Source organism: Isoptericola sp. b408 (genome assembly GCF_030588085.1).
GTDB lineage: Bacteria > Actinomycetota > Actinomycetes > Actinomycetales > Cellulomonadaceae > Isoptericola > Isoptericola sediminis.
The window spans coordinates 308146-364467 of the sequence record NZ_JAUQYQ010000002.1 but is presented as its reverse complement, the minus strand read 5'-3'; the positions used below and the strand labels follow the sequence as shown (position 1 = coordinate 364467).

The window sequence follows — 56322 nt, the reverse complement described above, 5'->3', positions numbered from 1 at the left end:
GTCCACGGCGCCGCCGGAGTGCTGGAAGACCTCCTCGTGGGGCCCGGACTCCCCCGGCGTGCCCCGCAGGCCCCGCTCGTCGCGCACGGTGATCTTCAGCCCGGGCACCAGGAACGTCGTCTGACGCGCCCGCGTGACCAGCTCGTCGTAGGAGAACACCGCCGACTTGGGGAAGATCTGCCGGTCCGCCCAGTAGCGCACCCGGGTGCCGGTGCGCTTGCGGGGCGCCTTGCCGACGACCTCGAGCTCGGAGTGGTCGACGAACGGCTCGAACGGGGCCTCCGGCGTCGGGCCCGTGGCGGGGTCGGCGAAGGTCCCGGGCTCACCGCGGTGGAACCGCATGCCGTAGGTCTTGCCGCCGCGGTCGACCTCGACGTCGAGCCGGGCGGACAGCGCGTTGACGACGGACGCACCCACACCGTGCAGGCCACCGGAGGCGGTGTACGAGCCGCCGCCGAACTTGCCGCCCGCGTGCAGCTTGGTAAAGACCACCTCGACGCCGGACAGGCCGGTCTTCGGCTCGGCGTCCACGGGGATGCCGCGGCCGTCGTCCTCGACCGTCACGGAGGTGTCGGCGTGCAGCACGACGCGGATCGCGCTGGCGTGCCCGCCGAGCGCCTCGTCGACGGAGTTGTCGATGATCTCCCACAGGCAGTGCATCAGGCCGCGGGAGTCGGTGGACCCGATGTACATGCCGGGGCGCTTGCGGACCGCCTCGAGGCCCTCGAGGACGGAGAGATGGCGTGCGGTGTACCCGGACTCGGACGTGGCTGTCACGCGGTCGAGGGTAGCCGAGCCCGCTGACAGCACCGCCCAGGCGCCCCGCTGGTGGCCGAGATGTGACCCGCGGCGTTGATCGCCGACAGCGAACCAGGCCTCCTCCCGGGAAGAAAATCGGCCGCAGATGGTTTGATGGTGGCGTGAGCACCATGACGGAAGACACGACCCAGATGACCGCCGCCGACCGCTGTGACCGCTGCGGGGCCCAGGCCTACGTGCGTGTCGAGCTTCCCGCCGGGGAGCTGCTGTTCTGCGGCCACCACGCCCGCGCCCACGCCGACGCCTACCAGTCCGTGGCCACGCACGTTCAGGACGAGACCGATCGTCTGCACGCCGAGCACGGCGCCTCCTGACCCCCACGACGACCTGCCGGGGACGCCCCGGACCGACGAAGGCCCCGCACCGACCGGTGCGGGGCCTTCGTCATGTCGAGGCGGGCACGATCCGGCGAGCGCGCCTCGCGGACGCCGGCATGGCGTGATCGCGAACCATGTCGGCAATGCGTCCGACGTCTGACGTGCGCGTTTGCGGTGCGTGTGTCCAGGACCCTGCCTACCGTGAAACAGGGCGTGACACGGTGCATCCACGAGGAGGGCCGGACCATGAGTCTGCCCAGGACCGTCAAGAGGGCCGCGCTGGCGTCGATGTTCGCGGCGGCGATGCTCGCCGTGTCGGTGCCCGCCCCGACCGCCGGCGCCGAGACGGCGTCCCCGGTCGCGGACCAGCAGACCATCGTCGGCCTCGTGACCGTGAACGGCGAGGTCCCGACGACGGGTGTCCACGTCACGGTCGTCGCCGCCGCCGACGGCGCGGACGAGAGGACGTGCGGCGACTTCGTCACCGGGGAGGGCGCGACCTTCGAGCTCATCCTTCCCGCCGAGTGCGGCCCGGGAGCGACGGCCGTCTTCCGCGTCGACACCGGGAGCGAGTCCGGCACGGTCGTCGAGATCACCGAGGACCCCCGGTTGACGGCGACGGTCGACTTCCAGCTGTCGGATGCCGAGCTGGAAGCGCTCGGACTCCAGGCGGAGCCGTCGCCCGACGTCGCGGTGGTGCAGACGAGCCCTCCCCTGCAGGGGACGGACCTGCGCGTCGTCGTGCTGAGCACCGTCATCCCGGCGACCCTGCTGCTGGTGGTCATGGTGCTGATGAAGGGCAGCTTCTGGAGACGCGGCGCGCCGTCCGGCGGCGGGTCGACGTCCGAGGACAAGGGAGACGGCAGCTACCGCTCGCAGATCGAGGGCATGGTCCTGGTGATGGTGGTGCTCTCGGTCATCCTGCTGGGAGTCACCGGCAAGATCGGCTCCGACGGACTGGTCTCGGTGCTGGCGGCCATCGTCGGTTACACCGTGGGACGGCAGGTCGGCAGCAAGGAGTCGTAGCAGCGGCCCACGCCGGGCACGCCCGACCGCTGTGGGTATGAAAGATGCCGCCCTCCCGGGGAGGAGGGCGGCATCTTTCATACCCACACGCGGGGGTTTCGGTCAGTCGAGGTAGTCGCGCAGCACCTGCGAGCGCGACGGGTGCCGCAGCTTCGACATCGTCTTGGACTCGATCTGACGGATCCGCTCACGCGTGACGCCGTAGACCTTGCCGATCTCGTCGAGCGTCTTGGGCTGGCCGTCCTGCAGGCCGAACCGCATCGAGACCACGCCGGCCTCGCGTTCGGAGAGCGTGTCGAGCACCTGGTGCAGCTGCTCCTGCAGCAGGGTGAACGACACCGCGTCCGACGGGACGATCGCCTCGGAGTCCTCGATGAGGTCGCCGAACTCGCTGTCGCCGTCCTCGCCGAGCGGGGTGTGCAGCGAGATGGGCTCGCGACCGTACTTCTGGACCTCGACGACCTTCTCCGGGGTCATGTCGAGCTCCTTGGCCAGCTCCTCCGGCGTGGGCTCGCGGCCCAGGTCCTGGAGCATCTGGCGCTGCACGCGGGCGAGCTTGTTGATGACCTCGACCATGTGCACCGGGATACGGATGGTGCGGGCCTGGTCGGCCATCGCGCGGGTGATCGCCTGCCGGATCCACCAGGTGGCGTACGTCGAGAACTTGTAGCCCTTGGTGTAGTCGAACTTCTCGACCGCGCGGATCAGACCGAGGTTGCCCTCCTGGATCAGGTCCAGGAACAGCATCCCGCGGCCGGTGTACCGCTTGGCGAGCGAGACGACCAGACGCAGGTTCGCCTCGAGCAGGTGGTTCTTGGCGCGGCGGCCGTCGTGCGCGATCCAGCGCAGGTCGCGCCACATCTTGCGCTCGTCGGCCGAGGCCTTGGTGCGGTCGAAGTCGGCGAAGTCCTGCGCGAGGCGCTCCTCGGCGAACAGGCCGGCCTCGATGCGCTTGGCGAGCTCGACCTCCTGCTCGGCGTTCAGCAGCGCGACCTTGCCGATCTGCTTGAGGTAGTCCTTGACCGGGTCGGCCGTCGCGCCGGCGGTGACGACCTGCTGGGCGGGCTGGTCGTCGTCGTCGGTGTCGGAGACGACGAAGCCGCCGCCCTCCTCCTCCTTCTTGCCGCGCTGGAGCTTGATCCCGGTGACGTGGATCTCGCGGGGGCCCTCGCCCTCCTCGTCCTCGACCGGGACGCCGTCCGGCTCCGGGGCGGGCTTGTGGGCCTTGGCCGCCGCCTTGCGCGTGGTCGTGGTCGTCGCCGCGGCCTTCTTGGCCGCCGGCTTCTTGGCGGCCGGCTTCTTGGCGGCGGGCTTCTTGACCGCCGTCTTCTTCGCGGCCGACGTGGTGGCCTCGCCGGACTCGGCGTCCGCGGACGAGGTGTCCTCGGCCTCCGACGTCGTGCCGGCGGCCGCGGACGTCGTGGACTTCTTCGCGGCAGGCTTCGACGCGGGCGCCTTCGCACGCGTCGAGGTCTTGGTGGACGAGCTCGCGGCCGCGGCGACCTTGGTCGCCGCGGGCACGCCGACCTCGACACCGGCGCCCGCGAAGGCACGCAGCACGGCCTTCAGGCGCTTCGGGTCACCCACGGACGCGTGCTCGCAGGCAGAGCGGAAACTCTCCGCGTCGACACGACCGTTCGCGGTGCCGCGGTCGAGCAGCTCCTGCAGGGCAGGGTGGTCGAACTCTCGGGGCAGCGGGGGGTTCTGCGCAGTGGACGCCACAAACCGACCTTTCGGCGTTCGAGGGAGACGGTGGACCGCGGTCGGAGCCTGGGACGAGGGCCTCTCGACGCAGCGGAATACCTATATTGTACTGGCGGTACCAGGGAAGAGGGGCCCGGAGGCCCCTCGCCGCCTCGCCACGGCTGCGCTTCCCGGTACGTCATCGGTGGTCACGCAGGTGAACGCCGGATGACGGCCCGTCTATTCCCTGTCGGATCCTCGGCGTGGCGACACGCGGGTCAGCGGCGTGGCGTCACGGCTTGACGGCCAGCACCGGGCACGGGGCCTCCAGCAGGATGCGCTGTGCGCCGGAGCCCAGGATGAGCTTGCCCACGGGGCTGCGCCGTCGCAGCCCGATGACGATCAGCTCCGCCTGCGCCTCGAGGGCCTCGCGGACCAGGTCCTCGGCGAGGTCGCCGGTGCCCGGCACCACCACGTGCTCGATCGACGCGGCCTCCAGCCGCTGCGCGACGTCCTCTCCCCCGGAACCCGGACTGATGACCACGAGTCGCGTCTGGCGCTGCAGGGCCTCCGCCTCGGCGGCGGCCAGCGCCTTCTCGCCCTCGGGAGTGCTCAAATGTCCCACGACGATCGCCATGCCTGCACGCTACCGGACGCCGCCGCCCCGGGGTCTGCCGGCCGGGCCGTCCGCTCGCTGGTCGGCCCGGACCCACCCGGGCGGCAGCCCCGCCGACACCGCACCGTTCACCAGCCGCGCGAGCCGGTACGTCGCGTCGATCGCCAGCGCGGCGTCGACACGCCGCGCCGCCCGCGGGCCGTCGCCCTGCCACCACGCCAGGAACGCGAGCAGCGTCAGGGGTGGCGCCTGCAGACGCCGGGGCACGTGCGCCACCACCTGTTCGAGCACCACGGCGCCGCGTCGCAGCCGCGCCGGGTCCGGGGCCACCGCGTGGTCGGGGTCGACGACGGACGCCATCGCGCGGGCGGCGCCGGCCTCGTCGTCCTCGACCCCCTCGACGGTCGCCGCGGTGGCCTCGTCACCGCGGGGCAGCAGGCTCAGCAGCGCGGCGTCGCGCACCCGCCGGTCGGCCAGGCCGGCACCGACGCGGCCGAGCAGGGCCGGGCCCAGCGCGGGGTCCGCGGCCGGGTCGTCGTCGACCTGCCCCAGGGCCGACCGCCAGGCCGACCACGCCTCGCCCCGCCACCGTCGGGCGGCCTCCTCGTCGCCGGTGGTCGGTCGGGCGCTCTCGCGGCGTCGTGCCGCCCGGGCCGCCAGCCCCCGGGCCGCGGCGGTGGCGGCCGGGAGGCGGAAGGCCTCCTCCGCCGAGTCCGCGAGCGCGCGGCCGGCCAGGACGTGGGCCGCCCCCACCGGCCCGTGCTCGAGGGCGGCGGTCGGGAACCCGTCGGGCGGGCAGCACGCGACGTCGTCGCAGTCCAGGCCGCGGTACCCGTGCGGTGTCACGAGCCAGCGGTCGACCTCGACGGTCGGGGCGACGACCCGGCGGACGGCCTCCACCCGGTCCATGGCGGCCGCGACCTCTCCCGCGGTGTACAGGGCGAGCAGGCAGAAGGTCGGGTCGACGTCCGCGACGGCACGGGTGAGCGGTTCCAGACCGGCCGTGACGTCCCCGGGGCCGGCGAGGTCGGGCAGGCCGACACGGGCGACGAGCCCGAGGCGCCCGGACGCGGTCACGCAGGCCAGGACGACGGACTCGGTGGGCCGGAACCCCAGCCGGTACGGGACGGCGGCCAGGAGGTCGTGGGCGTCACGGAGGCGGACGGTGTCGGGTGCGGGGTCACAGGTGGTCGTCATGACCCGAGCACACCGCCTCGCGACACCCGGCCGCCGCGCCCCGGGCCGTCCCGCGGCCGGGCCTGGGGACGGGCCCTGCTGGGGGTGAGCGCCCACTACGGTGTCCCCGTGTCCTCGACCAGCCGCCCGCGTGCCGACCGCGCGCCGGGACCCGCCGCGCGTGCCGTCGCGACGGCCGCCCTCGTGGCGTGCCTCGTGAGCGGCTGCGGCTCGGCCGACGGCCAGGGGGCGGCGTCGGGCCCCGACCCCACGGGCGACCCCTCCGACGTCCCGACCGCCCTGCCGTCGTTCGACCCGTCGTCGGCCGTCGGTGACTACGCCCAGGGATTCCCCACCGGTCTGCTGGGTGCCCCGAAGAAGGCGACGGTGCTCGCCAGCTCCGCGCTGCCGGCGGAGGACGGACTGGTGGAGGTCTCCCTCAACCTGGCGACGAACCAGTCCGCCCGCAAGGTCATGGCGTCCTACGCGCGCCGGCTGGACGAGGCCGGCTTTGCCGAGGCCGACGAGGTCCCGGCCTCCGGGCTCGCCGCGCGGTCGGTGTTCACCCGCACGCGGGACACCAAGAAGGCGGCGGTCGAGACCGTCCTCATCGGCGTGCTGGACGACGGCGAGCGGCGCCTGGTGTCGTTGTCCGGCATGGTGGCCGCCGACGGGCCGACCGACGGTTCCTGACCACCGGACGAAGGCCCGGGGACACGCAGGACACGGTCGGGTCACGATCACCGGCCCAAACTACTCAGCACGCTTAGGCTGTGCCCATGCCTGCTGCCGCGACCCCCCTGGTCGAACTCGAGAACCTCCGCACGGACGTCGACACGGCACTGCGTGCCCACCTCGCCCGGCTGGGCGAGGAGGTCGCGGAGATCGGTCCCGGGACCGCGGCACTGACCGAGCACGTCTCCACGCTGCTCGACGGCGGCAAGCGCCTGCGTGCGGCCTTCTGCTACTGGTCCTTCCGCGCGCACGGCGGCGCCCCGACCGGCGCCACCCGTGACGCCGTCGTCCGCATCGGTGCCGCCCTCGAGCTGTTCCAGGCCGCCGCGCTGCTGCACGACGACGTGATGGACGCCTCCGACACCCGCCGCGGCCGTCCCACGGCCCACCGCGTCTTCGCCGCACGGCACGGCGACAACGCCTGGACGGGCGACGGCGAGCGGTTCGGCACGGCGGTGGCGATCCTGCTGGGCGACCTGTGCCTGGTGGCCTGCCACCGGGAGGCGGCCGCCGCGCTGGACGCCGTCGAGCCCACGATCGCCCGCGCCGCCCGCGACCTGTTCGACACCATGACGAGCGAGGTCGTGGTCGGCCAGTACCTCGACGTGCTGGTGCAGGCCGAGCCCTGGGGCCTGGACCCCGTCGCCGACGAGCAGCGCGCCCGCACGGTGCTGCGCTCGAAGTCGGCGCGCTACTCGGTGGAGCGTCCGCTGGCGCTCGGCGCGGTGCTGGCCGGCGCCGGTGCGGAGGAGGTCGAGGCGATCAGCGCCGTGGGGCTGCCCGTCGGCGAGGCCTTCCAGCTCCGCGACGACCTGCTGGGCGTGTTCGGCGACCCCGCGGTCACCGGCAAGCCGGCCGGCGACGACCTGCGCGAGGGCAAGCACACCGTGCTGGTGGCCCGGACCCTGGCCGACGGCGGCGAGGAGGCCCGGGCCCTGCTGTCGAAGCACCTGGGCGACCCCGAGCTCTCCGCCGAGGACGTCTCCGCGCTGCGGGACACCATGACCGCCTCGGGGGCGGTCGACGACGTCGAGGCCCTCATCGACGAGCTCGCCAGTGCTGCGCTCGAGCGCCTCGCGTCGTCCGACCTCAGCTCCCCCGGCCGCGAGGTGCTCGCCGACCTCGCCCGGGTCGCCGTCGACCGGCGGGCCTGACCGGTTCTCAGCCGAGCGCCTGCGCCAGCCGGCGCACCTGCGCGCGCCGTCCGGCACGCAACGCGCCCACCGGGGTCGTGCCGAGCGTGGAGTCCTCGGTGAACAGCCACCGCAGGGCCTCGGCGTCGCTGTACCCGGCGTCCCCGAGCAGGATGAGCGTCCCGCGCAGGGTCTCGAGCACCGTCGCCCCGCCGTCCGACGTCTCGACGACGAACGCGGCCGGCACCTGGAAGGTGGTCCGCTCCCCGCGCTTGACCCCGATCACGTGGCGGGACGACACCATGCCCCGCACCTTGCTGACGTCGGTCCCCACCGCGTCGGCGAGGTCGGGCAGGGTCAGCCAGTCGCCGACGAGGTCGTCCAGGGGGGTCTGCTCAGGTGCATCGCTCACGGCGCCAGCCTAGCCTCCACGCCCGCCCGGCCGAGGCCCCGTAGGATCGGCCCGTGGCCTCCACGACGACCGATCCCCTGCTCGGCCGCCTGGTCGACGGGCGGTACGAGATCGCCGCGCGCGTCGCGCGCGGCGGGATGGCCACCGTCTACCGGGCGCACGACCGGCGTCTGGGACGCGAGGTCGCGCTCAAGGTGATGCACCCGCACCTGGCCGACGGCGTCGACGGCGCGAGCTTCGTCTCGCGCTTCCGCCGCGAGGCGCGCGCCTCGGCCCGGCTGTCTCACCCCGGCGTCGTCGCCGTCTTCGACCAGGGCCTCGACGGCGACACCTCGTACCTGACGATGGAGTACGTGGAGGGCGGCAACCTGCGCGCCGCGCTGCTGGAGGGACCGCTGCCGGTGGGCCGTGCCCTGGACGTCACCACCCGGGTGCTCGACGCGCTCGCCGCGGCCCACCGCGTGGGACTGGTGCACCGGGATGTCAAGCCCGAGAACGTCCTGCTGGGCCACGACGGCTCGGTGAAGGTCGCCGACTTCGGTCTGGCGCGCGCCGTCACGGAGGTGACCTCGACCGCCAGCGGGACCATCCTCGGCACGGTCGCCTACCTGGCCCCGGAGGTCATCGCGTCCCGCGGGGCCGGCCCCGCGACCGACGTGTTCGCCGTCGGCGTCCTGCTCTCCGAGATGCTCACCGGCACCGTGCCCTACCCCGGCGAGCCCGCGATCGGCGTGGCCTACCACCACGTCCACGACGACCTGCCGGCACCGTCGGAACGCGTGCCCTGGCTGCCGCCGGAGCTCGACCGCCTCGTCGCCTCCTTCACGGAGCGCGACCCGCAGCAGCGGCCCGTGGACGCCGCGGCGGCGAGCGCCGCGGTCGCCGCCGCGCGCGCGGCATTGGATGACGAGATGCTCACGCGGCGCGCGGAACCGCCCGTGCTGCCGGTGCCGGCCGACGACGAGCACGACGCCACCGGGCCGGACGGCGAGCCGCGGGCGTCGGCGCTGCCCTCGGACGCCGTCGACGCGATCCCGGCCGCGCTCTTCACCCAGGACGCCGGGCCGGGCCACCGGACCGAGCACCTCGTCGTGGCCCCGACGCACACGATGACGGCCCCGGTCCGCACCGGGCCGAGCACCGGGCCGACCGGTGGCGGACGCACCGACCGACGCGGCGCCGTCCTGCGCACCGTGCTCCTGGTGCTGCTCCTGCTCGGAAGCCTCGGTGCCGGCGCCTGGTGGTGGTTCGCCGCCGGCCCCGGCGCGTGGACGACCGTGCCGGCCGGGCTCACGGGCGTCACCGTCGAGGACGCGCGCACCGAGCTGTCCTCGCGGGGCCTGGAGGCCACCGTCCAGGAACGCCACCACGACGAGGTCCCCGCCGGGGACGTGGTCTCGACCGACCCCGCGGCCGGCGACCGGGTCCGTCAGGACGGGGCCGTGACGCTGGTCGTCTCCCTCGGGGTCCGCATGCTGACGGTGCCCGAGAACCTGGTGGGTGCCGATCGTCAGGACGCCCGGTCGGCGCTGGAGGGAACGGGGTTCACCACCGAGGTCGAGGGCGCCTACGACGACAGCGCGCCGAAGGGCCGGGTCCTGGCCGTCTCCGTGCCCGAGGGGTCCGAGCAACGGCACGACACCGTCGTGACGCTCACCGTCTCGGACGGACCGGCTCCCGTGACGGTTCCCCAGGTGGTCGGCCGGACCGGCGCCGAGGCGGAGGAGGCCCTGGCCGGGTTCGGCCTGCGGACGGCCTACGCCGACCCGGAGCCGTCGGCGGAGGTCGCCGAGGGGACGGTGCTGCGCCAGGACCCCGAGCAGGGCGAGACGGCGTCCCGCACGGACACCGTCACCCTGACGCTGTCGTCGGGCCCGCCGCAGGTCGCCGTGCCCGACGTGATCGGGATGACGACCGGCGAGGCGACCACGGCCCTCGAGGAGGCCGGGTTCGAGGTCGAGGTGGACGGGCTCCTGGGCGGCTGGCTGCCCGCGTTCAGCGACGAGGTCCGCGACCAGGACCCCACCGGCGACGCACCGGCCGGGTCGACGGTGACGATCACCGTCTGGTGAGCATCTCCGCGACCTGGAAGGCGGTCTCGAGCGACTGCTGGTGATTGAGCCGCGGGTCGACGAGCGTCTCGTAGCGCTCGGCCAGCCCGGCGTCGGAGATCTCCTCGCTGCCGCCGAGCACCTCGGTGACGTCGTCGCCGGTGAGCTCCATGTGCAGGCCGCCGGGGACCGTGCCGAGCTCGCGGTGCACCGCGAAGAACCCGGTCACCTCGTCGAGCACGTCGGTGAACCGGCGCGTCTTGAAGCCGCTCTCGGAGGTGATGGTGTTGCCGTGCATCGGGTCGGTCACCCACGTCACGGCCAGACCGGCGTCGGTCACGCCCCGCACGACGTCGGGCAGCACGTCGCGCACCGTGCCGGCGCCCATGCGCGTGATGAACGTCAGGCGCCCCGGGGTGTTGTCGGGGTTGAGCCGGGCGGCCAGCGCGATCGCGTCGTCCGCCGTCGTGGTCGGGCCGAGCTTGACCCCGACCGGGTTGGCGACGTGCGAGAGGAACTCGACGTGCGCGCCGTCGAGCTGCCGGGTGCGCTCGCCGATCCACAGGAAGTGCGCGCTGGTGTCGTAGGCGCGGCCGGACCGGGGGTCGACCCGGGTCAGGGCACGTTCGTAGTCGAGGATGAGCGCCTCGTGGCTGAGGAAGAACTCGACGGTGCGCAGGGCGTCGAAGTCGGCCCCGCAGGCGTCCATGAACCGGATCGCCCGGTCGATCTCCGTGGCGGTGCGCTCGTAGCGCGCGTAGGCGGGGTTCTCCATGAAGCCGCGGTTCCACTCGTGCACACGCCGCAGGTCGGCGTACCCGCCCTGGGTGAAGGCACGCACCACGTTGGCCGTCGCGGCGGAGATCCGGTACGCCTGCTCGAGGCGGGCGGGGTCCGGGATCCGCGACGCGGGGGTGAACGCGTGACCGTTGACCATGTCCCCGCGGTAGCACGGCAGGGTGACGCCGTCGCGCGTCTCGGTGTCCGCCGAGCGCGGCTTGGCGTACTGGCCGGCGAGCCGGCCCATCTTCACCACGGGGGTGCTCGCCCCGTGGGTGAGGACGACGGCCATCTGCAGGATGGTGCGCACCTTGTTGCGGATGCGGGTGGCGTTCGCGTCCGCGAAGGTCTCGGCGCAGTCGCCCCCCTGCAGCAGGAACGCCTCGCCGCGGCCGGCCGCGGCGAGGCGTTCGGTGAGCGTGTCGGCCTCGGCGGGCACCACGAGGGGCGCCGCGACCGCCAGGCGGGCGGCGGCGGCGTCCAGGGCGTCGGCGTCCGGCCACACCGGCTGCTGCCGGGCCTCCAGCTCACGGAACCGGTCCAGGCCCTGGGGGTCGGTCCCGGGCGCGACGACGTCGACGGCGGTGCTCATGGTGCCCGTCCGCCTCAGTGCTCGGTGGGCTGGGCGGGCACGAGCGACTGACCGAGGTCGGCCAGCATCTCGCCGAACCACTCCTGGTGGACGTCGAAGGCCTTGCCGCCGGCGATGCGCGGGAACGCGATCGCCTTGAGCCTGTCCTCGTCCTCCTCGTCGTGGCCGATGACGCCGGGCTCGCCGCGCAGGGCGCACTCGACCGCCAGGTCCGTCATCGACTTGATGAGACGCAGGTCCTCGGCGTTCGCTGCCGCGGCACGCGAGTAGTAGCCGGACTTCTGGACCATGACCTTCTCGGCGCCCAGCTTCTCGGCGAACTGCTGGGCGAACCACTGGCCCGGGTTGATCGTGTCGAGCTTGACGTGGCCGAACGGGTCGCGCTGGACCTCCTCGCCGGCCGCCTCGAGCTGGGCGACGATCTCGTGCATGCCCGCCCCCTCGGACAGGAAGATGTTGACGTTGCCGTGGGTGTCCATGACCGTCTTGAGGCGCTCGGCCTCGGCATCGATGTCGATGGCCAGCTCGGGCACGAACACCGCGTGCACGTCCCAGCGCTCGCGGGTCAGACCCAGCGCCGGGGCGAACTCCTGGGCGTCGAGCCACTTGCGGTACTCCGCGGCGGCGGCGGCCGTCAGCCAGCCGCAGTGGCGGCCCATGACCTCGTGCACGATGAGCATGCGCGGGCCGGAGCGGTGCTCGCCGATGACGTTGGCAGCGAACCCGGCCGCCTCCTCGGCGGCGGTCCAGGCGCCGAGCGACTGCTTGATCGGCACCACGTCGTTGTCGATGGTCTTGGGCAGACCGACGACGGTGAGCTCGTAGTCGTTCTCGTGCAGGTAGGCGGCGAGATCCGCGGCGGTCGTGTTCGTGTCGTCGCCGCCGATGGTGTGCAGGACGTCCACGCCGTCGGCCTTGAGCTGCTCCGCGGCGACGTGCAGCGGGTCCTGACCCTCCTGGACGAGGCCGCGCTTGACGCAGTCGGCCGCGTTGGTCAGCTTCACGCGCGAGTTGCCGATCGGCGAGCCGCCGAAGCGGTGCAGGATGCCGGCCTGGCGGCGCGCCTCCGCACCGACCTCGATCTTCGTGCCGGTGAGCAGGCCGTGGTAGCCGTACTGGTAGGCGATGATCTCGATCGAGGGGTCGAGCTCGTTGTAGCGCTCGATGAGGCCACCGACCGCGGAGGACAGGCACGGGGCGAAACCACCGGCGGTCAGCAGGGCCACACGACGGACCGACATGAGGAGCAACCTCTCCTAGGGGATGAACAGCGCTCCCCATCCTACGAGGGCCGTCACGCCCCCGCGGCCCCGTCTCAGCGCTCGGGTCGGTCCCCGTCCGTGGCGGGCCCCCGCTCCGACGCCGAGCTGCCCGGCGTCGGGTCGACCGGCAGGCCCTGGGCGATGCGGGCCTTGGCCGTGGCCGCGTAGACGTCGACGTACTCCTGCTCGCTCAGGCGCAGGATCGCGTACACGATCTCGTCGGTGACGGCGCGCAGGACGAACCGGTCGTTCTCCATGCCGCGGTACCGGCTGAAGTCCAGGGGCTCGCCGATGACGACGCCGATGGGCATCGGCTTGGGCAGCACCTTGCCCAGGGGCTGGGCGACGTCGGTCCCGACCATCGCCACGGGCACCACGGGCGCGCCGGACTCCAGGGCCAGCCGGGCCACCCCCGTCTTGCCACGGTAGAGGCGGCCGTCGGGGCTGCGGGTGCCCTCGGGGTAGATCCCGAAGAGCTCGCCCTCGGACAGCACGCGCAGACCGGTCCGCAGCGCGGCCTCGCTCGCCTTGCCGCCCGACCGGTCCACCGGGATGGTGCCGACCCCGCGCATGAACCCGGCCACCAGCCGGCCGCGCAGCCCGCTGCCGGTGAAGTAGTCCGACTTGCCGAGGAACTTCACCTGCCGGTCCAGCACCAGCGGCAGCACGAAGGAGTCGATGACGGCGAGGTGGTTGCTGGCCAGGATCGCACCGCCGGTGCTGGGCAGGTTGTCCACACCACGGGTCCACGGGCGGAAGGCCATGCGCAGCACCGGTCCGACCAGCACGTGCTTCATCACCCAGTAGAACAACGGTCCTCCTCGCGGCGTCACCGACGACAATAGAGTGTTCCCATGGCCTCATCGAACCGGGACGCGGATCCGGACGACCTCCCGGACGCCGACGTCGACGCCCGTTGGACGGATATCGTCGCACGACTCGGCGACGTGGAGCAGTCGGGGCGCGACCTCGGACGACCCGAGGAGACCGTCGGCGGGACGGCGTCGGAGACGGTGACCGACCCGGAACCGACCGACGACGACGCGCCGTCGGCGCCCGTCGCGCGGGCGGCCGGCCCCCGGGACTGGCCGGCCTCCCCCGAGGTCGAGGCGCTCGAAGAGACTGAGTCGCACTTCGTGCCGCCGGACCCGGGGCCGATCACCCACCGCGACCCGCTGCTCACCCTCGCCTGGACCGTGGTCGTCGCGGTGCCGGTGCTCACCGTGCTCAGCGTCGTCCTGCGCGCGATGCTCGCCCAGCTCGTCGTGCCCGGCTGGCTGGGTCCGGCCGCCGGCGGGGCGTTCGTCGCTGCCGTCGCGGTGCTGGTCTGGCGCATGCCGGCCCGGCGCGACCCCGAGGACGACGGCCCCGGCGCGGTCGTCTGAGACCGCGCCCGGACCGCCGGCGTCAGCGTCGGGCCAGGTCGGCCGCGCCCACGATGCCGGCCTCGTTGGCGTGCTGAGCGAGCTCGACCTGGGCGACGGGCCGGTGGCCCAGCGCCGAGAGCTGCGCCTCGTAGGCCTTGCGGATCGGCAGCAGCAGCAGGTCCCCGGCGGCGCCGACACCGCCGCCGATCACGAACAGCTCCGGGTCCAGCAGGGCGGCGACGGACGCGGCGCCCTCGCCGATCCAGCGCCCGAGGTTCGCGAGCAGGTCGATCGCCAGCGGGTCGCCCTCCTGGGCCGCCTGCGTCACGTGCGGACCCTGGATGGCCTCGCGGTCGCCGCCGGCCAGCTCCAGCAGGCGCGCGGCGGCGTCACGGTTGGCCACCGCCGCCTGCCGGGCGTCACGCACGAGGGCCGACCCCGAGGCGTACTGCTCCCAGCAGCCCTCGTGGCCGCAGCCGCAGTAGTGCCCGCCCGGCACCACCCGCATGTGCCCGACCTCGGCGGCCACGCCCCACTTGCCGCGCACCAGCTCGCGGTCGACGACGACGGCGCCACCGAGCCCCGTCCCGACGGTCAGCATGATCATGTCGGTGGCGGCCCGGGCCGCACCGAAGCGGAACTCCGCCCAGCCGGCCGCGTTCGCGTCGTTCTCCACGACGACCGGGACGTCCAGGTCCAGCAGGTCGCCGACGCGCTGCGCCAACGGGTACTCGCGCCAGGCGATGTTCGGCGCGAACAGCACCGAGGACCGGTCGGGGCTGACGAAACCGGCCGCGGCCAGGCCGATCGCACCGACCTCGTGCTCCCGGGCCAGCTCGGTGCACGCGTCCGCGATCGCACGGTCGATGCTCGCGACGTCGTCGGCGACGGTGTCCCGCCGGACCTTCGCCAGGATGCGCCCGGCCTCGTCCACGACGCCGACGGCGATCTTGGTTCCGCCGATGTCGACTCCGATGGCGTGCATGCGTACGACCTCACGTTCGCTCGTCGGGGGGACGTCGCACGGCCCGGTGAGCCGCACCGACGCCGGGTGGAGGCGCGCTCCGTCGCGCCGGGGACAGCCTACCGACCTCCGCGACCGCCGCACGCACCGTCCGACTGGTGACCGGAGATGGCCCACGCAGGCCTTGCGACGCGGTATCGTGACGCTCCGTCGGACATCCCTGCCACTGGAGTCAGCCATGGACGAGACCACCACACCGCAGCTCGTTGAGCTGCCCCCCACCTACAACCTGAACACCCTGCTCGCCGACCGGATCTCCCCCGACCCCTCGGCGACGGTGCTCGAGCGCCCCGGGCCGTCCGGGTGGGAGAAGGTGAGCGGCACGGAGTTCGACGCGCAGGTCGTGGCGGTCGCGAAGGGTCTGGTCGCCAAGGGCGTCCAGCCGGGCCAGGCCGTCGGGATCATGTCGCACACGCGGTACGAGTGGACCCTGCTCGACTTCGCGGCCTGGGCGGCCGGCGCCGTCGCCGTGCCGATCTACGAGACGTCCTCGCGGGACCAGGTCGAGTGGATCGTCACCGACTCCGGCACCACCCTCGTGGTGGCCGAGGACGCCGAGATGGCCGACACCGTCAAGCAGGTGCAGGCCTCGGCCCCCACGCTGCACGCCGTCCTCTCCCTCGAGGACGGCGCCATCGCCGAGCTCACCGCCGCCGGCGCGGAGGTCGAGGACGCCGAGATCGAGCGCCGCCGGGCCGTCGCGCAGCTCGACGACGTCGCCACCATCATCTACACCTCCGGGACCACCGGGCGGCCCAAGGGCGCCGAGCTCACGCACGGCAACTTCGCGCTGCTCACGAAGAACGCCGTCGCGGCCCTCCCCGAGGTCTTCGAGCAGGACGGCGGGCGCACCCTGCTGTTCCTGCCGCTCGCGCACGTCTTCGCCCGGTTCGTCGAGGTGCTCGCCATCGCCGGCGGCACCGTGCTCGGCCACTGGGGCGACACCAAGACCGTCACCGAGGGCCTGGCGGAGTTCAAGCCCACCTATGTGCTCGCGGTCCCGCGCGTCTTCGAGAAGGTCTACAACTCGGCCGAGCAGAAGGCCGCGGCCGGCGGCAAGCTCAAGATCTTCCACTGGGCGACCGCCACGGCCATCGAGTGGTCCCGCGCGCAGGACACCGGCGGCCCCTCGTTCTGGCTGAACCTGCAGCACACGGTCGCGGACCGGCTGGTCTACAAGAAGCTGCGCGCGGCGCTGGGCGGCGAGGCCCGCTACGCCGTCTCCGGCGGCGGCCCGCTGGGCGAGCGGCTCGGCCACTTCTTCCGCGGCATCGGGCTGACGATCATCGAGGGCTACGGCCTCACCGAGACGACGGCCCCGACCTCCGTCAACCGACCCAGCAACAACCGCATCGGCTCCGTCGGGGAACAGCTGCCGGGCTGCGGGGTCAAGATCGCCGAGGACGGCGAGATCATGCTGCGCGGCGTGCAGGTGTTCAAGGGCTACCACGACAACGCCGAGGCGACCGCGGAGTCGTTCGACGGCGAATGGTTCCGCACCGGTGACCTCGGCTCGCTGGACGACGACGGCTTCCTGCGGATCACCGGTCGCAAGAAGGAGATCATCGTGACCGCGGGCGGCAAGAACGTCGCCCCCGCCGAGCTGGAGGACCGCATCCGCGCCCACGCGCTGGTGAGCCAGTGCGTGGTCGTCGGTGACAACCGCCCGTTCATCGGTGCGCTGATCACCCTCGACCCGGACGGCCTGCCCGGCTGGTGCAAGATGCACGACAAGCCGACCCTGTCGGTCGAGGAGGCCAAGTCGGACCCGGACGTGCTGGCCGCGCTCGACCACGCCGTCACGCGGGCCAACGAGGCGGTCTCGCGCGCCGAGTCGATCCGCAAGTTCTCGGTGCTGCCCGAGGACCTCACCGTCGAGAACGGCTACCTCACGCCCTCGATGAAGGTCCGGCGCAACGTCGTGCTCGACGACTTCTCCGCCGACATCGACTCCCTCTACCAGGACACGCGCACGCAGTCCCCCGCCTGACCGTGCGGCCGGGCCGGCACCTCGCCGGCCCGGCCCCACCGTCGGCACCGCCGCCCCGACCTGCTGTCGGTGGCGGCCGCTAGCGTCCCCGCCATGTCGATCACGTCCACCCGTGGGCAGCCGGGGACGAGCGTCCAGCCGTCGTTCGCCGACCTGGGGACCCCGCTGCAGGACGTCACCTTCGTCGTCGTCGACCTGGAGACCACGGGCAGCCGTGCCGACGACGCCGGGATCACCGAGATCGGCGCGGTCAAGGTCCGTGGCGGCGAGGTGCTCGGCGAGTTCCAGTCGTTGGTCAACCCCGGGCGGCCGGTCCCGGCGTTCGTGGCCCGCCTGACGGGCATCACCACCACGATGGTCGCGACCGCACCGGACCCCGACCTCGTCCTGCCCAGCTTCCTGGAGTTCGCGCACGACGCCGTGCTCGTGGCGCACAACGCCCCGTTCGACATCGGCTTCCTGCGGGCGGCCTGCGCCGAGCTGGGCTACGCCTGGCCGGGTTTCGCCGTCGTCGACACTCTCCCGCTGGCCCGGCGCGTCGTGACGCGCGACGAGGCCCGCAACCACAAGCTGTCCACGCTCGCGGCGCTGTTCCGGGCCGGCACCTCCCCCGACCACCGCGCGCTCGCCGACGCCCGCGCGACGGTGGACGTGCTGCACGGCCTGCTCGAGCGGCTCGCCCCGCTCGGCGTGACCCACCTGGAGGACCTGGCCACCGCGTCCGACCCGGTGCCGGCGGACGTGCGGCGCAAGGCCACCCTCGCCGACGGCCTGCCCTCCTCCCCCGGCGTGTACCTGTTCCGGGGACCGGACGACGAGGTGCTCTACGTCGGCACCTCGACCAACATCCGTCAGCGCGTGCGGTCCTACTTCACCGCCGCCGAGAAGCGCCGGCGCATGACCGAGATGGTGCGGATCGCCCACGCCGTGACGCCGGTCGTGTGCGCGACGCCGTTGGAGGCCCGGGTGCGCGAGCTCCGCCTCATCGCGGAGCACGCCCCGCGCTACAACCGCCGGTCCAAGCACCCCGAGCGACGGTCGTGGGTCCGCCTGACCGACGAGGCCTACCCCCGGCTCTCGGTGGTCTCCGAGGTGCGCGGCGACGCGCCCCACATCGGCCCGTTCACCTCGCGCCGCACGGCGTCGGCCGCCGTCGAGGCCGTGCACGACGCCCTCAGCCTGCGCCAGTGCACGCAGCGCCTGCCCCTGGTGGCCCGGGAACGACGCAGCCCGTGCGCGCTGGCCGGGCTGGACCGGTGCTCGGCGCCCTGCACCGCCGTCGAGACGCCCGACGTCGGCTACGCCGCCGTCGTGGCGGAGGCGACCGCGGCGCTGACCGGTGACCCCGGGGTCGTGGTGCGGGCCCTCGGCGAACGGGTCGCCCGCCTGGCCGCCCAGGAACGGTTCGAGGAGGCCGGGCAGGTCACGGCCCGGCTGCGTGCCTTCGTCGGCGGCGCGGCGCGTGCCCAGCGGCTGGACCCGCTGAGCCGGTGCGCGGAGCTCGTCGCCGGTCGGCCGACGCCCGCGGGCGGCTGGGAGCTGGTCGTGGTGCGGCACGCCCGGCTGGCCGCGACGGCGGTCACCGGCGCCGGCGAGGACCCCTGGCCCGTCGTGCACGCCCTGCGGGCCACGGCGGAGGTCGTCGACGCGCCGACGCCGCCGGCCCCGGCGTGCCATCCCGAGGAGGCGGCGCTGATCCTGGACTGGCTCGACCAGCCCGACGTCCGCCTGGTCGACGTCTCGGACCCGTGGACGTGCCCGGTCCGGTCCGCCGTCGCGCACGCCGACCTCGACGACGTGGCGGCCACGGTCGCGCTGGCCGTGGGCGAGGCCGCCGATACGATGGCCGCATGCTGACCGCCATCGTGCTGATCGACACCGCCGCCGACCAGATCCCCGAGGTCGCGTCCCGCGTCACCGACCTGCCCGGCGTGAGCGAGGTCTACTCGGTCACCGGCAAGGCGGACCTCGTGGCGATGGTCCGGGTGAAGGAGCACGACGCTCTCTCCGACGTCATCGCCGACGGGATCAGCAAGATCCCGGGCGTGCTGCGTACCGAGACGCTCATCGCGTTCCGCGCGTACTCGCACCTGGACCTCGAGCAGGCCTTCGCCCTCGGCCTGGACGACTGACCGGCGCGGGCCCCCGCGGGTCCCGGGTCCTCAGTGCTGCGTGGCCTCGACCCACCGCGCGAGCACGTCGGCGGCGCCGCCCTCGTCGACGCTGCGTGCGGCATGCGCGGTGCCCGCGGCGAGGCGCTCGACGAGGGAGCCCTCGGCGGTGCCGGGCAGCGACCCGTCCGCGACGAGCGCCGCGGCGGCGTTGAGCAGGACCGTCTCGCGCACGGGGCCGCGGTCGGCACCGGAGAACACCGCTCGCGCCACCTCGGCGTTGTGCGCGGCGTCGCCGCCCCGCAGGTCCTCGATCGCGATGCGGCGCAGGCCCAGGTCCGCGGCGGCGTCGAGGCGCTGCTCGACCACCTCGCCGTCGCGCACCTCCCACACGTCCGCGCCGCCGGTGGCGGCGAGCTCGTCGAGGCCGTCGTCGCCGCGGAACACCAGAGCACGCGTGCCCCGGGCGGCGAGCACGCCGGCCATGAGCGGGGCCATCCGCGCGTCCGCGCAGCCCACGGCCGTGGCGGCGGGCTGGGCGGGGTTGGTCAGCGGCCCCAGGAAGTTGAACGCCGTCGCGATCCCCAGGTCGCGCCGCGCCGTCCCGGCGTGACGCATGGACGGGTGGAACATCCCGGCGAAGCAGAAGGTGATGCCGACCTCGAGCGCGATCTCCGCGACCCGCTCGGCCGGCTGGTCGAGCCGTACGCCGAGCGCCTCGAGGACGTCGGCCGACCCGGACGAGGAAGAGGCGGCGCGGTTGCCGTGCTTGACCACGCGCGTGCCGGTCCCGGCCACGACGACGGCGGCCATCGTGGAGATGTTGACGGTGTGGTGGCGGTCCCCGCCCGTGCCCACGAGGTCGACCGACGGGCCCGGGACCTCGATGCGCGTGGCGTGCGCGAGCATCGCGTCGGCGAGCCCGGTGAGCTCGGCGGCCGTCTCCCCCTTGGCCCGCAGGCCGACCAGGAAACCGGCCAGGCGGGCCGGCGGCACCTCGCCCGACATGACCTCGTCCATCGCCCAGGAGGTCTCCTCGGCGCTGAGGTCGTGGCCCGCGACGAGTGCGGAGAGCACGCCGGGCCAGGTGGGGACGGTGGGGTCGCTGGTGGGCACGGCGGTCCTCTCCGGGGGTACGCGGTCGAACGAGAAGGTCAGGCCGCCCGGGCCAACGCGTCGGCGACGGTGCGCTGCACCGCGAAGGGCTCGAGCGGGCGCGGCACGACGGCGTCCGCGAGCGACCATGATGCCAGCCAGGCGTCGTCGGGCCGGCCCGTCAGCACCACGACGGGCGGGCAGTCGTAGACCTCGTTCTTGAGCTGTCGGCACAGCCCCATCCCGCCGGCCTTGTCGGCCTCGCCGTCCAGCACCAGCAGGTCGAACCGTCCGGAGGTGACGGCGGAGGTCACGGCCGGGGCGGTGGCGGTCTCGGTCCACTCGATCGGCGGCGCGTCGGCCCCCAGACGAGGTCCGACGGCGAGGCGCACCTGCTCGCGCACCGTGCGGTCGTCGCTGTACAGCAGCACCCGGGGGCCGTTCGTCATCGAGCATCCCTTTCGCAGTCGTTTGGTGGCATCGTGGCACAGGTCCGTCACCTCGGTCAGCACGATGTCGTGGTCTTTTCGTGGCACTGTCCTGCCATCCGTCACGATCTGGGCCCTTGGCCGCCCGTTTCTGCAGATTTCGTGGTGGTCGTCTCCACCGAAACCGTCGTGATGGTCCTCGAACCTCCCGCACGTCGGCCATAATGGATCGCGTGTCGACCGCAACGGCTGCTGCCCCCCACGCCCATCAGCACGTGACCGTGAACCGACCGAACACCGTCTCGGTCGGGACGATCGTGTGGCTCGCCAGCGAGCTCATGTTCTTCGCGGGCCTCTTCGCGATGTACTTCACGGTGCGATCCGTGTTGCCCGAGGAGGAGTGGGCCGCGCAGGCCGACATGGTCAGCTTCACCTTCCCGCTGATCAACACGACCGTCCTGGTGCTGTCCTCGGTCACCTGCCAGCTGGGCGTCTGGGCCGCCGAGCGCTTCCAGCCCGTGCGCACCGGCTCGCTGCTCCAGGTGGGCAAGTGGGGCATGAACGAGTGGATGACCCTGACCTACCTCATGGGCTCCTTCTTCATCGCCGGCCAGATCTTCGAGTACGCCGAGCTGGTCGAGCACGGCCTGACGATCTCCTCCAGCGCCTACGGCTCCGTGTTCTACCTGGCCACCGGGTTCCACGGCCTGCACGTGATCGGCGGCCTCATCGCCTTCCTCTTCCTGCTCGGCCGGTCCTTCCGCGCCAAGCGGTTCACCCACCACGAGGTGACCACGGGCCTCGTGGTCTCCTACTACTGGCACTTCGTCGACGTCGTGTGGATCGCCCTGTTCCTGGTGATCTACGTCCTGAAGTGATCCCTCCGGCCCGGCGCCGTCGCCGGGCCGACGCCCCCGAACCATCCACCTTCGAGACGAGGACATTTACGTGAAGGCACTCGCCGCCCGCCGGCACCACCGGGCCGCCCCGGTCGTGCTGATGCTGCTGGCGCTGCTGCTCACGGGCGGCGTGTACGCCGTCCTGGCGCCGAGCCCTGCCACGGCCGACACCGCCAGCACAGCGAACGACGTCGAAGAGGGCGACCGCCTCTTCCAGGCCAACTGCGCCACCTGCCACGGCCCGAACGCCGAGGGCACCTCCCAGGCCCCGTCCCTGGTGGGCGTGGGCGCGGCGTCCGTGGACTTCCAGGTCTCGACGGGCCGGATGCCGATGCAGGCGAACGGTCCGCAGGCTCCGCAGAAGCCCCCACAGATGACCGAGGAGCAGACCGCGCAGCTCGCCGCCTACGTCGCCTCGCTGGGCGCGGGTCCCGCGATCCCGACCGACGAGCAGGTCGACGGGGCCGAGGGCGACGCCTCCAACGGCGCCCTGCTGTTCCGCACCAACTGCGCGATGTGCCACAACGCCGTCGGCGCCGGCGGTGCGCTGTCCGAGGGCAAGTGGGCCCCGCCGCTCTACGAAGTCTCGGAGCGGAACATCTATCAGGCCATGCTGACCGGCCCGCAGTCGATGCCGGTCTTCAACGACGCCAACATCACGCCCGACGAGAAGCGGGACATCATCGCGTACCTGCTCGAGCAGCGCGACGGGTCGGCCGGCGGGCTGACCCTCGGGTCGCTCGGCCCCGTGAGTGAAGGCGTGTGGGCATGGGTCGTCGGCCTCGGGCTGATGATCGGTGCCGCTGTGTGGATCGGAGCGAAGTCCTCGTGAGCGAGAACCAGAACCCCACCCCCGGCCGCGACGTCACCACGACGTCGGGCGCCCAGGACCCGGAGCGTTTCACCGACCCCGGCGTCCCCGCCCACAAGCTGCGGCTGACCGACACCGACCCGGCGGCCCGCCGGCGCAACGAGCGCCTCGTGGTGCTGCTGTTCGCCATCTCGTGCCTCGGCGCCATCGGCAGCATCGTGGCCTACTTCGCGGTCCGTCCCGACGGCACCACCGAGGGCGTCCGCCTGTCGACGATCGCGCTGGGCGTCACCATGGCGATCTCCCTGCTGGGAATCGGCATCGCGGCGATCCACTGGTCCAAGTCGCTCATGAGCGACCACGAGCACGTCGACGAGCGGCACGAGCTCGCCTCGTCGCCCGAGGTGCGCGAGGTCGCCGTCCAGCACCTCACGGACGGCGTCGAGGACTCCGGGATCGCCCGCCGCGGCGTGCTCAAGGGTGCCGCGGTCTCCGCGCTCGCTCTGTTCCCCCTGACCTTCGCCGTCCCGCTGATCTCCAGCGTCGGCGGCGACTGGAACATCTCCAAGTTCCGGCACACCCTGTGGGAGCGGGGCACGCGCCTCGCCTACGACCCCACGGGACGCCCCATCCGAGCTGCCGACCTCACCGTCGGTTCCGCGGCCCACGTCATCCCTGAGGTCCCTCAGGAGTACATGGAGTCGCACGAATGGATCACCGAGAAGGCCAAGGCCGTCGTCCTGCTCGTCCGGCTCAACCCGGAGGACCTGCGCTCCGACCAGTCCCCCGAGGGGCAGACCTGGTCGTACGACGGGATCGTGGCATACTCGAAGATCTGTACCCACGTCGGATGCCCGGTGGCGCTGTACGAGCAGCAGACTCATCACCTGCTCTGCCCGTGCCACCAGTCGACATTTGACATGGCCGATGGCGCGAAGGTCGTCTTCGGACCGGCGAACCGGCCGCTGCCCCAGCTGCCGATCACGGTCGACGACGAGGGCTACCTCATCGCGCAGGACGACTTCGCCGAGCCCGTCGGACCGAGTTTCTGGGAGCGACTGAAGTGAGCACCGACACCACCGCGTCCAACAGCGGCGCTCCGACCACCCCGGCCGGCAAGGCCGCGGACTATCTCGACCAGCGCACCAGCGTCGGTGGCGCCGTCAAGGAGTTCGCGCGCAAGGTCTTCCCGGACCACTGGTCGTTCATGCTGGGCGAGATCGCCCTCTTCTCGTTCGTCGTGCTGCTGCTGACGGGCGTGTTCCTGACGATGTTCTTCGACCCCTCGATGGCGCTCGAGGAGTACCACGGCGCCGGGCCGGAGACGATGCAGGGGCAGCTGATGTCGGTGGCGTTCGCCTCGACGCTGGACCTCTCCTTCGAGGTCCGCGGCGGTCTGCTCATGCGGCAGATCCACCACTGGGCGGCGCTGATCTTCATGGCCGCGATCGTCGTGCACATGATGCGCGTGTTCTTCACCGGTGCGTTCCGCAAGCCGCGTGAGATCAACTGGCTCGTCGGCACCGTGCTGCTCATCCTGGGCCTGGCCGCCGGCTTCTCCGGCTACTCGCTGCCGGACGACGTGCTCTCCGGCAACGGCCTGCGCATCACCGACGGCGTCATCAAGTCGATCCCGGTGATCGGCTCGTACATGTCGTACTTCGTCTTCGGCGGGGAGTTCCCGGGCGACCAGATCATCCCGCGGCTGTTCACCGTGCACATCCTGCTGGTGCCGGCCCTGATCCTCGCCCTCATCGGCGTGCACCTGTTCCTCATGGTGCTGCACAAGCACACGCAGTACCCGGGCGGCGGCCGCACCGACAAGAACGTCGTCGGCTACCCGCTGTTCCCGGTGTACATCGCCAAGATGGGCGGCAACTTCTTCATCGTCTTCGGCATCCTCGCCCTGATGGGTGCCACGATGAGCATCAACAACGTCTGGAACTACGGACCGTACGACCCCTCCCCCGTCGGCGCCGGCGCGCAGCCCGACTGGTACATGCTGTTCCTCGAGGGATCGCTACGCCTGATGCCGGGTGCCGGCATGGAGTGGGTCATCTTCGGCTACACGTTGTCGCTCAACGTGCTGATCCCGGCCGTGGTCATCCCGACCCTGCTGTTCCTGTTCCTGTTCGCGTACCCGTTCGTCGAGGCCAAGGTCACCGGTGACAAGCGCGAGCACCACGTGCTGGACCGTCCGCGCAACGTCCCGGTCCGCACCGGGCTGGGCGTCGGGTTCCTGACCGCGTTCATCATCCTGGCGCTCGCCGGCTCGAACGACCTCATCGCGACGCACTTCGGGATGTCGATCAACCAGATCACCTGGGCGTTCCGCATCCTGTTCTTCGTCGGTCCGGTCCTCGCGTTCTTGATCACCAAGCGCATCTGCCTCGGCCTGCAGCGCAAGGACCGCGAGCTCGTGCTCCACGGTCACGAGACCGGTCGGATCGTGCGGTTCGCCAACGGCGAGTACATCGAGGTCCACCGTCCGCTGGACGAGCAGGAGCGCTGGCTGCGCGTCAACTACACGGCGCACAAGCCGCTGGAGATCGAGCCCGCGACCGACGCCCGCGGCGTCAAGCGCAAGGGCTACCAGAAGGACAAGCGCTGGCAGCGTCTGTCCCGGTTCTTCTACGAGGACCGCGTCGAGCCGGTGACCCCGGCCGAGCTCGCCGCCGCGCACTCGCACGGCGAGCACGACGAGATCGCTGCCGAGAGGAAGTCCCCCGAGGTCACCACGGGGGCGGAGAGCGTCGAGCGGGAGCGCTGAGACTCCTGCCAGGTCGCGACCGAGACCCGCGCACCCATCGCCCGCTCCGGCGGGCAGGGTGCGCGGGTCTCTGTCTATCCTGCACCGGGGGTCGGCACGGCCGACCCACCGGGACGACGAGAACACGCCGCGCACGCCCACCGGGTGTCGTGCGGCCTGACACCGGAGGTACCCAGCATGGCCGTCTACACGCTGCCTGACCTGCCCTACGACTACAGCGCGCTCGAGCCGCACATCAGCGGCAAGATCATGGAGCTGCACCACGACAAGCACCATGCGACCTATGTCTCCGGCGCGAACACCGCGCTGGACAAGCTGGCCGAGGCGCGCGAGTCGGGCGACCTCGCGGCAGTGAACCTGCACGAGAAGAACCTCGCGTTCAACCTCGGCGGGCACACCAACCACACGATCTTCTGGCACAACCTGTCCCCCGAGGGCGGTGGCGAGCCCGAGGGTGAGCTGGCGGAGGCCATCAAGGACCAGTTCGGCTCCTTCTCCGCGTTCCAGGCGCACTTCGCCGCGACCGCGACCGGCATCCAGGGCTCCGGCTGGGCCGTGCTCGGCTGGGACTCCATCGGCCAGAAGATGCTGATCTTCCAGCTGTTCGACCAGCAGGCCAACGTCCCCGTCGGCATCACCCCGCTGCTGATGCTCGACATGTGGGAGCACGCCTTCTACCTGGACTACCTGAACGTCAAGGCCGACTACGTCAAGGCGTTCTGGAACCTGGCCAACTGGCAGGACGTGGCCGCCCGCCTCGAGCGCGCCCGCACCGCCACGAACGGGCTCCTCACCGCCTGAGCTCGTCCGAGCCTGCGGCCGCCGTCACGACGGCGGCCGACGGAGGGCCCCGCACGCCGTTGCGTGCGGGGTCCTCTCGCGTGTTCCCACGACCTTCGAACTGCCCCGAGAACGCGTCTACGCGCTTCTCCGGGCCGCTCGGCCTGGGCAGCACGGGGAGTCTGCGCTGCGCCTTCTGCGCGGGTCAGGGCGGCCTGTGGCGGGTCAGGGCGGCACAGGGCCGATCGAGGCCCTCTGGCGGGCCGGCACGCCTGGCCGTGGACGCCCCCTCTCCCCTGGTCCCATCCGAACGACGGTGTCCGGGCGCGTCATGGCGAGATGGGCCGGTTGCACTCGCTCCCCGCAGTCCTGACTGGGCGTGAGGCGTCCTGACTCGGCGAGAAAAGCCCTGACTCGGCGAGAAAAGCCCTGAGTCGGCCGGAGAGGTCCTGAGTCGGCGCAGGGCGGCCTGACTGGGCGTGGAGGGGGCCTCGGGCCAGGGCGGGGCCGGGAGACGACAAGAGGCGCCCCGCACCAGACGGTGCGGAGCGCCTCTCGGGAGATGCTGACGATCAGTGGGCGTGCTGGCCCCGGCTGAACTCGAAGACCCAGCCGACCAGGCCGACGATCCCGATGATCGCGCCGATGTAGAGCACCCACCAGCCCACGGCCAGGCTCAGGAAGCTGACGGCGGCGGCGATGCCGAGCACCAGGGGCCACCAGGACCACGGGGCGTAGACGCCCTGGTCGCCGGCGCCCTGCTCGATCTCACCGTTCTCGTCGTCCTCCGGACGCGGGTCGGTGTGCTTGGCCTGGACGACCAGGTAGGCACCGATCATCGCCATCAGAGCACCGACGAGCGGGATGCCGAGGTACCCGACCGGCTCGGTGAAACCGCTCCAGAGGCCGTACACCACGCCGACCAGCACGAAGAACGGTGCCGTCCAGACGAAGAGGCGGATCTCGATCTTCACTTGGTGTCCTCCTCGCCCTCGGCGGGGCGGTCAGCGTCGACGACGGTGGTGCTCGACTGGTGCTTCTCCGGGTAGTCCTTCCAGCTGAGCTCCTCGACCATCTCGTACTGGCCGGTCCGGTCCGCGCCGCCGTAGACCTGGTCCAGGGCGCCCTGGTTCAGGTGCGGGTCCTCCATCGCGGCCACCTCCGGGTGGTGGAGGTCGAACGCCGGCGACTCGGAACGGATCCGCGGCAGCGAGGTGAAGTTGTGCCGCGGCGGCGGGCAGGACGTCGCCCACTCGAGGGAGCGGCTGTAGCCCCACGGGTCGTCCACGGTGACCTTCGGCGCGTTGCGCCAGGTCGTGTAGACGTTCCACAGGAACGGCAGCGTGGACGCGGCGAGGATGAACGCCCCGACCGTCGAGAGCTGGTTCTCCCAGGTGAAGCCTTCCTCGGGCAGGTAGTCGGCGTAGCGGCGGGGCATGCCCTCGACGCCGAGCCAGTGCTGGACGAGGAACGTCATGTGGAAGCCGACGAACAGGATCCAGAAGTGGATCTTGCCGAGGCGCTCGTTGAGCATCCGCCCGGTGAACTTCGGCCACCAGAAGTAGAAGCCGGCGAACATCGCGAAGACCACGGTGCCGAAGACGACGTAGTGGAAGTGGGCGACGACGAAGTACGAGTCCGACAGGTGGAAGTCGAGCGCCGGGCTGGACAGGATGATGCCGGTCAGACCGCCGAAGAGGAAGGTCACCAGGAAGCCGATCGACCAGAGCATCGGCGTCTCGAAGGTGAGCTTGCCTCGCCACAGGGTGCCGATCCAGTTGAAGAACTTCACACCGGTCGGGATGGCGATGAGCATCGTCATGAACGCGAAGAACGGCAGCAGCACCGCACCGGTGACGTACATGTGGTGGGCCCACACCGTGACCGACAGGGCCGCGATCGCGATGGTCGCGTAGACCAGACCCTTGTAGCCGAAGATCGGCTTGCGGCTGAACACCGGGAAGATCTCGGAGACGATGCCGAAGAACGGCAGCGCGATGATGTACACCTCGGGGTGGCCGAAGAACCAGAAGAGGTGCTGCCAGAGCACCGCTCCCCCGTTGTCCGGGTTGAACACCTGGGCGTCGAACCGGCGGTCGGCACCGAGCGCGAAGAGCGCGGAGGCCAGCGGCGGGAAGGCCATGAGGACCAGCAGGCTCGTCACCAGGGTGTTCCAGGTGAAGATCGGCATCCGGAACATCGTCATGCCCGGGGCGCGCATGCAGATGATCGTGGTGATGAAGTTGACGGCACCGAGGATGGTGCCGAAACCACCGAGGGCGAGGCCGAAGACCCACAGGTCACCGCCGAGCCCTGGACTGAAGGTCGTGTTCGACAGCGGCGCGTAGGCGAACCAGCCGAACGAGGCGGCCCCCTGCGGCGTGAAGAAGCCGCCGGCCGCGATGAGCCCGCCGAACAGGAACATCCAGTAGGCCAGCATGTTCAGCCGCGGGAACGCGACGTCGGGCGAGCCGATCTGCAGCGGCATGATCACGTTGGCGAAGCCGGCGAACAGCGGCGTCGCGAACAGCAGCAGCATGATCGTGCCGTGCATCGTGAAGAGCTGGTTGTACTGCTCCTTGCTCTGCACGAGCTGGATGCCCGGCGCGAAGAGCTCGGCGCGGATGAGCAGCGCGAGGATGCCTCCCACGGCGAACCAGAAGAACGACGTGATGAGGTACATGTAGCCGATCGTCTTGTGGTCGGTGGAGGTGATCCACTTGACCACGGTGCGACCCAGCGTCTGTCGCCTCGGCTGCAGGCCGGGGATGGCCTCGGCGGCGCCGTAGGCGGTCTCGGTGGTGGCCATCAGCCCTCGACCTCCGGGATCGTCTCTTCACTGGAGTACTCGGAGCTCTGCTGGCGGTTCAGGTCCAGGCCGAGCTCGCCGGTCTGGCCCTGGGCGCGCAGCTCCTCCATCTGTGCGTCGTACTCGGCACGGTCGACGACCTTGACGTTGAAGAGCATCCCGGAGTGGAACTCACCGCAGAGCTCGGCGCACTTGCCGGCGTAGGTGCCTTCACGCTCGGGGACGACCTGGAACGTGTTCGTCTTGCCGGGGATCATGTCCATCTTGAACAGGAAGGCCGGGATCCAGAACGAGTGGATGACGTCGCGGGAGTCGACCGTGAACTCGACCCGCTCACCGACGGGCAGGTAGAGCGTCGGCAGCTCCTCGGCCGTGCCGGGCGCGCCGTCGACGGTGTCCTCGGCGGTCACCGAGCCGGGCTCGAGCAGCTGCTGGCCGGTCTCGTAGACGTCGTCGTCGAGGTAGTTGAAGTCCCAGCTCCACTGCTTGCCGATGACGTGGATGTTGACGTCCGGCTCCTCGCTCGTGTCGAGGATCGCCGTCATGTCGCGGTTCGTGTAGAAGAACAGCACCAGGATCATGAGCGTCGGCACGATCGTGTACATGATCTCGAGCGGCATGTGGTAGCGGGTCTGGACCGGCAGCCGGTCGTCGCCGCGGCGCTTCCGGTACGCGGCGACGCACCAGAGCATGAGGCCCCAGGTGATGACGCCGACGGCGAGCGCGGCGACCCAGGAACCGTTCCACAGGTTCATGATCCGCTCGGTCTGGTTGGTCACCTGGCCGTCGGTGTAGCCCGGGAGGTAGCCGCGCTGGACGGCGTCGCTGGCGCAGCCGGTGGCGAAGGCCGCGACCGCGACGGCGAGCGCCGTCGCACGCAGCGCCATCGACCGCCGGGTGCGGGTGGTGCTCTTCGAGTGCAAGGGAGGCCTTTCACGTCTCGTCCGACCGCTGCGTCCTGAGGCAGGGCGCACGGGTGGGACCTTCGTCCTCGATGGGAGCAGCCTAGCGCGACCTTCACCGTTCCGACGCCAGAAGATCCCCCTTCCTACGTGACGGGATCACCCTGGACGTCGCCATCCGCGATGTTCGCGACGCCTGCCGAACCGGTGTCAGATCGGCCGCCGCTTTCGCGACACCGAAGCCCCCGGCGGCATGATGGTCACCACGCTTCGACGCCCACCGAGAGGCCCTTGTGACACATCCCACCTCGCCGACGCCCGCCCGCACCCACCTGGACAACGGCGGGTCGGCGCCCCTGCACCCGTCGGCGCGGCAGGCCTTCGTCCAGGCCCTGGACGAGGGATGGGCGGACCCCCGCCGGCTGCACGCCGAGGGCCGGCGCGCGGCCGCCCTGCTGGACGGGGCGCGAGAGGCCGTGGCCGGGGTGCTGGGGACCCGGACCGAGGAGGTCCGGTTCACGCCCTCGCACACGGCGTCCCTGCACGCGGCGGTGGCCCAGGTCGCCCGGGCCCGACGGCGGCACGGCGGCGACGTCGTGGTCGGCGCGGTCGAGCGGGCCGCGGTCCTGCACGCCGCCGACCACGTCGCGGCTGCCGCGCAGGGCCGCCGCACGACGGTCCCCGTCGACCGGGTCGGGCGGGTGGACGCCGACGAGCTCGCCTCGGCGGCCCGCGCGGACGGCGTCGCGCTGGCGGCGCTGCAGGACGCCAACGGCGAGGTCGGTACCCGCCAGCCGGTCGCCCGGGTCCACGCCGCGCTCGAGGGTTCCGGGGTCCCCCTGCTCGTGGACGCCGGTGCCTCGGTGGGGCACGCCCCGCTGCCGACGGCGTGGGACCTGCTGGCGGCCGACCCCGCCGACTGGGGCGGGCCCCGCGGCCTGGGGATCCTCGCGGTGCGCCACCGCACGCGCACGGTCCCGGCCGGCCCGGAGGACCCCGACCCCTGGGCGCCCGGTGGCGTCAGCGTCCCGGCCGCGTTCGCCGCGGCCGTGTCCCTGCAGGCGGTCGCCCAGGACCTCGCCGCGGAGGACGAGCGGCGCCGTGCGCTGGTCGACCGGATCCGCGACGGCGTCGCGGGCGTGCCGGACGTCGAGGTGGTCGGCGACCCGCAGGACCGCCTCCCCCACGTGGTGACGTTCTCGTTCCTCTACGTCGACGGCGAGGCGCTGGTCACCGAGCTCGACCGCGCCGGGTTCGCCGTGGGTTCCGGGTCGGCCTGCACCGCGGGCACGCTGGAGCCGTCGCACGTCCTGGCCGCGATGGGCGTGCTCACGCACGGCAACGTCCGCCTGGCCCTGGACCGTTCGACCACGGCCGAGGACGTCGAGCGCTTCCTCGCGGTGCTGCCGGGGGCGGTCGCCCGCGTCCGGGACGCCCTGGGGGTGTCGGGGCTGTGAGCGCCGGGCCGGAGGTCGTGGACGCGCGGGGCCTGCGCTGCCCGCTGCCCGTGGTGCGGCTGGCCGCCCACGCGAAGGAGCGACCCGGGGGAACGGAGATCACGGTGCTCGCGACGGATCCGGCCGCCCGGTACGACGTGCCGGCGTGGGCGCGGCTGCGGGGGCACGCCATGGTGGCCGAGGAGCAGCACCCCGGGAACGACGAGACGGACGGCCGGGCCTGGTGGGCCCTGACCGTCCGTCTCGAGGACTAGCGGCTCCGGCTCGCGCGAGCCGGGACGTCGATCAGCCGAAGGAGCCGCCGCAGGCGCAGGACTCGCCGGCGTTCGGGTTGTCGATCGTGAAGCCCTGCTTCTCGATGGTGTCCGCGAAGTCGATCTTCGCGCCGTCGAGGTAGGGCACGCTCATACGGTCCACGACGACCTCGACGCCGTCGAAGTCGCGCAGCGCGTCCCCGTCGAGCAGGCGCTCGTCGAAGTAGAGCTGGTAGATGAGCCCGGAGCAGCCGCCGGGCTGGACGGCGACGCGCAGGCGCAGGTCGTCGCGCCCCTCCTGCTCCAGGAGGCTGCGGACCTTGTTCGCGGCGACCTCGGAGAGCTCGACGCCGTGCGTGGCGATCTCGGTGGTGTCGGTCATGCTTCCTCCAACAGGTGGGCCGGTACGGCTGTTCCCGATCCTACGCCCGAATCCCCCGCCCCCGGCGATGTGAGGGACGTCACTCCTCGGGGGCGGCCCAGGCCGGCGCCCACGTGCGCGCGACCCGGCCCACGGCCTCACCCGACGGCGGCTCGCCGATCTCGTGCGCCCCGGCGACCCCCGCCCCGGAGAGCTCGCGGCGGGTCGTCTCGTCCCGCCCGGCGAGCACGACGACGGGCACGGCGTACGGGGCGGCCGCCTCCGCGGCCCGGTGCACCGGGCCTGCGCGCAGGGCGGAGGCGTCCAGGACGGGCGTGTGCACGACGACGAGGTCGGCGTGGGCGACACGCTCCTGCAGGAGACGGACCTCGGGCGGCGGCGGGGGCGGCGTGACGCTCGTCAGCCCGAGGCTCGTCGTGGGGACGAAGACACCGGGCGCCGGAGCCTCGCCGGGGGGTGCGGTCGCGGCCACCGGTCCCGGGGGCAGGACCATCGGCTCGACGACGCAGCGCGGCGCCGCCTCGGTCCAGGCCGCGGCCAGGGGCGTCCAGGGCCCACGGTCGGCGCCGCCGTCGTCGGCGGCTGTCACCAGCAGTACGTGCACGTCACCGATCGTGGCACACGTCGGGACCGTGGGAAGATGATGCCGTGACTGTGCTGAACGAGACGTCGAACTTCACCGAGCCGGCGCCCTCGGCGCTGCTGCTGCTCGGTCAGGGCCGCGACCTCGCCTCCGAGCGCGGGGTGGAGTGCACCGGCGCGCTGCCGGCGCCCTCGGACCCGGACCTGGTGGACCGTGCGCGCGCCGCGCGGGCGGCGCTGGGCGAGCGCGCCTTCGTGCTGGGCCACCACTACCAGCGCGACGAGGTGATCGACTTCGCCGACGTCACCGGGGACTCCTTCAAGCTCGCCCAGCGGGCGGCGGCGCGGCCCGAGGCCGAGTTCGTCATCTTCTGCGGCGTGCACTTCATGGCCGAGTCGGCCGACATCCTCACCGCGGACACCCAGCAGGTGGTCCTGCCGGACATGGCGGCGGGCTGCTCGATGGCGGACATGGCCGAGATCTCGCAGGTCGAGGAGGCCTGGGAGGTGCTGGCCGACGCGGGCGTCGCCGACGACACCGTGCCGGTGACGTACATGAACTCCTCCGCGGCGATCAAGGCCTTCACCGGCCGGCACGGCGGGACCGTGTGCACGTCGTCGAACGCCCAGGTCGCCCTGCGGTGGGCCTTCGACCAGGTCGGCGGCGTCGACGGCACGGGCAAGGTGCTGTTCCTGCCGGACCAGCACCTGGGCCGCAACACCGCGGTGAACCAGCTCGGGCTGTCCCTGGACGACTGCGTCGTGTTCGACCCGCGCAAGCCGAACGGCGGCCTGACCGATGCCGAGCTGCGCGACGCACGGATGATCCTGTGGCGCGGCCACTGCTCGGTGCACGGACGGTTCTCGGTGCAGAACGTCGAGGCGATCCGCGCCAAGGCGCCGGACGTCAACGTCATGGTCCACCCGGAGTGCCGCCACGAGGTCGTCGCGGCGGCGGACCGCGTCGGCTCGACGGAGTACATCATCAAGGCCCTCGACGCCGCCGAGCCCGGGTCGACGTGGGCGATCGGCACCGAGCTCAACCTCGTGCGCCGGCTGGCCAGGGCTCACCCCGACAAGCAGGTCCACTACCTCGACTCCACGGTGTGCTTCTGCTCGACGATGAACCGGATCGACCTGCCCCACCTGGTCTGGGCGATGGAGTCGCTGGCCGAGGGCCGCGTGGTCAACCGGATCGTGGTGGACTCCGACGACGCCCACTGGGCCCGGGTGGCCCTCGACCAGATGCTGGCGCTGCCGGGACTCTGACCCGGGGCGCGGGAAGGCGACGCAAGTGAGCACCGACGGCGGGCTGCACATCGGGATCCTGCTGTTCGACGACGCCGACGAGCTCGACGCGGTCGGACCGTTCGAGGTCCTCGCCGCGTGGGAGGAGCACTCCGCGTCGCCCCTGCGGCCGCACGTGAGCACCTTCTCCCGCGACGGCGAGGGCGTGCGGCTGGCCAAGGGCATGCGGATCGTGCCGGCCCGCTCGGCGGACGACGTCGGCCCGCTGCACGTCCTGGTCCACCCGGGGGGCTGGGGCACCCGTGCCCTCGTGGCCGACCACGGGCACCTGGAGTGGTTGCGCCAGGTGCACACCCAGACGCCGGTGGTGGCGAGCGTGTGCACGGGGGCGCTGGTGCTGGCGGCGGCCGGTCTGCTGGCGGGGCGTCCCGCGACGACGCACCGGGACTACTACGACGACCTGGCGCAGATCGACCCGTCGACGGTCATCGACACCGAGGCCCGGTTCGTGGACGACGGCGACGTGGTCACCTCCGCCGGCGCCTCGGCCGGGATCGACATGGCCCTGCACCTCGTGGAGCGCCTGGAGTCGGTGGAGGTCGCCCGGGCGGTGCGGCGCACCCTGGAGTACCCAGGTATCTGATACCGCAGGTCGCTGGTATACCGTCGCCGTATGACGCGGATGATCCAGCTCGCCACGGCCACGCTCCTGCCCCGCCGCCAGCGCCCCGGGATGGGGCCGTTCGACGCCTCGACCACGGTGATGCGCGTCAAGCCGGGCGACCTGGACTTCTACCTGCACGTCAACAACGGCTCGTACCTGCAGATGATGGACGTGGCCCGGTCCAACTTCCTCGCCGACATCGGCGGTCTGGCCAAGCTCCGGTCGCAGGGCTGGTACCCGGTGGTGGCGGCCTCGACGATGACGTACAAGCGGTCGCTCAAGCTCTTCGACCGCGTCACCATCACCAGCCGCGTGATGGGCTGGGACCAGCGCGTCGTCTTCCTCGAGCAGAGGATGACCCGGCGCGACGACGAGCTCTGCGCCCGCGGCTGGATCGCCGCCCGGTTCCTGGGCCGGGACGGCATCCGGGTGGCCCCGCACGACGTCGTGGCGGTGCTCGGCGACGACCCGGACCTGGTCAGCCCCGACCTGCCCGAGGACGTCGCGGCCTGGGCCCGGGCGGTCGACGTCGCGCACCGCGACGTCGACCGCGCCTGAGCGCTCAGCCGGCGGCCAGCCCCCGCAGCAGCAGCGCCTCGGCCACCAGGACCTTGCGCAGCTCGCCCAGGTGCACCGACTCGTTGGCGCCGTGGGCGCGCGAGTCCGGGTCCTCCACCCCGGTCACGAGCACGGCCGCCTCGGGGAACGCCTCGAGCAGGTCGGCGATGAACGGGATCGACCCGCCGACGCCGATGTCCACGGGATCCGTCCCCCACGCCGCGGCGAAGGCCGAGCGCGCGGCCCGCATGGCCTCCGAGTCGTCGGGCGCGCCGAAGGCCTTGCCCTGCTCCCCCGGCGTCCAGGTCACGCGGGCGCCGAACGGGGCGTGGGCGGTCAGGTGCGCCTGCAGCGCGTCCTCGGCGGCCTGCGGTGCGAGCCCCGGCGGGATCCGCACCGACAGCTTGGCCGCGGCCCGCGGGGCCAGCGTGTTGGAGGCGTGCGCGACGTCGGTCGCGTCGACACCGATGACGGCGACGGCCGGCTTGGTCCACATCCGGCCCGCGATCGTGCCCTCCCCGGCCAGCTCGACGCCGTCCAGCACCGAGGAGTCGGCCCGGAAGTCGGCCTCGGCGTAGTCCACGTCGGGCTCGGCGGCGCTGGTCAGGCCCTCGACCGCCACGTTCCCGGCGTCGTCGTGCAGCGTGGCCAGCAGGCGGGCCAGCAGCAGGTTGGCGTCGAGGACGGGACCGCCGAACATCCCCGAGTGCACGGCGTGGTCGAGCACGTCGACGCTCACGACGCCGTCGACGAGCCCGCGCAGCGACGTCGTCAGGGCGGGCACGCCCACCTTCCAGTTGGTCGAGTCCGCCACGACGATGACGTCGGCGGCGAGCAGCTCGTGGTGGTCGGCCAGGAACCGGGAGAAGCTCGGCGAGCCTGCCTCCTCCTCCCCCTCGACGAACACGGTCACACCGACGCCCGGCTCCTCGCCCAGGGCGCCCAGCGCGCGCAGGGCGCCCACGTGCGCCATGACCCCGGCCTTGTCGTCGGCCGCGCCGCGCCCGAACAGCCGCTCGCCGCGCTGGACGGGTTCGAACGGCTCGGTGTCCCAGGTGGCGGGGTCCCCCGGCGGCTGGACGTCGTGGTGGGCGTACAGCAGCACGGTCGGCGCCCCCTCGGGCGCGGGACGGCGCGCGACGACGGCCGGGGCCCCGGGCTCGCCGTCGGGCCGCTCCGAGCGCAGGATCTGCACCTCGGGCATGCCGGCGTCGCGCAGCAGCGTGGCCACGGCCTTGGCGCTGGTCTCCACGTGCGCCGGGTCGAAGGCGCTCGCGGAGACGCTCGGGATGCGGACCAGGGCCTCGAGGTCGGCCTGAACCGCGGGGAACAGTTCGTCGACGTGCGCGCGCAGCGCGGCGACGTCGCTCTCGGTGTGGGTCATGCGCCCACGGTAACGGGGTGTTCGAAGGCACCCCGTGTCTCAACTACCCTGGAGGCGTGTTCTCCCGCAAGCGTGATCTCGCCGATTCCCCTGCCACGGAGCCGTCCGCCTCCTCCGCCGACGTCGCGGGGACGTCCTCCGCCGCCGACAGCTCCGACTCGCCGTCGCGCCCGGGCTCCAAGGGACGCCCCACGCCGAAGCGCAGCGAGTCGCAGGCGAAGAACAAGCGCCCGCTGGTCCCGAACGACCGCAAGGCCGCGCGCAAGGCGAACCGGGAGAAGGCGCGCACGGAGCGCAACCGCGAGTACCAGGCGATGCAGACCGGTGACGAGCGGTTCATGCCGGCCCGGGACAAGGGCCCGGTGCGCCGCTACGTGCGGGACTACGTCGACGCCCGCTGGAACGTCGGCGAGTTCTTCCTGCCGGTCGCGTTCGTGTTCATCTTCCTGAACCTGCTCTTCATCCAGAACCCGACCATGGCGTCCCTCGTGCTGCTGGCCCTGTACGCGGTCGTGTTCATCACGCTCATCGACGTCGTCGTCATGTGGCAGCGCCTCAAGCGCCGGCTGCGCGACAAGTTCGGCACGCTGGGCGTGGACGGCAAGAAGGAGTACTACGTCCCGCGCGGCACGATGATGTACGCCGCGATGCGGGCGCTGCAGATCCGCCGCTCCCGGCTGCCGAAGCCGATGCACAAGAAGCACGGGCACTGGCCGGAGTGAGCGCCTAGGGTGGCCGGATGGTCACCTACCGCTACCTCGGCAACAGTGGTCTCAAGATCTCCGAGATCACCTACGGCAACTGGCTCACCCACGGCTCCCAGGTCGAGAACGACGTCGCCACGCAGTGCGTGCACGCCGCCCTGGACGCGGGCATCACCTCCTTCGACACCGCCGACGTCTACGCCAACACCAAGGCGGAGCAGGTCCTCGGCGACGCCCTCAAGGGGCAGCGCCGCGAGAGCCTGGAGATCTTCACGAAGGTCTACTGGCCCACGGGGCCCGGCGGTCCGAACGACACCGGCCTGTCGCGCAAGCACGTCATGGAGTCGATCAACGGCTCGCTGCAGCGCCTCGGCACCGACTACGTCGACCTCTACCAGGCGCACCGCTACGACACCGAGACGCCTCTCGAGGAGACGATGCAGGCGTTCGCCGACATCGTGCGCCAGGGCAAGGCGCTCTACATCGGCGTCTCGGAGTGGTCGGCGGACCAGATCCGTGCCGGCGCCGCGATGGCGAAGGACCTCGGTTTCCAGCTCATCAGCTCCCAGCCGCAGTACTCAATGCTGTGGCGGGTCATCGAGGACGAGGTCGTCCCGGCCTCGCGCGAGAACGGGCTGTCGCAGATCGTCTGGTCCCCCATCGCCCAGGGCGTGCTGACCGGGAAGTACGTCCCCGGCCAGCCGCTGCCGTCCGGGTCCCGCGCCACGGACGACAAGGGCGGGGCGAAGATGATCCAGCGGTTCATGAACGACGACGTCCTCGAGCGGGTGCAGCAGCTCAAGCCGGTCGCCGACGAGCTGAACCTGACCATGGCCCAGCTCGCCGTGGCCTGGGTGCTGCAGAACGACAACGTCGCCGCCGCGATCGTGGGCGCGTCGCGGCCCGAGCAGGTCGCCGAGAACGTCAAGGCTTCCGGGGTGGAGATCCCCGCCGAGCTCATGACACGGATCGACGACGCGCTGGGTGACGTGGTCGAGCGCGACCCGGCCAAGACCCTCGAGGGTGCACCGAAGACGCGCGTCGTCTGAGGCCCCTCGCCCCGTCAGGCCCTGCCCCGCCACCTCGGCGGGCAGGGCCTGACGTCCGTCCGGGACCGACCGCGGCGGTCAGCGGTGCTGGTCGCCGAACGACGCCAGCGCCCGCGCGATCCGGGCGGCCCGACGGCGCACCTGGTCCGGGTGCGCCGCGGGCAGGGCGGGCTCGGGTGCCCGCCGTCTCCCGCGAGCCCGCGGCGGTGCCGGCGTGGTCAGCCCCGCGGGTACGAGGGGACGCCACCGCGCGGCCGCCTGAACCACGGGGCCGACCCCGAGGGCGTAGGCGATCGTCGCCCAGCCGAACGTGCCGCCGAGCAGCACACCGACCACGACGACCGCGACCTCGATCCCCGTCTTGACCGCCCGGACGGACCAGCCGGTGCGGGCCACCAGACCGGTCAGCAGCCCGTCCCGGGGTCCCGGCCCGAGGCGGACGCCCACGTAGGCGGCGGTCGCGACGCCGTTGAGCACGATGCCGCCCACCACCAGCAGCACCTGCGCCGCCCGTCCGGGCTCGGGCGCGAGCCGGTCGACGGCGACCAGGGCCGGCCCGATGAGCGCGGAGATGACGACGACGTTCGCCACGGTCCCGATCCCGGGCCGCTGGCGCAGCGGCACCCAGGCGGCGAGCACGAGGATCGAGGCCACCAGCACGGCGACGCCGAACGACCAGGCCGTGGCCCGGACGACGCCCTGGTGCAGGACGTCCCACGGCATCGCACCCTGCCCGGCCTGCACCACCATGGCCATCGAGGCCGCGTAGCCGGCCAGGCCGAGCAGGAGCTGGACCGCGCGGCGCGTCACCCCCATCTCCGGGATGCGCGGCCCCGGGGACCGGCGGTCGGTCACGCGGCGTGCGGGACGACGGCCGACCGGGCGTCCCTGGCGTGGCGTCGGCTGCGGAGGTGCGAGAGTCATGGCCTCACCCTCGCCATGATTGGCCTGGACTTCCATAGCCAATCGCGCAAGAGTGGACCGGTGACCACCACCACGCCCGGACCACCGGCCACCGGGGCGGTGCGCTCCCTGACGGCGCAGGGCGCCGTCCGGCTCCTCGGGACCTGGCACACGACCGGCCCCGCCTACCAGGCGCTCGCCGACGCGCTGCGCGCGGCCGTCCTCGCGGGGGCGCTCCCCGTCCTGACGCGGCTGCCGAGCGAGCGCGAGCTGGCCCGCGCGCTGGGCGTGTCCCGGGCGACGACGTCGGCCGCCTACGCCCGGCTGCGGGACCTCGGCTTCGCCGCGAGCCGCGTGGGCTCCGGCACGGTCGCCGTGCTGCCGCGCGACACCGGACGCCCCGCCGGGACAACGCCCCCGGCCGGTGACGCGCCGTCGGCCGACCCCGCACGCCCCGCCTCCGACCGCACGATCGACATGTCGCAGGCGACGCCGTCCGCCTCCAGTGCCCTGCACGGCGCCTACACCCGAGCGCTGGAGATGCTGCCCGGCTACCTGGACGGCGGGGGCTACGCCCACCTCGGGGTGGAACCCCTGCGTGCCGCCGTCGCCGCCCGGTACACCGCCCGCGGGGCCCCGACCGACCCGGACCAGATCCTGGTCACGACAGGAGCCCAGCAGGCGATCGCGCTGCTGACGACCACGCTCGTGGCCCGGACCGAGCACGTCGTCGTCGAGTCGCCGACGTACGTCCACGCACTGGGTGCGCTGCGCCGGGCCGGCGCCCGCGTCGTCGGGGTCCCGGTCGGGGACGTCGAGGCGATCGAGTCCGTCGTCCGGCGCACGGGCGCACGGTTCGTCTACCTGGTGCCGGACTTCCACAACCCGACCGGGCGCACGATGACCCGCGACGAGCGCGACGCGGTCGCGGAGCTCGCCGCCCGCCACGACGTCACCGTCGTCGGGGACGAGACGCTGACCGACGTCGGCCTCACGGGGGCCGGCGTGCCCGCCCCGTTCGTCGGGGACGGGACCGACCCACGTCTCGTCGCGGTCGGGTCGGCCTCGAAGTCGTTCTGGGGCGGCCTGCGCGTGGGCTGGGTGCGGGCCGACCCCCAGCTCGTGCGCCGGCTCGCGCACACCCGCCAGGTCCTCGACGTGGCCACCCCGGTGCTCGAGCAGCTGGCCGTGACCGACCTGCTGGAGCGCCGCGACCGGATCCTTCCCGAGCGGGTCGCGGACCTGCGCGCCCGGCGCGACGACCTCGTCGACCTGCTCCACGAACGGCTGCCGGCGTGGGACGTGCCCCGCCCGGACGGCGGGCTGTGCCTGTGGGTCGGGCTGGGCCGCCCCCTCGGGCGGGCGGTGGCCGCCGCGTCCGTCGCCGAGGACCTCCGCCTGGCCCCGGGACCCTTGTTCACACCCGACGGGTCGGGACAGGACCGGGTGCGCCTGACCTTCACGCGGCCGGTCGGGGAGTACGAGGAGGTCGTCGACCGCCTGCGACGGGCGTGGGCCCGGGTCGGCGGGTGAGGAGCCGCGCCGGCGACGCCGCCGCGCCGAGGGACCTCAGGGCTTGCGCAGCTCGACGGTCGGCGTGGCCTGCGCCCCGTCGTGGAGCAGCCGCGCCCGGGCGGCACCGGTCTCGGCCAGCGTGCGCCAGTGCTCGCCGAGCCACTCCTCGGCGTCGTACTGCGTCGTGAACGCGGGGCTGAGCGGCGCCGTCAGCGGCGCGCCGGTGTCGTCGTCGAGGGCCCACTCCCAGCGGGGCCGGATCATGCCATCGTCCCGGCGCTGGACGACCCCGGGGACCGCGTCAGGGCGCGGTTGATCCTGGACGGCCAGAACGGCCCGCGGTAGACGAACGAGGTGTAGCCCTGGACCAGGTCGGCGCCGGCGCGCAGGTAGGCACGCACGTCGTCGGCGTCCGTGACGCCCCCGACGCCGATCACCACCGGGTCGGGTCCGAGCCGTCCGCGCAGGCGGCGCACGACCTCCAGCCCGCGTGCGAGCAGCGGCGGGCCGGACAGCCCGCCGGGGCCGCGGTCGTGGCCGACGGTGGTGTTGACGGCGACGACGCCGTCCAGCCCGAGCTCGGTGACGAGGTCGGCCACGGCGTCGACGTCCTCGTCGGACAGGTCCGGGGCGATCTTGACCAGCAGCGGGGTCCGGCCGACGCGGGCGAGCGCCGTCGCCTCGTCCGCCGCGGCACGGACGGCAGTCAGGATCGGGCGCAGCTCGTCGGCCGTCTGCAGGTCGCGCAGCCCCGGGGTGTTGGGCGAGGAGACGTTGACGACGAGGTAGTCGGCGTGCTCGGCGAGCATCCGCGCGCACCGCGCGTAGTCACCGGCCGCGTCCGCGGCGGGGGTGGACTTGTTCTTGCCGATGTTCACCCCGACGATGACGGCGCGACCCGCCCGGGTGGAGCGGAGCGCACGCAGCCGCTCGGCCATCTCCACGGCGCCGTCGTTGTTGAACCCCATCCGGTTGCGCACGCCGCGCACGTCGAGCTCGCGCCACATGCGCGGCCGCTCGTTGCCCGGCTGCGGGCGCGGGGTGACGGTGCCGACCTCGACGAACCCGAAGCCCAGCATGGTCAGCCCGCGCACGGCCCGCGCGTTCTTGTCGAACCCGCCGGCCAGGCCGAAGGGTGCCGGCACGGTCCGGCCGAGCACCTCCACGCTGCCGGGACCGCCGATGCCGCGACCGAGGTAGGGGGCCAGGGCGCCCTGCACGACGTCGCGCAGCAGCGGCACCCTGCCGGCGACCTCGATCGCGCGGAAGGCGCGGTCGTGCGCACGCTCGGGGTCCATCCGCCGCAGGACGGTCTGGAACAGCAGGGTGTACGGCGTCATCAGGCCTCCGTCGGTCGGACCGGCGCGGACTCCGGGGCGGTGCGTCCGGGGCGAGTGTGCCAGAGCCACCACAGACCCACGAACGGCAGGACGAGCGGGACGTACCCGTAGCCCTGACCGAAGCCCGACCACACGGTCGCCTCGGCGAAGTACTCCGGGTGGGTCACAGACAGCGTACCGACGGTCAGCACACCCGCCGCCTCGACGACGACGGCGCCCCAGGCGACACCTCGCCAGCCCGTCCCCCGTCCGCCCAGCGCGAGCGCGACGGTGGCCACGACGTACACCACGGCGGCCAGCAGGGACAGCAGGTAGGCGGCGGGCGCCTCGGCGAGCTTGGTCAGCACCTGGTAGCTCGAGCGGCCCAGCGCGGCCAGGGCGAGGATGCCGTAGACGGACACCAGCAGCCGGCCGAAGCCGCCGCTCGTGGTGGGCCGCTCGTCGCTCACAGGCCGGCCTCCCAGATCACCCAGAGGCGCCACTCCAGGAACGCGACGGTCAGCGCGGCGACGCAGAGCACGACCGAGGACCACTTGGTCCGCTCGGCGAAGGCCCACAGGGCGGCCAGCGGCAGCAGCATCGCGGCGGTGAGCAGGTACCCCCAGAACAGCGGCCCGTCCACCGCGTGGCCGCCGGCCTGCTGGATCGCCGCCACGACGGCCTGGACCAGGAGCACCGCCTCGACCGCGGCCGCACCGAAGAGCTGTTTGAGGATCACCGCCCGGTCGCGCACGACGAACCAGGCGGCCCAGCCGGCGAGCAGCCCGCACAGCACCAGGGCGAGGACGAGGAGCGGAAGGACCACGTCGGCAGACTACCCGTCGCGGCCGTACCCGGTGGTGGGGGCGACCGGTTAGCCTGGTGCGCGTGGCTGACCTCACTCTGACCGGAAAGAATCCGACCTCCCTCGCTGCCGACGCGCTCGTCGTGGGCACCTGCTCGACCTCCGACGGCGTGGCCGTCGTGGCCGACCAGCTGCCCGCCTCGCTGGTCGAGCAGCTCGAGACCCTCGCACCGCGCCTCGGCGTGACCGGCGCACGGCAGGAGGTGCGCACCGTGCCCGCCGGCAAGGACGTCGCGGCGGACGTGCTGGTCCTGACCGGCCTCGGCGAGCGGGACGCGGACGGCACCTTCGACCGCGAGACCCTCCGGAGTGCTGCCGGTGCGGCCGTGCGCTCGCTGGCCGGCTCCACGTCGGCCGTCGTCGCCCTGCCGGCGGTGGACGAGGAGGAGCTCGGCGCCGTCGTCGAGGGCGCGCTGTTCGGGGCGTACGCGTACACGACCTACCGGGACGACAAGGCGTCGGCGAAGCTGGCCCCGGTGACCACCCTGCAGGTCGCGACGCCGTTCGCCCGTTCGGCCCGCGCCAAGGCCGCGGCAGCCCGCGCCGAGGTGCTGGCCGCCGCCGTGCACGGCACGCGCGACCTCGTCAACGCCCCCGCGAACGACCTCTACCCGGCCTCGTTCGTCGACGCGGCCAAGGCCGCCGTCAAGGACCTCGGCGTCAAGGGCGTCAAGATCACCGTCCTGGACGACAAGCAGCTCGCCGCCGGCGGCTACGGCGGCCTGACCGGCGTCGGCCAGGGCTCCTCCCGAGGCCCGCGGATGGTCAAGCTCACCTATTCCCCCTCCAAGCCCGCCACCCGCATCGCGCTCGTGGGCAAGGGCATCACGTTCGACACCGGCGGCATCTCGATCAAGCCCGCCGCCAACATGGACGCGATGAAGTCGGACATGGCCGGTGCGGCGACCGTGCTGCACGCGGTGCTCGCCGCGGCCCGGCTCGGGCTCCCGGTCGCCGTGACCGGCTACCTGTGCCTCGCCGAGAACATGCCCGGCAGCAACGCCCAGCGGCCCGGCGACGTCATCACGATCCGCGGCGGCAAGACGGTCGAGGTGCTCAACACCGACGCCGAGGGCCGCCTGGTCATGGCCGACGGTCTCGTCTCGGCCGTCGAGGACGGTCACGACGTCGTGCTCGACATCGCCACGCTGACCGGCGCCCAGATGGTGGCGCTCGGCAAGCGGGTCGGCGGCGTCATGGGCACCGACGACGTCCGCGACGAGGTCAAGGTCGCCGCCGACACCGTCGGTGAGCAGTTCTGGCCGATGCCGCTGCCCGAGGAGCTCGCCGAGGGCCTCAAGTCCAAGACCGCCGACATCGCCAACGTGGGCGAGCGCTGGGGCGGCATGCTCTCGGCCGGCATCTTCCTGCGCTCGTTCGTCGAGGACACGCCGTGGGCCCACCTCGACATCGCCGGCCCGTCGTTCAACGACTCGGCCGCGTTCGGCTACACCCCGGCCGGCGGCACGGGCGTGGGTCTGCGCACGCTGGTGGGCTTCCTCGAGGGCCGGGGCATCACCACCGACTGACCGGACCGGCTCCGGCGCACCGAGCGACGAGGGCCGGACCGACAGCTCCCCCGGTCGTCAGACCGGAAGCGGAGGGCGCCCAGCGCCCGTGAGCGCGACCGGGGGAGCTGTCGGTCCGGCCCTTCGTGCTGCCCGGGGTCCTATCGTCCCTTGCGCTCCTGGCGCTGCGCGGAGTTCCAGTCGCGCATGCGCTGGGGGTAGCCGGTGAACCGGACGTTGTAGACCGGGACGCCCAGGGACCGGGCCACCTCGAAACCCGTGCGCTCGTCGGGCACGCGGCGGCGCGTCCACTCCCCCGTGGTCGCCACCAGCAGCACCGTGCTGGGGGTCTGGGCGTTGGGGGGCTCGACGTAGGCCTCGACACCGACGCGGGTGCGGACGAACTCCTCGAGATGCGCGACGGCGGCGGCGCGTCCACCCCCGCCGGAGGGGGCCGGCGACGACGGTTCCGACCGCCCGAGCAGACGGTCCAGAGCAGACCTCAACGACATGTTCGCGAGACTACCCGCCCCGGGCGGACGACGGGGGAGCCGGTCGTGCCGCGCGGAGCGGCCGTTTCACGACGTTACGGGTGTCGACGCCAGCAAAGATGCCGTGGTGGACCACGATGTACCCAGCATCACAGCTCTGCGCAGGCGCCCGATTGGGGGGCGGACGCAGGTAGTGACAAGATGGCACGCAGTGACCCAGGAACGCGGCTACCGGACAGGAGTCGGTCGAGCCTCCGGCCGACCGGCTCCGGCGCCTCGCTCGACCCACTGATCGAAGGAGACTCCACAGGTCATGTCTGAGAACGTGCAGCTGCCGGCGCTCGGCGAGTCCGTCACCGAGGGCACCGTCACGCGATGGCTCAAGTCCGTCGGCGACACCGTCGAGGTCGACGAGCCCTTGCTCGAGGTCTCCACCGACAAGGTCGACACCGAGGTCCCCTCCCCCGTGGCCGGCGTCGTCGAGCAGATCCTCGCCGAGGAGGACGAGACCGTCGAGGTCGGCGCCGTGCTCGCCGTCATCGGTGACGGCTCGGGTTCGGGGTCCTCCGACGGCGGGTCCCAGGAGGCCCCGGCCGAGGAGTCCGCCGAGTCGGCGCCCGCGGAGGAGTCCCCCGCCGAGTCCGCCCCCGCCGCGCAGGAGTCCGCTCCCGCCGCCGAGGAGTCCGCTCCCGCCGAGAAGGAGGAGTCCTCCCAGCCGGCATCGGGTGGCGGCGAGGGCACCGAGGTCACGCTCCCGGCCCTGGGCGAGTCCGTCACCGAGGGCACCGTGACCCGGTGGCTCAAGGCGGTCGGCGACAGCATCGAGGTCGACGAGCCCCTGCTCGAGGTCTCCACCGACAAGGTCGACACCGAGGTCCCCTCCCCCGTGGCGGGCACCGTGCAGGAGATCAAGGTCGAGGAGGACGAGACCGTCGAGGTCGGCGCCGTCCTGGCGATCGTCGGCTCCGGTGCCGCCCCCGCGGCCGAGAAGAGCGAGAAGAAGCCCGAGCCCGAGAAGAAGCCGGAGCCCGAGCCCGAGCCGGAGAAGAAGGCCGAGCCGGAGAAGAAGCCGGAGCCGAAGCCCGAGCCCGAGAAGAAGCCCGAGCCCGCGGCGGAGAAGCCCGCCGAGAAGCCGGCTCCCGAGAAGAAGCCCGAGTCGAAGCCCGAGCCCGCGGCGGAGAAGCCTGCCGGTGGCCGCGGCTCCTACCTGACGCCGCTGGTGCGCAAGCTCGCCGCGGAGAAGGGTGTCGACGTCGACACGGTGCAGGGCACCGGCGTCGGTGGCCGCATCCGCAAGGAGGACATCCTGGCGGCGGCCGAGAAGGCCTCCGCCCCGGCCGCGTCCGCCCCGGCGTCGTCGGAGCCCAAGAAGCCGACCGTGCCCGAGGTCTCGCCGCTGCGCGGCACCACGGAGAAGATGTCGCGTCTGCGCAAGGTCGTGGCCGAGCGCATGCACGAGGCGCTGCACACCCAGGCCCAGCTCACGACCGCCGTCGAGGTCGACGTCACGAAGGTGGCCAAGCTGCGTCAGCGGGCCAAGGCCGACTTCAAGGCCCGCGAGGGTGCGAACCTGACCTTCCTGCCGTTCTACACGCAGGCGGCCGTGGAGGCCCTCAAGGCCTTCCCGAAGGTCAACGCCTCCATCGACACCGACAAGGGCGAGATCACCTACCACGGCTCGGAGAACGTCGGTATCGCCGTCGACACCGAGCGCGGCCTGGTCGTCCCGGTCATCAAGAACGCCGGTGACCTCAACCTGGCCGGCATCGCCCGCCAGATCGGCGACCTCGCGGCCCGTACCCGCGACAACAAGATCGGTCCGGACGACCTCAGCGGCGCCACGTTCACCATCACGAACACCGGCTCCGGCGGTGCCCTCTGGGACACCCCGATCGTCCCGGTCGGCCAGGTGGCGATCCTCGGCACCGGCACGATCACGAAGAAGCCCGTGGTCGTCACGACCGCCGACGGCGAGGAGACCATCGCGATCCGCCAGATGGCGATGCTGTTCCTGTCCTACGACCACCGCCTGGTCGACGGCGCCGACGCCGCCCGCTTCCTCACCGCGGTGAAGAACCGCATCGAGGAGGGCGCCTTCGAGTCCGAGGTCGGTCTCTGACCGGCTGACGCACCACCCGTCAGGGGCGAGGACCGCACGGTCCTCGCCCCTGACGTCGTCCTGGGCCCGGACACGCCGTCGCGGTCCGGTCACACGACGTCGGTCACCCGCCAGCCGTCCGGCGTCCACGCCAGGCGCAGCGTGTCGGTCCTCGGTTCACCGGCCGGCACGGTCACGGCCTCGCCGTCCGCGCCGACCTGGGTGTGCTCCTCGACGACGTAGCGCACGACGACCTCGGCCCGGTCCGGCGTCGGAGCCCCCGCCAGCCGCACGGACAGGACGGTGACCCGCGCGTCCACCAGCCGGGTCCCGGACGCCCTCGCACGCTCCAGCCACGCCGTGTCCGCCGCATGGGCGGGGGTGCCCGGCACCGCGACCTCCGCCACGTCGTGCTCCCCCGCCAGCAGCCCCGCGCGGCGCCGGGTCAGCTCGGCGGCGGCAGCGGCCGGGTCCTCCCGGTCGGTCGTCACCTGCCCGGCCCCCGTGCCGGCGCCCGGTGCCGGGCCGGCAGATGCCGCCACCGCGGCCGACGGCGTGCTCGGCGCCGCGGTGAACGCCAGCCCTCCAGCGACCAGCACGGCCACCGCGACGAGGACACCGGCGCCGGCCAGCGCCGGACGCCACACCGACGCCGGCCGGTGCCGTGCCGGGCCCCGAGCCCTCCCGGCGGGATGCGACCGCCGCGTCGCCCGGGTGCCGGGCACCGGCGCGGAACCGGCCCCGTCCTCACCGGGGCGCCGGGCCCGGCGGTGCCGCGGCTCGCCGTCCGAGGGGTCGGTCCCCGGACGCTGCCGGCCGCTCGCGAGCGCGGCGGCCGCGAGGGCCGCCGGTTCGGGCAGCCGCAGCGGTTCCGGGTCCAGCTCGTCGTGCACGCGCGCGGCGAGCGTCCCGGCCTCCGGACGGACGCGCGGGTCGTCGGCCAGCGCGGGGGCGAGGACGGCCCGCAGCGCGGTGTCCGTGTCCGACCCGGCCCGGGCGCACAGCGTCTCGACCAGCCGGGCCAGGGCGTGCACGTCCTCGCTCTCGGAGGCGGGGTTCGCGTCGTGCGGCGGCGTCAGCCGCGGCCGCAGCAGCACCCGGCCGTTCAGGTCGACGACGACGTCCCCGACGTCGAGGCCCCCGTGGACGACACCGGCGCTGTGCAGGGTCGCGAGCCCCTGGGCGAGGTCGGCCGCGAGCCCGGCGGCCTCGGGACCGTCGCACCGGCCCCGCACGGCGAGCACGGTGGCCAGGTCCGTCGCCGACGCGGCACCACGCGGCACGACCAACGCTCCGTCAGGACGGGCGACGGCGGCGCCGACGGGCTCGACGCGGGCGGCATCGATGTCGGCGAGCCGTCGCAACCGGTCCAGCAGGGCGTCGCGGGCAGCGGCGTCGGGCGGCACGGCGAGGACGGTGTCGGTCTGCACCAGGTCATGCAACACCCCGGGAGCACCCGCCCGCAGGCGTCGTCCACAGGCTTCGGGGCGACCAGCAGCGGGACGGCCCCGGGTCAGAGCTCGACGCGGCGCCCCTGGCGGGCGGCCACCCGGGCCGCGTCGAGCACCTCGGCGGTGCGTACCGCGTCGCCCGGGTCGACGGGTGCCGGTTCCTCCCCGTCGAGCCAGGGACCCAGCGCCCGGTAGAAGTCGGCGTGCCCGCCGGGTGCGGTCGGCACGGGGCGTCGCTCGCGGCCGCGGGTGAACCAGCCGTGCGTGCCCGCCGGGGCCTCGTCGTCGAACCGCTCGAGCGGGGAGGCGTCCTGCTCGAAGGTCGTGACCAGGTAGGCGCCCTCGCTGCCGAGGACCCGGGTGCGCGGGCCGGGCGCGGCGACGACGGAACCCGCCCAGAGCCGCGAGACGACGGGGTGCCGGCTGGCGGCGAGCCCGCCGCCGGCCTCGTGGGTCAGCACGAGGAAGACGTCGTCCTCCGTCGGCGTGGTCAGCGCTCGCAGCTGGGCCCACACGTCGGTCACCCGGCCGAAGAGCCGTGTGGCGGAGTCCACCAGGTGCGGTCCGAGGTCCAGCAGGAGGCCGCCGCCGTCGGGGTCGTTCTCCTTCCACCGCTTGCGCGGCACCGGCCGCCACCGCTCCCAGTGCCGTTCGAAGGTGTGCACGTCGCCCAGCTCGCCGCGCCCCAGCAGCGCGGCGAGCGTGAGCTGCTCGGGGTCCCAGCGGCGGTTGTGGAACACCGTGAACGGCGTGCCCGTGGCGTCCGCCTCGGCCGCCACGGCTCGCGCCTCGTGGGCGTCGACCCCGATGGGCTTGTCCAGCACGAACGGCACCCCGGCCCGGGCCAGCGCCGCCGCCTGCTTCGCGTGCAGCTGGCTGGGGCTGGCGACCACGACGACGTCGTAGGTCGAGCGGGCGGCCAGCAGGTCGTCGAGGTCGTCGTACAGCCGGGCACCGGGCCAGTCACCCGCGGCCTGGGTGCGGCGGCCCTGGTCGCGGGTGACGACACCGGTCACCGGGAGCCCGGCCTCGCGGGCCAGGGCCGCATGGATGCCCCGGCCCGCTCCCCCGTACCCGATGATGGCGACGCGTGGCGTGATCATGTGCCCATGGTGCCGGACCCCTGCTCGGCCGCCACCGGGCGACGCGCCAGTCGGGAGGGCCACCACGTGCGGTCGCCGATGTCGTGGACGAGCGCGGGCACGAGGAGGCTGCGCACCACGAGGGTGTCGATCAGCACGCCGAAGGCGACGATGAAGGCGAGCTGGGCGAGGAACGCCAGCGGGATGACCCCGAGGGCGGCGAACGTCGCCGCGAGCACGACGCCCGCCGAGGTGATCACCGACCCGGTGACCGCGAGCCCGCGCAGCACCCCCGGTCGGGTCCCGATCTTCAGGCTCTCCTCCCGCACCCGGGTCATGAGGAAGATCGAGTAGTCGACACCGAGCGCGACGAGGAACGCGAAGGCGTACAGCGGGACGCTGGGGTCGGTCGCGGGGAAGTCGAAGACGTTGTTGAACAGGATCGCCGAGATGCCGAGGGCGAACCCGAAGGACAGCACGTTGGCACCCATGAGGAGCGCGGCGGCCAGCACGGAGCGCAGCAGCAGCATGAGGATGAACAGGATGACGATCAGCACGACGGGCACGATGACGCGCAGGTCACGCTGACCGGCCTGCTGGGTGTCCAGGCGTTCGGCGGCCGCACCGCCGATGAGCGTGTCGGGCGAGACGCCCTCCACCGAGTCCCGGAGCGCCGCGACGGCCTCGGTGGCCTCCTGGCTGTCCGAGGGCGCGTCGGTGATGACGTCCACGCGGACCAGGCCGTCCACCACGAGCGCGTCGCCTCCGGCCGGCGCGCCCGGGGCCGGCGCCGGCTGGTCGGTCACCGGGGTCGCCTCCGAGACCCCTTCGGTGCTCTCCGCGGCCTCGACGACGGCATCGAGGTCTCCCTCGGGGGTGATGACGGTGACGGGCTGGGTGGAGACACCTTCGAAGTGGGCGGTGAGGACCTCCTCGCCGTCGACCGAGTCGACCTGGGTCAGGAACACCTCGGAGTCGCCCGTCCCGCCGGCGTTCAGCGTGGGCACGAAGGCGGCGCCGGCGAGGAGCACGAGCGCGGTGACGATCCAGACGGGCCGGTCGTGGCGACCGACGAAGCCGGCCGCACGCGACCAGAGCCCGTGCCCGGCGACCGCCGGGGTGTCGTCCTCGGCGCCGTGACGCCCACGGCCGGGCTTCGCCGGCTGCTCCGCGACGGGCGCGGACTCCGCGGCGGAGCCGTCGGCCGTCGCACCGGCCGGCACCCGGGGGATCCGGGGCCAGAACACCCAGCGGGCGCGGCGCCCGCCGACGAGCAGCAGGGCCGGCAGCAGCGTGAGCGCGGACAGGTACGCCGCGACGATGCCGATGGTGGCGACCGGACCCAGGCTCCGGTTGGACGACAGGTCGGACAGCAGCAGGCAGAGCAGACCGGCGATGACGGTGACCGCGCTGGCCGTGATGGGTTCGAACGACGCGCGGACGGCGCGGCGCAGGGCCGTGTAGGGCGACTGCAGCCGTCCCAGCTCCTCGCGGTACCTGGCCACGACGAGCAGGGAGTAGTCGACGGAGGCGCCGACCACGAGGATCGACAGGATGCCCTGGGACTGGCCGTTGAGGGTCAGCACGTCGTTCGCCGCGAGCTGGTAGACCGCCAGGCCCGCGAGGGACAGCGCGAGCACGGAGGTGAAGATGACGACGAACGGCAGGAACGGCGAGCGGTAGACCAGGGCCAGGATGATGAGCACGGCGCCGAGGGCGACCAGCAGCAGCACGGTGTCGATGGCGCCGAACGCGCTGGTGAGGTCCGCGATGAAGCCGGCCGGACCGGTGACCCAGGACTCGAGCCCGGAGTCGGCCAGACCGCCGTCGCCGGAGCCCTGCTCGGCGAGGTCGCGCATGGCCGTGACGGCGGCCTCGGCCACGCTGGCCTCCTCCTCGCCGATCGCCTCGTCGGCGAGCGAGGCGTCGAGGGAGACCAGCACCAGCACCGCCTCGCCGTCCTCGGAGGGGATGACCACCGGGTCGGCGATGCTGGCCTCCCCGACCGTGGCGGGCTCGTCGCCCGTGGCGCCCTCGAGCGGGGCGTCCGGCACGGCCTCGGCGTACGCCTGCGCGTCCTGGAGCTGCTCGGGGGTCAGCGTCGCGCCGTCACCGGCCTCGGCCACGAGGAGGGCGGGCAGCGTCGTGTCGTCGGTGAACTCGGCGGCGAGCTCGGCCGCACGGGTCGACTCGGCACTCTCGGGCAGGAACGCGGCGGAGTCGTTCTCCTGGACGCTGCTCAGGTTGCCCTGGGCCTGCCCTCCGAAGGCTCCGACGGCGAGCCAGACGCCGATCGCTGCAAGAATGACGAGACCGCGGGCGATGCCCGCCCACCTTTTACTCAGCATGCTGAGTATGATGGGGAATCGGAGGACATCACGCAAGTGAAGAACGAGACGCGCCGGCCCGGGGAGCCGGACCCCACGAGCGAGGAGCCGGGCCAGTGGCCCACGGGGCGGCTCCTCTTCACGGTCGCGCGCCGGATCGAGCAGGACTGGAACGCCCACCTGGCCACCTGGGACCTCAACCACGCCGGGCACCCCGTGCTCCTGCACCTCCTGGCCGGGCCGCTCACGCAGCGCGAGATCGCCTCGCGCAACGGCGTCACCGAGCAGACGATGAGCCGCATCGTCGCGCGCCTGGAGCGGTCCGGCTACGTCGTCCGCGCCGACGACCCGCGCGACCGACGCCGCCGGGCCGTGACCATCACCGACACCGGCCGGCGCGTCGCGCTGGAGGCCGCGCAGTTCCAGCCCGCCGAGGACCTCACCTCCCGCGGCCTCGACGAGGAGCAGGTCGCGACGCTGCGCGAGATCCTCGTGGACATGGTGCGCGCCCAGCGCGCGGAACCCGGCACCTCCGTGGGGCAGTAGGCTGCCGGGATGGACGTCGTCTCGCTGCCGGGCACCGTCGACTACCACGAGGCCTGGGAGCTCCAACGCCGAACGCACGCCGCCGTGCAGACCGGGGAGGACCCCGGTCGCCTCTTCCTGCTCGAGCACGACTCCGTCTACACCGCCGGACGCCGGACCCGCCGGGACGAGTACCCCACCGACGGCACCCCCGTGGTCGACGTCGACCGCGGCGGGAAGATCACCTGGCACGGCCCCGGCCAGCTCGTCGCCTACCCGATCGTGCCCCTGCGCTCCCCCGTCGACGTCGTGGTCTACGTGCGCACGCTCGAGGCCGCCGTCATGGACGTGTGCGCCGGTCTCGGCCTCGACCCGATCCGGGTCGAGGGACGCTCGGGGGTGTGGTTCGCGGCCGACGACGGCGGACCGGACGGCACGCCCCGCCGGGCCCGCAAGGTCTGCGCCATCGGAGCGCGCGTCGCCCGCGGCGTGACCATGCACGGCCTGGCCCTGAACTGCGACGCCGACCTGGCGGCGTTCGACGCGATCGTGCCCTGCGGCATCGACGACGCCGACGTCACCTCGCTGTCGGCCGAGACCGGGCGGCGGATCACCGTCGACGACGTGCGCGACGCCCTGACCGACGCCCTCCTGACCCACCTGACCCCGCTGGTGACCGAAGTCACCACCGCCCCCGTCGACGTCGCGCCGGAGCCGCGTGGCGCCGTCGTAGGCTGACAGACGTCGACGAAAGGGAACGACGCCGTGACCATCGCACCCGAGGGCCGCCGCCTGCTGCGCGTCGAGGCCCGCAACGCCGAGACCCCGATCGAGAAGAAGCCCGAGTGGATCAAGACCCGTGCGGTCATGGGCCCGGAGTACAAGGAGCTCAAGGGCCTGGTGAAGGGTGGTGGCCTGCACACCGTCTGCGAGGAGGCGGGCTGCCCCAACATCTTCGAGTGCTGGGAGGACCGCGAGGCGACGTTCCTCATCGGCGGTGACCAGTGCACCCGCCGCTGCGACTTCTGCCAGATCGACACCGGCAAGCCCGCCGCCTTCGACGCCGACGAGCCGCGCCGCGTGGCCGAGTCCGTCCGCGAGATGGGGCTGAAGTACTCCACCGTCACCGGTGTCGCCCGTGACGACCTGCCCGACGGCGGCGCCTGGCTGTACGCCGAGACGGTCCGCAAGATCCACGAGCTCAACCCCGGCACCGGCGTCGAGCTGCTCATCCCGGACTTCAACGCGATCCCCGAGCTGCTCGACCAGGTCAACGAGTCGCGCCCCGAGGTGATGGCGCACAACGTCGAGACCGTGCCGCGGATCTTCAAGCAGATCCGGCCCGCGTTCCGCTACGAGCGCTCCCTGTCGGTGCTGACGCGGGCGCGCGACGCGGGGCTGGTCACCAAGTCCAACCTCATCCTCGGCATGGGCGAGACGATCGACGAGGTGAAGTCCGCGCTGGACGACCTGCACTCCGCCGGGTGCGACCTCATCACGATCACCCAGTACCTGCGGCCGTCGGTGCGCCACCACCCCGTCGACCGCTGGGTGCGCCCCGAGGAGTTCGTCGAGCTGAGCGACTACGCCGAGGAGATCGGGTTCCTCGGGGTCATGGCCGGTCCGCTGGTGCGCTCCTCCTACCGGGCCGGGCGCCTGTGGGGCCAGGCGATGACGAAGCGCGGCCAGGCCGTGCCGGACTCCCTCGCTCATCTGACCGAACCGACCACCGCACGGCAGGAGGCGGCGAGCCTCGTCGCCCCGCGCGCCCAGTAGAATCGACCACCATGGCCCGCACGAAGTCCGACGCCGGCGAGCCCGCCGACGCGTCCACCAAGAAGCAGAAGAAGCCCAAGAAGCAGCGCTGGTACCACCAGGTGTGGTCGGCGTACCAGATGACCCGACGTCAGGACCCGCTGGTCACCTGGATCATGCTGGCGGTCTTCATCGGCATCCTCGCCGTGGCGCTGCTCATCGGCGCCCTGACCGACAACGTCATCTACGCCGGGATCATCGGGCTGCCGTTCGCCCTGCTCGCCGCGATGTTCGTCCTGACGCGCAAGGCGGAGCGCGCGGCGTACACCCAGATCGCCGGGCAGCCGGGTGCCGTCCGTGCCGCGCTGGGCACCGTCCGTGGCGGCTGGAACTTCGACGACGAGCCCGTGGCGGTCAACCGGCAGCAGGACCTCGTGTTCCGCGGCGTCGGGCGCCCCGGCGTCGTGCTGGTCTCCGAGGGGCCGTCGCACCGCGTGGAGCGGATGCTCGCCGACGAGCGCAAGCGCGCCGCGCGCATCCTGCCGAACGTCCCCGTCACGACCATCCAGGTGGGTGACGAGGAGGGTCAGGTCCCGCTGCCCAAGGTCGCCCGCAAGGTCCAGCGGATGAAGAAGCAGCTCACCCGCGCCGAGGCCGCGGAGGTCGGCAAGCGTCTCAAGTCCCTCGGCGGCATGCGCCTGCCGGTGCCCAAGGGCGTCGACCCGATGAACGCCCGCCCCGACCGCAAGGGCATGCGCGGGCGCTGACACCCCCTCCGGACCACCGTCGGGCGGCCGGGACCCTCATCGACGCACGATGACGGTCCCGGCCGCCTTGTCGTGCAGACCCCGGCCGTCGGTGTCCCAGACCACGGCCGGGATGACGAGGCACACCAGCACCGCGCGGATCGCCCCGCGCCCGAACCCGACCAGGTGCGGGCCCTCGACGCCGAGCCGGCGCACCTGCAGACCGAGCAGCCGGTGCCCGAGCGTCGTGCCGACCGTGCTGACCAGCAGCAGGTTCATGGCGAAGAAGATCGCCAGGGTCGCACCGGCGTCGTAGGAGAAGAACGCGTAGCTGATGGCGCCGGCGGCCGCCCAGTCCACGACGAGCGCCACGACGCGCCGCCCGATCCGGGCCGGCGACCCCGGCCCGGAGGTGGGCAGACCCAGGGAATCGGTCCCGGACGTCTCATCCCTCGGGACGCCCCGACCGGTCAACCACGACCCGAATTCCTCGCGCGACGGCATGAACACACTCTACGTCGGGGTTTCGGCCGTCTACGTAACGCGGACGAAACACCGGCGCTATGCAAGAGTAATGCCACGGCTCTAGCGTCGAGGGAGCCGAGCCACCTGGCACCGTCCCATCAAGGAGCGCATGCATGTTCACCAATGCCGAGGAGGCAATCGCCTTCACCCGCAACGAGGGGGTGGAGTTCATCGACGTCCGGTTCATCGACCTTCCGGGCGTCATGCAGCACTTCAACATCCCCGTCGCGCAGTTCGACGAGGACTCCTTCACCGAGGGCCTCATGTTCGACGGCTCCTCGATCCGCGGGTTCCAGGCGATCCACGAGTCGGACATGAAGCTCGTGCCGGACGTGAAGACCGCGTTCATCGACCCGTTCCGCAAGCGCAAGACGCTCGTGATGAACTTCTCGATCGTGGACCCGTTCACGGACGAGCCCTACGCCCGCGACCCGCGCAACATCGCCGCCAAGGCTGAGGCCTACCTCGCCTCCACCGGCCTCGCGGACACCGCGTTCTTCGCCCCCGAGGCGGAGTTCTACATCTTCGACGACGTCAAGTTCGGCACCTCGTCGCAGTCCGGCTTCTACAGCATCGACTCGGTCGAGGCCGCCTGGAACACCGGCCGCGACGAGGAGGGCGGGAACCTCGGCTACAAGACCCGCTACAAGGGTGGCTACTTCCCCACCTCCCCGGGTGACCGCTTCGCCGACCTGCGTGACGACATGGTCGCCACCCTCGGTCAGGTGGGCCTGGACGTCGAGCGTGCGCACCACGAGGTGGGCACCGCCGGCCAGCAGGAGATCAACTACAAGTTCAACACCCTGCTGCACGCCGCCGACGACCTGATGAAGTTCAAGTACGTCATCAAGAACGTCGGCTTCGAGGCCGGCAAGTCGGTGACGTTCATGCCGAAGCCGATCTTCGGCGACAACGGCTCGGGCATGCACTCCCACCAGTCCCTGTGGCTGAACGGCGAGCCGCTGTTCTACGACGAGAAGGGCTACGGCGGCCTGTCCGACATGGCCCGCTGGTACATCGGCGGTCTGCTCAAGCACGCCCCGTCGCTGCTCGCCTTCACCAACCCGTCGGCGAACTCGTTCCACCGCCTGGTGCCGGGCTTCGAGGCGCCGGTCAACCTGGTCTACTCGGCCCGTAACCGCTCGGCCTGCATCCGCATCCCGATCACCGGGAACTCGCCGAAGGCCAAGCGCGTCGAGTTCCGCGTGCCGGACCCGTCGAGCAACCCCTACCTCGCGTTCTCCGCGATGCTGCTCGCCGGCATCGACGGCATCAAGAACCGCATCGAGCCGCCGGCCCCGGTCGACAAGGACCTCTACGAGCTGCCCCCGGAGGAGCACGC

56 protein-coding genes (2 of these 56 cut by a window edge) are annotated in these 56322 nt (G+C 72.7%); 29 read left to right on the top strand and 27 right to left on the bottom strand.

What is annotated here, in order from left to right; all coding sequences use genetic code 11:
• Window positions 1-777, bottom strand: the start of a protein-coding gene (locus tag Q6347_RS07345; protein WP_304607032.1) for a type IIA DNA topoisomerase subunit B. The gene continues 1350 nt to the left of window position 1, outside the view; only the first 777 of its 2127 coding nucleotides appear in the window; its start codon is at window positions 775-777; its stop codon lies beyond the left edge, outside the window.
• Between the two features lie 152 nt (window positions 778-929).
• On the opposite strand from Q6347_RS07345, the gene Q6347_RS07340 reads away from it, so the two are divergent.
• On the top strand, window positions 930-1133 hold the full coding sequence (locus Q6347_RS07340) for a hypothetical protein (protein ID WP_171248320.1): 204 nt from the start codon (window positions 930-932) through the stop codon (window positions 1131-1133).
• A 249-nt stretch (window positions 1134-1382) separates the two neighbouring features.
• Window positions 1383-2162, top strand: coding sequence for a hypothetical protein (locus Q6347_RS07335; RefSeq protein WP_304607031.1), 780 nt, complete (start codon window positions 1383-1385; stop codon window positions 2160-2162).
• Window positions 2163-2264: 102 nt separating this feature from the next.
• Here Q6347_RS07335 and Q6347_RS07330 read toward each other — a convergent pair whose 3' ends face one another.
• The 3 genes from Q6347_RS07330 to Q6347_RS07320 all read right to left on the bottom strand — a co-directional run bounded on the left by Q6347_RS07330 (window position 2265) and on the right by Q6347_RS07320 (window position 5658).
• Window positions 2265-3884 carry an RNA polymerase sigma factor gene (locus Q6347_RS07330; protein ID WP_304607030.1) on the bottom strand — a complete coding sequence of 540 codons (1620 nt, stop codon included), beginning with the start codon at window positions 3882-3884 and terminating at the stop codon, window positions 2265-2267.
• 253 nt (window positions 3885-4137) lie between these two features.
• The gene (locus tag Q6347_RS07325; RefSeq protein ID WP_304604195.1) at window positions 4138-4482 is read right to left on the bottom strand and encodes a universal stress protein; all 345 of its coding nucleotides are present in this window, start codon (window positions 4480-4482) and stop codon (window positions 4138-4140) included.
• Window positions 4483-4491: 9 nt separating this feature from the next.
• Window positions 4492-5658 (bottom strand): DUF4192 domain-containing protein, encoded by a 1167-nt coding sequence (locus Q6347_RS07320; RefSeq protein ID WP_304607029.1) that lies wholly within the window; start codon window positions 5656-5658, stop codon window positions 4492-4494.
• A 108-nt stretch (window positions 5659-5766) separates the two neighbouring features.
• Here Q6347_RS07320 and Q6347_RS07315 point away from each other — a divergent pair, with 108 nt between their 5' ends.
• Both Q6347_RS07315 and Q6347_RS07310 read left to right on the top strand, forming a co-directional pair.
• Window positions 5767-6330: a hypothetical protein gene (locus tag Q6347_RS07315; RefSeq protein ID WP_304607028.1), complete on the top strand. Its 564-nt coding sequence runs from the start codon at window positions 5767-5769 to the stop codon at window positions 6328-6330.
• Between the two features lie 86 nt (window positions 6331-6416).
• Window positions 6417-7526, top strand: a complete 1110-nt coding sequence (locus tag Q6347_RS07310) for a polyprenyl synthetase family protein (protein WP_304607027.1) — start codon at window positions 6417-6419, stop codon at window positions 7524-7526.
• Window positions 7527-7533: 7 nt separating this feature from the next.
• Here Q6347_RS07310 and Q6347_RS07305 read toward each other — a convergent pair whose 3' ends face one another.
• On the bottom strand, window positions 7534-7917 hold the full coding sequence (locus Q6347_RS07305) for an Rv2175c family DNA-binding protein (protein WP_304604199.1): 384 nt from the start codon (window positions 7915-7917) through the stop codon (window positions 7534-7536).
• A 53-nt stretch (window positions 7918-7970) separates the two neighbouring features.
• Here Q6347_RS07305 and pknB point away from each other — a divergent pair, with 53 nt between their 5' ends.
• Window positions 7971-9989 carry a Stk1 family PASTA domain-containing Ser/Thr kinase gene (gene pknB / locus Q6347_RS07300; RefSeq protein ID WP_304607026.1) on the top strand — a complete coding sequence of 673 codons (2019 nt, stop codon included), beginning with the start codon at window positions 7971-7973 and terminating at the stop codon, window positions 9987-9989.
• Here pknB and Q6347_RS07295 read toward each other — a convergent pair.
• The 3 genes from Q6347_RS07295 to Q6347_RS07285 form a co-directional block, all read right to left on the bottom strand.
• Window positions 9976-11340, bottom strand: coding sequence for a class II 3-deoxy-7-phosphoheptulonate synthase (locus Q6347_RS07295; RefSeq protein ID WP_171248094.1), 1365 nt, complete (start codon window positions 11338-11340; stop codon window positions 9976-9978). The genes pknB and Q6347_RS07295 overlap by 14 nt on opposite strands.
• 14 nt (window positions 11341-11354) lie before the next feature.
• Window positions 11355-12581, bottom strand: coding sequence for a pyrophosphate--fructose-6-phosphate 1-phosphotransferase (locus Q6347_RS07290; RefSeq protein WP_304604202.1), 1227 nt, complete (start codon window positions 12579-12581; stop codon window positions 11355-11357).
• A gap of 74 nt (window positions 12582-12655) precedes the next feature.
• Window positions 12656-13414, bottom strand: a complete 759-nt coding sequence (locus Q6347_RS07285; RefSeq protein ID WP_304604203.1) for a 1-acyl-sn-glycerol-3-phosphate acyltransferase — start codon at window positions 13412-13414, stop codon at window positions 12656-12658.
• A gap of 42 nt (window positions 13415-13456) precedes the next feature.
• On the opposite strand from Q6347_RS07285, the gene Q6347_RS07280 reads away from it, so the two are divergent.
• Entirely contained in the window at window positions 13457-13987 is a 531-nt protein-coding gene (locus Q6347_RS07280; protein WP_304604204.1) for a hypothetical protein, read from the top strand.
• Between the two features lie 22 nt (window positions 13988-14009).
• Here Q6347_RS07280 and Q6347_RS07275 read toward each other — a convergent pair whose 3' ends face one another.
• The gene (locus Q6347_RS07275; protein ID WP_171248091.1) at window positions 14010-14954 is read right to left on the bottom strand and encodes an ROK family glucokinase; all 945 of its coding nucleotides are present in this window, start codon (window positions 14952-14954) and stop codon (window positions 14010-14012) included.
• Window positions 14955-15171: 217 nt separating this feature from the next.
• Between Q6347_RS07275 and Q6347_RS07270 the strand changes: the two genes are divergently transcribed.
• The 3 genes from Q6347_RS07270 (at window position 15172) to Q6347_RS07260 (ending at window position 19115) form a co-directional block, all read left to right on the top strand.
• On the top strand, window positions 15172-16983 hold the full coding sequence (locus Q6347_RS07270; protein ID WP_304604205.1) for a long-chain fatty acid--CoA ligase: 1812 nt from the start codon (window positions 15172-15174) through the stop codon (window positions 16981-16983).
• A 93-nt stretch (window positions 16984-17076) separates the two neighbouring features.
• Window positions 17077-18840: a DEDD exonuclease domain-containing protein gene (locus Q6347_RS07265; RefSeq protein ID WP_304607025.1), complete on the top strand. Its 1764-nt coding sequence runs from the start codon at window positions 17077-17079 to the stop codon at window positions 18838-18840.
• Window positions 18834-19115, top strand: a complete 282-nt coding sequence (locus Q6347_RS07260) for an Lrp/AsnC family transcriptional regulator (RefSeq protein WP_304607024.1) — start codon at window positions 18834-18836, stop codon at window positions 19113-19115. The genes Q6347_RS07265 and Q6347_RS07260 overlap by 7 nt, the downstream gene beginning before the upstream one ends.
• Window positions 19116-19145: 30 nt before the next feature.
• Here Q6347_RS07260 and trpD read toward each other — a convergent pair whose 3' ends face one another.
• Entirely contained in the window at window positions 19146-20210 is a 1065-nt protein-coding gene (gene trpD / locus Q6347_RS07255) for an anthranilate phosphoribosyltransferase (RefSeq protein ID WP_304604207.1), read from the bottom strand.
• 38 nt (window positions 20211-20248) lie between these two features.
• Window positions 20249-20638, bottom strand: coding sequence for a response regulator transcription factor (locus Q6347_RS07250; RefSeq protein ID WP_171248086.1), 390 nt, complete (start codon window positions 20636-20638; stop codon window positions 20249-20251).
• 203 nt (window positions 20639-20841) lie between these two features.
• Between Q6347_RS07250 and Q6347_RS07245 the strand changes: the two genes are divergently transcribed.
• From Q6347_RS07245 to Q6347_RS07225, 5 genes are all read left to right on the top strand, one after another.
• Window positions 20842-21495 (top strand): heme-copper oxidase subunit III, encoded by a 654-nt coding sequence (locus tag Q6347_RS07245; RefSeq protein ID WP_171248085.1) that lies wholly within the window; start codon window positions 20842-20844, stop codon window positions 21493-21495.
• 70 nt (window positions 21496-21565) lie between these two features.
• On the top strand, window positions 21566-22348 hold the full coding sequence (locus tag Q6347_RS07240) for a c-type cytochrome (protein WP_171248084.1): 783 nt from the start codon (window positions 21566-21568) through the stop codon (window positions 22346-22348).
• A complete protein-coding gene (locus tag Q6347_RS07235) occupies window positions 22345-23394 on the top strand; it encodes a ubiquinol-cytochrome c reductase iron-sulfur subunit (protein WP_304604208.1) in 1050 nt (349 codons plus the stop codon). Before Q6347_RS07240 ends, Q6347_RS07235 begins: the two co-directional genes overlap by 4 nt.
• The gene (locus tag Q6347_RS07230) at window positions 23391-25097 is read left to right on the top strand and encodes a cytochrome bc complex cytochrome b subunit (protein ID WP_171248082.1); all 1707 of its coding nucleotides are present in this window, start codon (window positions 23391-23393) and stop codon (window positions 25095-25097) included. The genes Q6347_RS07235 and Q6347_RS07230 overlap by 4 nt, the downstream gene beginning before the upstream one ends.
• A gap of 177 nt (window positions 25098-25274) precedes the next feature.
• Window positions 25275-25898: a superoxide dismutase gene (locus Q6347_RS07225; protein ID WP_171248081.1), complete on the top strand. Its 624-nt coding sequence runs from the start codon at window positions 25275-25277 to the stop codon at window positions 25896-25898.
• A gap of 551 nt (window positions 25899-26449) precedes the next feature.
• On the opposite strand, the gene Q6347_RS07220 is transcribed toward Q6347_RS07225, so the two are convergent.
• Genes Q6347_RS07220 through coxB form a run of 3 tightly spaced genes read right to left on the bottom strand, consistent with a single transcriptional unit; the run spans window position 26450 to window position 29609 of the window.
• The gene (locus Q6347_RS07220; protein WP_171248080.1) at window positions 26450-26851 is read right to left on the bottom strand and encodes a cytochrome c oxidase subunit 4; all 402 of its coding nucleotides are present in this window, start codon (window positions 26849-26851) and stop codon (window positions 26450-26452) included.
• Window positions 26848-28686 (bottom strand): cytochrome c oxidase subunit I, encoded by a 1839-nt coding sequence (gene ctaD, locus Q6347_RS07215; protein WP_171248079.1) that lies wholly within the window; start codon window positions 28684-28686, stop codon window positions 26848-26850. The genes Q6347_RS07220 and ctaD overlap by 4 nt, the downstream gene beginning before the upstream one ends.
• Window positions 28686-29609, bottom strand: coding sequence for a cytochrome c oxidase subunit II (gene coxB, locus Q6347_RS07210; RefSeq protein ID WP_246246733.1), 924 nt, complete (start codon window positions 29607-29609; stop codon window positions 28686-28688). The genes ctaD and coxB overlap by 1 nt, the downstream gene beginning before the upstream one ends.
• Before the next feature lie 272 nt (window positions 29610-29881).
• Between coxB and Q6347_RS07205 the strand changes: the two genes are divergently transcribed.
• Both Q6347_RS07205 and Q6347_RS07200 read left to right on the top strand, forming a co-directional pair.
• Window positions 29882-31045: a cysteine desulfurase family protein gene (locus Q6347_RS07205; RefSeq protein WP_304607023.1), complete on the top strand. Its 1164-nt coding sequence runs from the start codon at window positions 29882-29884 to the stop codon at window positions 31043-31045.
• A complete protein-coding gene (locus Q6347_RS07200) occupies window positions 31042-31299 on the top strand; it encodes a sulfurtransferase TusA family protein (RefSeq protein WP_304604210.1) in 258 nt (85 codons plus the stop codon). The genes Q6347_RS07205 and Q6347_RS07200 overlap by 4 nt, the downstream gene beginning before the upstream one ends.
• A 31-nt stretch (window positions 31300-31330) precedes the next feature.
• Here the strand turns inward: Q6347_RS07200 and Q6347_RS07195 are convergent, their stop codons facing one another.
• Both Q6347_RS07195 and Q6347_RS07190 read right to left on the bottom strand, forming a co-directional pair.
• Window positions 31331-31681 (bottom strand): iron-sulfur cluster assembly accessory protein, encoded by a 351-nt coding sequence (locus tag Q6347_RS07195; RefSeq protein WP_171248076.1) that lies wholly within the window; start codon window positions 31679-31681, stop codon window positions 31331-31333.
• A 79-nt stretch (window positions 31682-31760) separates the two neighbouring features.
• The gene (locus tag Q6347_RS07190) at window positions 31761-32285 is read right to left on the bottom strand and encodes a hypothetical protein (RefSeq protein ID WP_304607022.1); all 525 of its coding nucleotides are present in this window, start codon (window positions 32283-32285) and stop codon (window positions 31761-31763) included.
• 44 nt (window positions 32286-32329) lie between these two features.
• Between Q6347_RS07190 and nadA the strand changes: the two genes are divergently transcribed.
• The 3 genes from nadA to Q6347_RS07175 are packed head-to-tail and all read left to right on the top strand — an operon-like array spanning window position 32330 to window position 34733.
• Window positions 32330-33532 (top strand): quinolinate synthase NadA, encoded by a 1203-nt coding sequence (gene nadA, locus Q6347_RS07185; protein ID WP_304607021.1) that lies wholly within the window; start codon window positions 32330-32332, stop codon window positions 33530-33532.
• A 25-nt stretch (window positions 33533-33557) separates the two neighbouring features.
• On the top strand, window positions 33558-34154 hold the full coding sequence (locus tag Q6347_RS07180; RefSeq protein WP_304607020.1) for a DJ-1/PfpI family protein: 597 nt from the start codon (window positions 33558-33560) through the stop codon (window positions 34152-34154).
• Window positions 34155-34184: 30 nt separating this feature from the next.
• Window positions 34185-34733 (top strand): acyl-CoA thioesterase, encoded by a 549-nt coding sequence (locus Q6347_RS07175; RefSeq protein ID WP_304604213.1) that lies wholly within the window; start codon window positions 34185-34187, stop codon window positions 34731-34733.
• A 4-nt stretch (window positions 34734-34737) separates the two neighbouring features.
• Here Q6347_RS07175 and Q6347_RS07170 read toward each other — a convergent pair whose 3' ends face one another.
• On the bottom strand, window positions 34738-36117 hold the full coding sequence (locus Q6347_RS07170; RefSeq protein ID WP_304607019.1) for a dipeptidase: 1380 nt from the start codon (window positions 36115-36117) through the stop codon (window positions 34738-34740).
• 56 nt (window positions 36118-36173) lie between these two features.
• Between Q6347_RS07170 and Q6347_RS07165 the strand changes: the two genes are divergently transcribed.
• Window positions 36174-36839 (top strand): DUF3043 domain-containing protein, encoded by a 666-nt coding sequence (locus tag Q6347_RS07165; RefSeq protein WP_304604215.1) that lies wholly within the window; start codon window positions 36174-36176, stop codon window positions 36837-36839.
• Between the two features lie 17 nt (window positions 36840-36856).
• Window positions 36857-37870, top strand: coding sequence for an aldo/keto reductase family protein (locus tag Q6347_RS07160; protein WP_304607018.1), 1014 nt, complete (start codon window positions 36857-36859; stop codon window positions 37868-37870).
• A 78-nt stretch (window positions 37871-37948) separates the two neighbouring features.
• Here the strand turns inward: Q6347_RS07160 and Q6347_RS07155 are convergent, their stop codons facing one another.
• Complete coding sequence (locus Q6347_RS07155) at window positions 37949-38794, bottom strand: YitT family protein (RefSeq protein WP_369810818.1); 846 nt, start codon at window positions 38792-38794, stop codon at window positions 37949-37951.
• Window positions 38795-38854: 60 nt separating this feature from the next.
• Here Q6347_RS07155 and Q6347_RS07150 point away from each other — a divergent pair, with 60 nt between their 5' ends.
• Window positions 38855-40306, top strand: a complete 1452-nt coding sequence (locus tag Q6347_RS07150; RefSeq protein WP_304607017.1) for a PLP-dependent aminotransferase family protein — start codon at window positions 38855-38857, stop codon at window positions 40304-40306.
• A 36-nt stretch (window positions 40307-40342) separates the two neighbouring features.
• Here Q6347_RS07150 and Q6347_RS07145 read toward each other — a convergent pair whose 3' ends face one another.
• The 4 genes from Q6347_RS07145 to Q6347_RS07130 are packed head-to-tail and all read right to left on the bottom strand — an operon-like array spanning window position 40343 to window position 42433.
• Complete coding sequence (locus Q6347_RS07145; protein ID WP_171248067.1) at window positions 40343-40552, bottom strand: hypothetical protein; 210 nt, start codon at window positions 40550-40552, stop codon at window positions 40343-40345.
• Complete coding sequence (locus Q6347_RS07140; protein WP_304607016.1) at window positions 40549-41628, bottom strand: quinone-dependent dihydroorotate dehydrogenase; 1080 nt, start codon at window positions 41626-41628, stop codon at window positions 40549-40551. The genes Q6347_RS07145 and Q6347_RS07140 overlap by 4 nt, the downstream gene beginning before the upstream one ends.
• Window positions 41628-42077, bottom strand: coding sequence for a hypothetical protein (locus tag Q6347_RS07135; RefSeq protein WP_304604219.1), 450 nt, complete (start codon window positions 42075-42077; stop codon window positions 41628-41630). Before Q6347_RS07135 ends, Q6347_RS07140 begins: the two co-directional genes overlap by 1 nt.
• Window positions 42074-42433: a hypothetical protein gene (locus Q6347_RS07130; RefSeq protein ID WP_171248064.1), complete on the bottom strand. Its 360-nt coding sequence runs from the start codon at window positions 42431-42433 to the stop codon at window positions 42074-42076. The genes Q6347_RS07135 and Q6347_RS07130 overlap by 4 nt, the downstream gene beginning before the upstream one ends.
• A gap of 62 nt (window positions 42434-42495) precedes the next feature.
• Between Q6347_RS07130 and Q6347_RS07125 the strand changes: the two genes are divergently transcribed.
• On the top strand, window positions 42496-44001 hold the full coding sequence (locus Q6347_RS07125; protein ID WP_171248063.1) for a leucyl aminopeptidase: 1506 nt from the start codon (window positions 42496-42498) through the stop codon (window positions 43999-44001).
• A gap of 140 nt (window positions 44002-44141) precedes the next feature.
• On the opposite strand, the gene Q6347_RS07120 is transcribed toward Q6347_RS07125, so the two are convergent.
• The gene (locus Q6347_RS07120) at window positions 44142-44492 is read right to left on the bottom strand and encodes an oxidoreductase (RefSeq protein ID WP_171248062.1); all 351 of its coding nucleotides are present in this window, start codon (window positions 44490-44492) and stop codon (window positions 44142-44144) included.
• Between the two features lie 292 nt (window positions 44493-44784).
• Between Q6347_RS07120 and sucB the strand changes: the two genes are divergently transcribed.
• Window positions 44785-46590 (top strand): 2-oxoglutarate dehydrogenase, E2 component, dihydrolipoamide succinyltransferase, encoded by a 1806-nt coding sequence (sucB, locus tag Q6347_RS07115; protein WP_304607015.1) that lies wholly within the window; start codon window positions 44785-44787, stop codon window positions 46588-46590.
• 89 nt (window positions 46591-46679) lie between these two features.
• Here the strand turns inward: sucB and Q6347_RS07110 are convergent, their stop codons facing one another.
• From Q6347_RS07110 to Q6347_RS07100, 3 genes are all read right to left on the bottom strand, one after another.
• Entirely contained in the window at window positions 46680-47999 is a 1320-nt protein-coding gene (locus Q6347_RS07110) for a hypothetical protein (RefSeq protein WP_304607014.1), read from the bottom strand.
• An 83-nt stretch (window positions 48000-48082) separates the two neighbouring features.
• Window positions 48083-49123 (bottom strand): Gfo/Idh/MocA family oxidoreductase, encoded by a 1041-nt coding sequence (locus Q6347_RS07105; protein WP_304604222.1) that lies wholly within the window; start codon window positions 49121-49123, stop codon window positions 48083-48085.
• A complete protein-coding gene (locus Q6347_RS07100) occupies window positions 49120-51450 on the bottom strand; it encodes an MMPL family transporter (RefSeq protein ID WP_304607013.1) in 2331 nt (776 codons plus the stop codon). Before Q6347_RS07100 ends, Q6347_RS07105 begins: the two co-directional genes overlap by 4 nt.
• Before the next feature lie 36 nt (window positions 51451-51486).
• Here Q6347_RS07100 and Q6347_RS07095 point away from each other — a divergent pair, with 36 nt between their 5' ends.
• From Q6347_RS07095 to Q6347_RS07080, 4 genes are read left to right on the top strand one after another with little or no spacing between them, the layout of a single operon-like run.
• Window positions 51487-51975 carry a MarR family winged helix-turn-helix transcriptional regulator gene (locus Q6347_RS07095; protein ID WP_171248057.1) on the top strand — a complete coding sequence of 163 codons (489 nt, stop codon included), beginning with the start codon at window positions 51487-51489 and terminating at the stop codon, window positions 51973-51975.
• A 9-nt stretch (window positions 51976-51984) separates the two neighbouring features.
• Complete coding sequence (lipB, locus tag Q6347_RS07090) at window positions 51985-52692, top strand: lipoyl(octanoyl) transferase LipB (RefSeq protein WP_304604224.1); 708 nt, start codon at window positions 51985-51987, stop codon at window positions 52690-52692.
• Window positions 52693-52719: 27 nt separating this feature from the next.
• Window positions 52720-53730 (top strand): lipoyl synthase, encoded by a 1011-nt coding sequence (gene lipA / locus Q6347_RS07085; RefSeq protein ID WP_304604225.1) that lies wholly within the window; start codon window positions 52720-52722, stop codon window positions 53728-53730.
• A gap of 11 nt (window positions 53731-53741) precedes the next feature.
• Window positions 53742-54476 (top strand): DUF4191 domain-containing protein, encoded by a 735-nt coding sequence (locus Q6347_RS07080; RefSeq protein WP_171248054.1) that lies wholly within the window; start codon window positions 53742-53744, stop codon window positions 54474-54476.
• Window positions 54477-54512: 36 nt separating this feature from the next.
• On the opposite strand, the gene Q6347_RS07075 is transcribed toward Q6347_RS07080, so the two are convergent.
• On the bottom strand, window positions 54513-54959 hold the full coding sequence (locus tag Q6347_RS07075) for an RDD family protein (RefSeq protein ID WP_171248053.1): 447 nt from the start codon (window positions 54957-54959) through the stop codon (window positions 54513-54515).
• Between the two features lie 134 nt (window positions 54960-55093).
• On the opposite strand from Q6347_RS07075, the gene glnA reads away from it, so the two are divergent.
• Window positions 55094-56322, top strand: partial view of a type I glutamate--ammonia ligase gene (glnA, locus tag Q6347_RS07070; protein WP_171248052.1) — the 5' portion only. The gene runs 196 nt beyond the window's last position; only the first 1229 of its 1425 coding nucleotides appear in the window; it begins with the start codon at window positions 55094-55096; its stop codon lies off the right edge, out of view.

Bases quoted from the DNA above. Each gene is read 5' to 3' on its own strand.
- Q6347_RS07340 (WP_171248320.1), top strand. From the start codon at position 930: ATGACGGAAGACACGACCCAGATGACCGCCGCCGACCGCTGTGACCGC.
- Q6347_RS07335 (WP_304607031.1), top strand. From the start codon at position 1,383: ATGAGTCTGCCCAGGACCGTCAAGAGGGCCGCGCTGGCGTCGATGTTC.
- Q6347_RS07325 (WP_304604195.1), bottom strand. From the start codon at position 4,482: ATGGCGATCGTCGTGGGACATTTGAGCACTCCCGAGGGCGAGAAGGCG.
- Q6347_RS07320 (WP_304607029.1), bottom strand. From the start codon at position 5,658: ATGACGACCACCTGTGACCCCGCACCCGACACCGTCCGCCTCCGTGAC.
- Q6347_RS07310 (WP_304607027.1), top strand. From the start codon at position 6,417: ATGCCTGCTGCCGCGACCCCCCTGGTCGAACTCGAGAACCTCCGCACG.
- Q6347_RS07295 (WP_171248094.1), bottom strand. From the start codon at position 11,340: ATGAGCACCGCCGTCGACGTCGTCGCGCCCGGGACCGACCCCCAGGGC.
- Q6347_RS07290 (WP_304604202.1), bottom strand. From the start codon at position 12,581: ATGTCGGTCCGTCGTGTGGCCCTGCTGACCGCCGGTGGTTTCGCCCCG.
- Q6347_RS07280 (WP_304604204.1), top strand. From the start codon at position 13,457: ATGGCCTCATCGAACCGGGACGCGGATCCGGACGACCTCCCGGACGCC.
- Q6347_RS07275 (WP_171248091.1), bottom strand. From the start codon at position 14,954: ATGCACGCCATCGGAGTCGACATCGGCGGAACCAAGATCGCCGTCGGC.
- Q6347_RS07270 (WP_304604205.1), top strand. From the start codon at position 15,172: ATGGACGAGACCACCACACCGCAGCTCGTTGAGCTGCCCCCCACCTAC.
- Q6347_RS07265 (WP_304607025.1), top strand. From the start codon at position 17,077: ATGTCGATCACGTCCACCCGTGGGCAGCCGGGGACGAGCGTCCAGCCG.
- Q6347_RS07260 (WP_304607024.1), top strand. From the start codon at position 18,834: ATGCTGACCGCCATCGTGCTGATCGACACCGCCGCCGACCAGATCCCC.
- Q6347_RS07250 (WP_171248086.1), bottom strand. From the start codon at position 20,638: ATGACGAACGGCCCCCGGGTGCTGCTGTACAGCGACGACCGCACGGTG.
- Q6347_RS07245 (WP_171248085.1), top strand. From the start codon at position 20,842: ATGGATCGCGTGTCGACCGCAACGGCTGCTGCCCCCCACGCCCATCAG.
- Q6347_RS07225 (WP_171248081.1), top strand. From the start codon at position 25,275: ATGGCCGTCTACACGCTGCCTGACCTGCCCTACGACTACAGCGCGCTC.
- ctaD (WP_171248079.1), bottom strand. From the start codon at position 28,686: ATGGCCACCACCGAGACCGCCTACGGCGCCGCCGAGGCCATCCCCGGC.
- Q6347_RS07195 (WP_171248076.1), bottom strand. From the start codon at position 31,681: ATGACCGACACCACCGAGATCGCCACGCACGGCGTCGAGCTCTCCGAG.
- Q6347_RS07175 (WP_304604213.1), top strand. From the start codon at position 34,185: ATGACGCGGATGATCCAGCTCGCCACGGCCACGCTCCTGCCCCGCCGC.
- Q6347_RS07170 (WP_304607019.1), bottom strand. From the start codon at position 36,117: ATGACCCACACCGAGAGCGACGTCGCCGCGCTGCGCGCGCACGTCGAC.
- Q6347_RS07160 (WP_304607018.1), top strand. From the start codon at position 36,857: ATGGTCACCTACCGCTACCTCGGCAACAGTGGTCTCAAGATCTCCGAG.
- Q6347_RS07155 (WP_369810818.1), bottom strand. From the start codon at position 38,794: ATGACTCTCGCACCTCCGCAGCCGACGCCACGCCAGGGACGCCCGGTC.
- Q6347_RS07145 (WP_171248067.1), bottom strand. From the start codon at position 40,552: ATGATCCGGCCCCGCTGGGAGTGGGCCCTCGACGACGACACCGGCGCG.
- Q6347_RS07140 (WP_304607016.1), bottom strand. From the start codon at position 41,628: ATGACGCCGTACACCCTGCTGTTCCAGACCGTCCTGCGGCGGATGGAC.
- Q6347_RS07120 (WP_171248062.1), bottom strand. From the start codon at position 44,492: ATGTCGTTGAGGTCTGCTCTGGACCGTCTGCTCGGGCGGTCGGAACCG.
- sucB (WP_304607015.1), top strand. From the start codon at position 44,785: ATGTCTGAGAACGTGCAGCTGCCGGCGCTCGGCGAGTCCGTCACCGAG.
- Q6347_RS07105 (WP_304604222.1), bottom strand. From the start codon at position 49,123: ATGATCACGCCACGCGTCGCCATCATCGGGTACGGGGGAGCGGGCCGG.
- Q6347_RS07100 (WP_304607013.1), bottom strand. From the start codon at position 51,450: ATGCTGAGTAAAAGGTGGGCGGGCATCGCCCGCGGTCTCGTCATTCTT.
- lipB (WP_304604224.1), top strand. From the start codon at position 51,985: ATGGACGTCGTCTCGCTGCCGGGCACCGTCGACTACCACGAGGCCTGG.
- Q6347_RS07080 (WP_171248054.1), top strand. From the start codon at position 53,742: ATGGCCCGCACGAAGTCCGACGCCGGCGAGCCCGCCGACGCGTCCACC.
- Q6347_RS07075 (WP_171248053.1), bottom strand. From the start codon at position 54,959: ATGCCGTCGCGCGAGGAATTCGGGTCGTGGTTGACCGGTCGGGGCGTC.